This window comes from Terrabacter aeriphilus (assembly GCF_039542985.1).
Classification (GTDB): Bacteria; Actinomycetota; Actinomycetes; order Actinomycetales; family Dermatophilaceae; genus Terrabacter; species Terrabacter aeriphilus.
Genome location: NZ_BAABIW010000009.1, coordinates 285618 through 343288, shown reverse-complemented (window position 1 = coordinate 343288; position 57671 = coordinate 285618). Strand labels below are relative to the sequence as shown.

Here is a 57671-nt window from a genome sequence, read left to right as displayed (position 1 = left end):
GCCCCGGCCCCGGCGACGGCGGTCCGAAGCTCGTCATCGACTTCACCGGCACGGCCAAGCAGGCCAAGGGCCCGATCAACCACTGCGGCGACTACGTCGGCGGCAACTTCCTCAAGAAGTGGCTCGCCCCGATCCTCCGCAACCTCGCGGACACCCCCGAGCGGATGGCCGAGCTCGACGTCAATGAGGGCATCGTGCCGCTCATCGAGATGAAGTTCCCGGAGAAGGGCACGCTGCTCACGCCGATCTACCCGGCGCCGACCAACGCCCGTACCTTCGTCATCCTGCGCCTCCTCGGCGTGCTCGCCGGCGTCGTCGCCAAGGCCGTCGACGGCCGGATGCCCGCCGACCAGGAGACGATCCGCTACACGGGCGTCTACGGCAAGGACCGCGACGGCAACGACTACCTCATGCGCGAGGTGCTCGGCGGGGGCTCGGGCGGCCGCTACTACGCGGACGGCGAGGACACGATCCACGTCGTGCCCGACAGCCGCAACCTGCCGACCGAGTTCACCGAGAGCCGCTTTCCCTTCATCGTCGAGCGGCTCGGTCTGGCCGTCGACTCCGGTGGCGCGGGTCGCCACCGCGGTGGGCTCGGCTACGAGAAGCACATCCGCATGCTCAAGGACGCGAACTTCATGTCCATCGCGGACCGCTCGATCCTCGCGTGCTGGGGAGTCAAGGGCGGCAAGGCCGGTCGTCCCTTCGAGGTGACCGTTGACGTGGGTGGCCCCGAGGAGCGCACCGTCGACGCGCTGGCCGACGCCGAGTTCATCAAGGCCGGCCAGGTCATCCGCATCCGCACGACGGGCGGCGGCGGCTGGGGCGACCCGCTCGAGCGTCCCTACGACGAGGTCGAGCGCGACCTCCGGTGGGGCAAGGTCTCGATCGAGGGCGCGCTCCGCGACTACGGCGTCGTCGCCTCGGGCGACAAGGAGGCCCCCGTCATCGACGCGGCCGCGTCCGACGCGGAGCGCGAGCGGCGCCGAGCCGAGCGTCCGGAGGAGTCCCCGTTCTTCGACCGCGGTCCCGGCTACGCGGCCCTGGCCGAGGGCAAGGTGGCCGCGGATGTCGACTGGCTCTGACGCAGGGGACGAGATCCGTGACGACGAGCGCACCGCAGCCGCCGACTCGGGCGACGGTGCTCGTCGTCGGCGCGGCCGGCAAGACCGGCCGCGCGATGACGGCCGCCCTGTCGCGGCGCGGCGTCGACGTCCGCGCTGCCCTACGATCGCCGGCGAGGGCCGAGACGGCGTATGCCGCTGGGGCGTCATCGATCTCGGTCGTTGACCTCGAGTCGGGGCTGGGTCTCGACGAGGCGGTGGACGGCGTCGACGCCGTCTACCACCTCGCCCCCAACGTCCACCCCGACGAGGTGGGTATCGCCGAGCGCGTGGCCTCCGCCGCCGCGCGCGCCGGGGTCACCCGGTTCGCCTTCCACTCCGTGCTGCACCCCGACGACACCTCGATGCCGCACCACGTGCGCAAGGGGCGGGCCGAGACCGTGGTGCGCGAGCTCCTGCCGCACGCGACCGTGCTCCGCCCGGCCGCCTACCACCAGAACCTCGTCGGGGCCGCCCTCTCCGGCCGCATCGCCGTGCCGCACTCGCTCGACACGCCCTTCACGAACGTCGACCTCCACGACGTCGCCGAGGTCGCGGCCGCAGTGCTGACGACCCCCGGTCACGAGGGCCGCGCGTACGACCTCGCCGGCCCGGAGCAGCTGACCGTGCGCGAGCAGGCCGCGGTCGCGGCCCACGTGCTCGGGCACCCTGTCGTCGCCGAGCAGCTCGTCCCCGAGGCGTGGGCCGAGGGGCCAGGAGCCGCCCTGGGCGAGCAGTCCCGCGCCGACCTGCTGGCGATGTTCACGGCATACGACCGCGGGGGTCTCGTCGGCGACCCGGCGGCCCTGACGGCCCTTCTCGGAAGGCGGCCCACCACGTGGGCCGGGGTGCTCACGCGCTGACCCGCGGCGTGGCCGCACGAGCCGCACTCACGAGGCGCCGACGGTCTCCAGCTCGGCGAGCTCGACCCTCTGGTCGCCTTCCGACGCGGTGCGTCCCGGATCCGGGACGAGCGCCAGCACCCGCGACCTCGCCAGCTCGCGCCGCAGCGCCGCGACCTCGTCGGCGAGCGCCGCGACGTCGCGACGGGTGGCCGCGCCGGTCTCCTGCTCGGCCTCGCGCACCCGGTCGACGAGCGACGAGGCGAAGGCGGCGGTGATGACGCCGAGCAGCGCGATCCCCGCGATCATGAGACCCGCTGCGACGTAACGGCCCTCGATCGTCGTCGGGTAGCGGTCGCCGTAGCCGACCGTCGTCACGGTGGAGACGGCCCACCACAGCGCGTCCTGGAACGAGCGGATGTTGGCCGTCGGGCTCTGCCGCTCGGCGTCGAGCACGGCGAGCGCGGCCACGAAGATGACGAGCGACGTCGCGCCCACGACGTAGGTGAGCACGCGCCCCCGCAGCGAGCTGCCGGCGTGCCGGATGAGCACCGACATGAGGGTGACGAGGCGCAGCGGGCGGAGCGGGCGCAGCACCGGGAGCACGACGACGACGAGGTCGAGCAGGTGGCTCCGCACGAAACGCCAGCGGTCCGAGGCGAGTCCGACCCGCACGCCGAAGTCGAGGGCGAAGACGGCCCACGTGACCCATGTCGCCGCGGCGCACAGCGACTGCTGCCCCGCCGGAAGCCCGGGGTCGAGGATCGGCAGGGCGTAGGCGAGGAGGAAGGCGACGGCGGCGGCGGTGAGCACCCAGCCGGTGCGCGCCTCCCATCGCAGCACCCTGGGCTCGTCGGCTCTCATGGCGCCATCGTGGCGGTCGCACATGCGGTGCGGTCGGTGGCCGGCTGGGAAGTCGCTGGGAGTCGGACGAGGAGTCGGGCGGGCGGCGGGCGGGCCGCGGGCCGGCGTCGGGCGGGCGTCGGGGGCGCTGGCAGGGTGCGCCAAGGCACACGGCCCGTCTCCGGCAAGGGCTGCCGACGCTGCCCGAGCACGGCTGCGGCACAGTGGGACGGGCCCGCGCAGTGCGCGTTGCGGAGCCGACCGCAGCGCCGGAGACCGCGGGCGCCGAGGAGCACCGTGTCCGGATCGCCCGACCCCGCGGCCACCGCCACCCGCCCGGGAGGCGAGGAGCCCTCCCCTGCGCCGACCGACCGGCCGAAGCCCCGCCGACTCGGCGCACGCGAGCTGCTCGAGACGGTGCTCGACGCGGGCACGTGGAGCAGCTGGGACGCGCCCCCCGACCAGCCCGCCGAGCCGGGCAGCACGTATGCCGCCGAGCTGGCTGCCGCGACCGAGCGCAGCGGGTGCGACGAGGCCATCATCACCGGCGAGGGCCGGCTCCGCGGACGGCGCGTCGCCGTCATCGCCGGGGAGTTCTCCTTCCTCGCCGGCTCGATCGGCGCGGTGGCCGCGGAGCGGATCGTGCTCGCGTTCGAGCGCGCCCGCCGCGAGGAGCTGCCGGTCTTCGCCGCGCCCAGCTCGGGCGGCACCCGGATGCAGGAGGGCACCCCCGCGTTCGTCGGGATGGTGAAGATCAGCGCCGCCTGCGCGCAGCTCAAGGCGGCCGGGCTGCCGTACATCGTCTACCTGCGCCACCCCACGACCGGTGGCGTCTTCGCGTCGTGGGGCTCGCTCGGTCAGGTCACCGTCGCGGAGCCGGGCGCGACCATCGGTTTCCTCGGCGCCCGCGTCTACGAGGCCCTCTACGGCCGGGCGTTCCCCGACGGGGTGCAGACCGCCGAGAACCTCTTCGAGCACGGCCTCATCGACGCCGTCCTGCCCGTCGAGGCGCTCGCCGAGACGGCCGACCGGGCGCTTAACGTGCTGATGGCACCCCGCGAGGACCTCCCCGACGTGCCGGAGCTGCTCAAGGAGCCGCTCGCCGACCTGCCGGCGTGGGACTCGATCGGCCGGTCGCGCCGCGAGGACCGGCCCGGCGTGCGGGCTCTCCTGCGGCTCGGCGCCACCGACGTCCTCCCCCTCCACGGCACGGGGCAGGGCGAGTACGACCCCGGCCTGCTCATGGCCCTCGCGCGCTTCGGCGGCGCGCCCTGCGTCGTGCTCGGCCAAGACCGCCGCGGCCAGACGCTCGACGCGCCGCTGTCGCCCAAGGGCCTTCGGGTGGCCCGGCGCGGCATGGCCCTGGCCCGCGAGCTCGGCCTGCCCCTCGTCAGCATCGTCGACACGGCGGGCGCCGCGCTCTCCCAGGAGGCGGAGGAGGGCGGCCTCGCCGGCGAGATCGCCCGCTGCCTCGCCGAGCTCGTGACGCTCGAGGCGCCGACCCTGTGCGTGCTGCTCGGGCAGGGCACCGGCGGCGGGGCCCTCGCGGTGATGCCCGCCGACCGCGTCATCTGCGCGCAGCACTCGTGGCTCTCCCCCCTGCCGCCCGAGGGCGCCTCGGCGATCCTGCACCGCGACACCGACCACGCGCCCGAGCTCGCGACCGCGCAGCGGGTGCGCTCGCTCGACCTGCTCGCGGACGGCATCGTCGACCGGATCGTCGCCGAGCACCCCGACGCCGCGGACGAGCCCGAGGACTTCTGCCGGCGGATGAGCCAGACGATCCAGCACGAGCTCGCGGTCCTCGCCCGTGAGCAACCCGAGGAGCGCCTCGCCGCAAGGCTCGACCGCTACCGCCGCCTCGGCCGCCGCTGACCCGTCGAAAGGCCACCCTTTGCGGGTCCCCACCCGTCGAAAGGCCACCCTTTGTGGGTCCCTACCTGTCGAAAGGCCACCCTTTGTGGGTCCCTACCTGTCGAAAGGCCAACGTTTGTAGGTCCGCCTCGTCGAGAGGCCAAGTGCGGAACGTGGCCTCTCGACCATGAAGGACCCGCAAAAGGTGGCCACTCGACGGTTGCGGGACCACGAGAAGTGGCCCCTCGACCAGGCGCGACCCGCGAACAGTGGCCACTCGACGGGTGGGGACCCACGAGAAGTGGCCTTTCGACGGTTCAGTCGATGTCGCGGTCCTCGATGGTCTGGCGCACGGTGCTCGACGGGCCGGTCGAACCACCCGCCCGCTCCTCGCGGGTGATGACCCGCTGGTGACGGGTTCCCCTGCGCCCGTGCCAGATCAGCGCCCCACCGGCGATCATGAGGATGATGCCCACGGTCGGCAGGCTGACGACCGACGTGTTGGCGCGCACCGCGAACGCCAGGATGGCGCCGATGACGGCGAGCAGCACTCCGACTCCCACAGCGTGGCCACCTCTCCGCTCGACGGCTCGTGCGCCTCACGGCGCTCCCCCGACCCTACCGGCACGGACCCGCCTACCTCGCCCACGCATCCGCGGGCGAACCCGTGACCGGGGCGGACGGCATACATCTGCCAATGTCGGGGCCCGCGTTGGGCAGGAGGTGCCAACGCGCCCGCTCGCCCCGGCTGCCTAGGCTCACGCCATGACGACCGAGGACGCACCGTGAGGGTGCTCGTCGCCCTGGGCGGCAACGCCATGACCGGGCCCGACGGCAGCGCGACGCCCAAGGCGCAGCGCGCCGCCATCGCCGAGGCGAGCCGGCACCTGGCCGACCTCGTCGCGGCCGGCCACGAGGTGGTCGTGACGCACGGCAACGGTCCCCAGGTCGGCAACCTCCTCGTCAAGAACGAGCTCGCCGCCGCCGTCGTGCCGCCCGTGCCGCTCGACTGGTGCGGCGCGCAGACGCAGGGGACGATCGGCTTCACGCTGCTCGACACGCTCGAGGCGGCGCTCGCCGAGCGCGACGCCGCGCGCCCCGTCGCCGCCCTCGTCTCGCGCACCCTCGTCGACGCCGACGACCCCGGCTTCACCCACCCGACCAAGCCCGTCGGCCGCTTCCTGCCGCGCGAGCAGGCCCAGGCCCTCATCGACCACGGTGAGCGCTGGGAGGACCGCGGCGAGAAGGGGTGGCGCCGCGTCGTCGCGTCGCCGGAGCCGATCGAGGTGCTCGAGACGCACACGCTGCTCACCCTGCTCGGCGCGGGCTACGTCGTCGTCGCGGCCGGCGGTGGTGGCATCCCCGTCGTGCGTGGCGCCGACGGTGCCGTGCAGGGCGTCGAGGCCGTCATCGACAAGGACCTGACGGCCGCGCTGCTCGCGCGCGCCGTCGACGCCGACGTGCTCGTCATCGCCACCGACGTCGCTCACGCCGTCGCCGCGTGGGGCACGCCGGACGCCCACGACATCGGCCGCGTCACGCTCGCCGAGATGGAGGCGTATGCCGCCGAGGGCCACTTCGCGTCGGGCTCGATGGGCCCGAAGGTCGAGGCCGCGCTCCGGTTCGTCCGTGGTGGAGGCCGACGCTCCATCATCACCGCGCTCGACCAGCTCGCTCCAGCCATCGACGGCCAGGTCGGGACCGTCATCGAGAACCCGCAAACAGAAAGGTGATTTCCGTGCCCGAAGCCATTGAGGTGCGCAAGGTCCCCATCCATTCGGTCGCCGACGCGTCGGAGCTCGCGAAGCTCATCGACGACGGCGTGATGGAGGCGAGCCGCGTCATCGCCATCATCGGCAAGACCGAGGGCAACGGTGGGGTCAACGACTACACCCGCATCATCGCCGACCGCGCCTTCCGCGAGGTGCTCGTCGAGAAGGGGGCGCCCGCCGAGCAGGTCAAGCAGGTCCCCATCGTGTGGTCCGGCGGCACCGACGGTGTCATCAGCCCCCACGCGACGATCTTCGCGACGGTGCCCGCCGAGAAGGCCGAGCCGTCCGACGACCTGCGCCTCACGGTCGGCTTCGCGATGAGCGAGCCGATCAAGCCGGAGGAGATCGGCTACGTCGCGATGGTCAGCAAGGTCGCCGACGCCGTCAAGGTCGCCATGGAGCGGGCCGGCATCACCGACCCGGCCGACGTCCACTACGTGCAGACGAAGACCCCGCTGCTGACGATCCACACGATCCGCGACGCGAAGTCGCGCGGCCAGCAGGTCTGGACCGAGCACACGCACGAGTCGATGGACCTCTCCAACGGCACGACCGGCCTCGGCATCGCCGTCGCCCTCGGCGAGATCGAGATGCCCACCGACGCCGACGTCATGCACAACCGCTCGCTCTACTCCTCGGTCGCCTCGTGCAGCTCGGGCGTCGAGCTCGACCAGGCGCAGGTCGTCGTCGTCGGCAACGCCCGCGGCGTCGGCGGGCGCTACCGCATCGGCCACTCCGTCATGCAGGACGCCCTCGACGCCGACGGCATCTGGTCGGCCATCAAGGACGCCGGGCTCGACCTGCCGGAGCGCGCCCACACGAGCGACATCCAGGGCCGCCTCGTCAACGTCTTCCTCAAGTGCGAGGTGAGCCAGGACGGGCAGGTGCACGGCCGTCGCAACGCCATGCTCGACGACTCCGACGTGCACTGGCACCGCCAGATCAAGTCGTGCGTCGGCGGCGTCACGGCCGCGGTGACCGGCGACCCGGCCGTCTTCGTGTCGGTCTCGGCCGCGCACCAGGGCCCCGACGGCGGTGGCCCCGTGGCCGCCATCGTCGACCTCGGCGAGGGCGAGCCGACCGGTTACCGCTGGACCCGCTGACCCCCCGGTCCGACGTATGCCGAGTGCCCAGGTCCCCACGGGGACCTGGGCACTCGCACGTCCCCACCCCCACCCCGGTCGAGCAGGCTCAGGTGGGTCGCGGGCGGGATCCGTCAGCGGGTCGGGGCGAGTGCCTCCTCGGCGCGGGCGGGAGCCACGACCGACGGGCGGTTCGCGACCTGCTCGTGCACGGCGAGACCGACGACCGAGGCCAGCACGACCGCGAAGCCGACCCACTGCGAGCCGGTCAGGCTCGCGTCGAGCGCCACGACCCCGACGAGCGCCGCCGTCAGCGGGAAGGCGAGCTCGGCCAGGGTGGCGCGGGAGGCCGGCGTGCGCCCGAGCGCCCGGTAGTAGAGCAGCAGCGCGAGCAGGCCCGGGATCGCCGCGAGCAGCAGGATGTTCGGGGCGGCGTCCCAGCCGAGCGCGAGGGGCGTGGACGTCACGAGGTTCAGCACGAGCAGCGTGACGAGCCCGACGACGAACCGCAGCGCCGTGATGTCGGCGAAACGCAGCTGCGCGCTCGCCGCCCGTCCGAGCACCGTGCCGGCGGCCCAGAGCGCGGCGGCGCCGACGGCGAGCGCCGCGGCCTTCGCGCTAGAGACCGTGACGCCGAGCGGGTCGGCGAAGGCGAGCAGCCACGCGCCCGCGAGCGCCGGCACCGCGAAGAGGACGTAGCGCGCGTGCAGCCGTTCGCCGAGGATCACCGCCGCGAGGGCGACGGCGATGACGGGCTGGAGCTTCTGCAGCACCTGCGGCGTGATCGGGTCGCCCGTGCGGAACGCGGCCGTGAACAGCGTCGTGGCGAGCGCCGACGAGCCGGCGCCGATGACGAGCACGCTGACCTTCGTGCGCGCGTCGGCGGCGAGCACGCGTCGCACGGCCGGCACCACCCACGGGCTGACGAGCACCACGAGCACGAGGTGCTCCCAGAAGACGATGGCGAGCGCCGGGTACTCGCGGGCGAGGGGCTCGCGCCACAGCGCGGAGAGGCCCCAGAACGAGGCGGCGAGGGCGACGAGCCAGGTGCGGTCGGAGCCGCGGGAGCGGGAGCCGGCGGGGCCGGCGGCACGGGAGAGGTGGGGCATGCGGGTAAGCCTGTCACCCCCCGCGGGCCCGGTCGACCGACGGCCCACCCCAGCCCACCCTCGGCCCACCCCGAGTGCACCGGACACGAGGCGGCCACGACCCCGTCCAGGTCGTGGCCGCCTCGTGGCCCTCGTGGCCCTCGTGGCCCTCGTGGCCCTCGGAGCCGTCGCGTCAGTGCGCGAAGTGGCGGGTGCCGGTGAAGTACATCGTCACGCCGGCCGCCTGCGCGGCCGCGACGACCTCGTCGTCGCGGATCGAGCCGCCCGGCGCGACGACGGCGCGCACGCCCGCGTCGAGCAGGAACTGCAGGCCGTCGGCGAACGGGAAGAACGCGTCGGAGGCCGCGACCGAGCCACGGGCCCGCTCCTCCCCCGCCCGGCGCACCGCGAGGTAGCACGAGTCGACGCGGTTGACCTGGCCCATGCCCACGCCGACCGCTGCGCCGCCGTCGGCGAGCAGGATGGCGTTGGACTTCACGGCGCGGATGGCCCGCCACGCGAACTGCAGGTCGCCGAGGGTCGCCTCGTCGGCGGCCTCGCCCGAGACGAGGCGCCAGTTCGCCGCGTCGTCACCACCGGTCACGTCGCCGTCCTCGCCGTCGACGACGGCGTCCACGCGGTCGACCGACTGCATGAGCAGCCCGCCGCCGACCGGGCGCGTCTCGACGGCCGCGCCCGCCTGCGTCATGCCGGCGGGCAGCCGCAGCACGCGGAGGTTCTTCTTGGCCGTGAGGATCTCGAGCGCCTCGGGCTCGTAGTCGGGCGCGATGATGACCTCGGTGAAGACGGGCTTGGCCGCCGCCGCCATGGCCGCCGTGACCGTGCGGTTCGAGGCGATGATGCCGCCGTAGGCGCTCACCGGGTCGGTCGCGTGCGCCCGCTCGTACGCCTCCTCGATCGTGGCGCCGACGGCGATGCCGCACGGGTTGGCGTGCTTGATGATCGCGACCGTGGGCTGGTCGCCGTGGTCGTGGGCCGCGCGCACGGCCGCGTCGGTGTCGACGTAGTTGTTGTACGACATCTCCTTGCCGTGCAGCTGCTCCGCGCTCGCCACCCCGGGGCGCCCGGTGCGGTAGAGCGCCGCGCGCTGGTGCGGGTTCTCGCCGTAGCGCAGCACCGCCGACCGCTCGTACGTCGCGCCGGCCCACGCCGGGAAGCCGGTGCCGTCGCTCGTGTCGGCGACGACGTTGCCCATCCAGCTCGCGACCGCGACGTCGTAGGACGCGGTGTGCACGAACGCCTCCGCCGCGAGCCGCCGGCGCTGCTCGAGCGTGAACCCGCCCGCCCCGAGCGCGTCGACGACCTCGCCGTATGCCGACGGGCTCGTCACGATGGCGACGCTCGGGTGGTTCTTGGCGGCCGCGCGCACCATCGACGGCCCGCCGATGTCGATCTGCTCGATGCACTCGTCGGGCGTGGCGCCCGAGGCCACGGTCTCGAGGAACGGGTAGAGGTTGACGACGACGAGCTCGAACGGCGCGACACCGAGCTCGTCGAGCTGGCGCAGGTGGTCGGGCTTGCGGGTGTCGGCGAGGATGCCGGCGTGCACCTTCGGGTGCAGCGTCTTGACGCGCCCCTCGAGGCACTCCGGGAAGCCGGTCAGCGCCTCGACGGGGGTCACCTCGATGCCGAGCGCCGCGATCGCCTTGGCCGTCGAGCCGGTGGAGACGATGCCGACGCCGGCGGCGTCGAGCGCGCGGGCCAGCTCCTCGAGGCCGGACTTGTCGTAGACGGAGACGAGGGCCCGCGTGATGGGGCGGCGGCCGTCGGTGCCGGGCGCGGACGGGGCTGCGGTCATGGGTGCACTCCTGGTTCGGTGACATCGGTCGCGGGTGGTCCGTCGGTCAGACGTCGGCACCCGTTCTCGCGAGGCACCCAGGCGGTCGATGCTCCCGACGTCACTCCCCGGTGGTGTCCCACCCGCGCCAGTCGTGTGCGACCAGCGTAGCGGTCAGGCGCTCCCGAGCCGAACTCGTCGCCCCTCCACGACGAACCCCTCGCGGGCCAGCCGCCGCACCACGTCGACGAGCAGCTCGCGCTCCTGCACCTTGATCCGCTCGTGCAGGCTCTCCTCCGTGTCGTCGTCGTCGACGGCCACGACCCGCTGCTCGATGATGGGCCCGGTGTCGACGCCGGCGTCGACGACGTGGCACGTCGTGCCCGTCACCTTGACGCCGTAGGCGAGCGCGTCGCGCACCCCGTGCGCCCCGGGGAAGCTCGGCAGCAGCGCCGGGTGGGTGTTGACGACCGGGGCGATGCCCAGGGTCGCCGGGCCGAGGATGCGCATGAAGCCGGCCGTCACGACGAACCGCGGCACGGCCCCGGCCACCCGCTCGGCGAGCGCGGCGTCCCAGGCGGCACGGTCGGCATACGTCGACGGGGCGACGACGAAGGTCGGTATGCCGGCGTGCTCGGCCCGCTCGATCCCCACGCATGGGCGGTCGGCACCGACGGCGGCCACGCGCACGCCGTAGTTGGGGTCGGCGCTCGCGTCGAGGAGCGCCTGCAGTAGCGTGCCCGACCCGGAGACGAGGACGACGACGTCGACCGGGAGGTGCGGGGCGGGCGCGGCGTCGGTCGTCACGCGCCGGAGTGTAGTCGGCCGCCGCACCTGCGGGCCGAGGCGTCTGCTGGGGTGGGCCGCCCCACGGGGCGATGTGGGGACCCGGCGGCCGATGGGTGAGGATGGACGCATGACCGAGCCGACGCCCGAGCAGGAGATCACGTTCGCGCGCGAGAAGGCCAAGCGCACCCTGCCGGTCGCGCTGCTCGTGCTGCTCGCGCTCGTCGCGATGTACCTCCCGCTGCCCAAGCGCTTCGTCGCCGTGCTGCCGCTCGTCATCGCGATCGTGCTGACGGTGCGCCTGCTCCGGTTCCTCTCCTCTCGGCGCGGGCGGGAGAAGGTCTGGCCCGCGGTGACGCTCGTCATCAGCATCATGCTGCTCTCGACGCTCGCGATGCAGGTCGCCTTCTACGACAGCGTGAGCGCCTACGAGGAGTGCCTGGCCGGGGCGCAGACCGGCATCGCGCAGGATGCCTGCGCCCAGCTGCGCGACAGCGGCATGCTCGGGCTCATCGTCCGCTGACGTCGACGAGAGCAGTGGCCGCACCCGGGCGATAGGTTTGTGCTTTCGTCACCTCGGTGTCCCCTGCCTTCGGAGGTCTCCTCTTGACCCGCCCGCCCGTCGTCTACCACTCCAGGGTCGATCGTCCGGACCTCTCCGGATCCCGAGTCCACGACGACGTCTACGTCATCGGTGGGCCGGGGCGCTCAGGTACCGACCGGACGGTCATCGCTGCTCATGGAGCAGGCATCCTCGGCCGGCGCGTGGTCACTGATGCCGACACGGCGGCGGTCGCCCTGCGCGACTTCCAGGGAGTCCCGGTGGGCGAGGTGGGACAGTCCCTCCGGGGTTCCGTCACGCTCTACCTGGACGTCCCGTCGGAGCGACGGGTCGTCATCCTCCCGGATCCCCTCGGCGGCGGGCTCGTGCACGTGCACCGCGATGCTGCCGGCACGGCCGTCTGCTCCGACCTCGGCGCCCTCCGGGACTTCCTCGACACCGAGGGCAAACGACCCCGCAAGTCCTTGGACTACGTGGCCTCCTACGTGGCGACGGGCAGCGGCGGCCTCGTCGAGTCCAGCTACGAGGGCATCACGGTCCTGCCTCAGTTCACCTGTCTGTCCATGTCGCCGAGCGGCGCGACCGTCGTCGACTACCCGGCGCGCCGCACGTTCTTCTCGCCGGTGCAGGACCGGTCCAGTCTGCTCGCGACGGCGCAGGAGGAGATCGCGGCCAACGTCTCGGCGCTGGCATCCTCCGGTCACGAGCGCAAGATCGCGCACCTGACGGGAGGGATCGACTCCCGACTCGTGCTCGCCGCCATCCTCGCCTCGGGTACGACGGACGCGTTCGTCTTCTTCTGCTCCGGCGGCCTCGAGGAGCCCGACCAGAAGGTGGCCCGCCAGCTCGCGCGAGAGTACGGACTGCGCTTCACGGAGCACTCGGGGCTCGACGTCGGCACGGCGCCTGAGGATCTCGAGCAGCAGCTGCTCCAGCCCTTCCAGCACTCGTACGGCATCATCTCCGGTCCGTCCCACGCAGGTTGTCTGCCCTCTCGCGACCTCATCGTCAGCGGCGGCTACGGAGAGCTGCTCCGGTCCTTCTACAACCAGGGCAGGCCGAGCGTGGAGCCCTCGAGCGCCATGGAGCAGATGTTCGGCAGCCTGGGATTCTCCTCTGACCCTCTCCGTCGCCTGCTCTCCGAGCGGTCCGTGGCGCGCCAGACCCTGAGCCTCGAGCAGACGATGGGTGACGGGCGGCTGATGGGTGTCCGCGAGGACGCCCTGCTCGACCTGATGTACCTCACGCGGCGCAACCGCTACTACGTCGGTGAGATCTCCCGATCTGTCTCCGCGTTCACCGCCAGGATCGATCCGCTCTACTCCCCGGCGGCCGCGTCGCTCGCCCTGCAGCTGACCGGCGCCGAGCGCAACGCCAACGTGGCAGGGATCGACCTCATGGAGTCCTTCGCCCCGGGACTCTCTCGCCGTCCGTTCGACCGCCCGCGTTTCGGGGAAGCCTGGGCGGCACTGCGGCCCGTCCCGGAGCCCATCCCGTTCACGACCTCCGGTCCCCCCGAGCTCGACGGCCGCCGCAACGCGGCACCCATGAACGCCTCGAGCATCAGGATGCCCGCAGTGACCGCCGACGACCGGGCGATCGCCGCGCGACTGTCGATGCCACCCAGGCTGGCGGCCCAGTTCCCGGTGATCCGTGACGGACTCAAGACGCTGACCACGTCCCTGACCGGCGGCGAGGCGATGGAGGTGTTCAACCAGCGCGCGATCGACACCCTGTTGCGCCGCACCCCGAGCAACCGCGTGCACTTCCGCGCGGCTCGAGATCTGTTCGCCGGCCTGCTCTGGTACGTCAAGGGGTGACCGCAACGGCCCGGCCCTTCCATCGGGGAAGGAGTCCGGGCCGGTTCGGCGTGCGCTCACGTGCTCAGCGGACGACGTACTCCCGCAGCGTGGTCTCGAAGGGAACGTAGAAGCGTCCCGGCTGGACCACCATCTGCGGCGTGCTGACTCCGCTCTCGACCGGCACGTCGACCCTGAGGGTGGCAGGGTCGAACGTGTAGACCTTGCCTCCGGACGTCAGGTAGAGCAGTCCACCCACCCAGGCCAGGTCGGCATTGCGCAGGACCGCGGCGCTGGATGTGGAAGCCGTGGCCGGCTGGAGCACGACCTGACGCTTCACGGCTCCTGTTGCGGGGTCCAGCTCGACCACGGCGGAACCGTAGGCGGCCCACAGGGAGCCCTGCGGTCCGATCGTGACAGCCCCAAAGGCCTGGGCCCCGGGCACCGGTGCCACTTCCCACAGCTTCTTGTTCGTGGTCGCGTCCCAGGCGAAGACCTTGGCGGACGCCTGCGTGGGCGTCGCGCCGAGACCGCCCCATCGCGACGTGCCGCCGTAGACGACCCGGCCGGACGCTGCCAGCGCCACCACGCTCTGGTCCTTGACCGGCGCGTTGACGATCCTGGGCGTCGTGGAGTCGCTGTCGAAGATGCCCATGGCCCCCGACAGGATCCCGTACTTGGGGATCGTCCCGAAGAAGACCCGCGAACCCGACGTCGCCCAGGCGAGCGGCCGATCCTGCTGGTACGAGCCACCGAGGGACGCGACCATCTTGGGGTTGGAGCCGTCGACCCACGGCTTCGTGGTGTCGAAGCGGAAGATCTGGCCGCCCGTGTAGGTACCGAGATACTGGTAGGCCCCGTGGTTGATCGTGCCTTCGACCTCGCCGATCACTCCGGCCGCGAAGGGCACCCGCGGGTACTGCTGGCGACTCGTCATGTCCGGGTCCAGCACGGCCAGGCTGGAGCCGCCGTAACCGCCGACGTACAACGTCGACGAACCCGTGCCGAGCGACTTGATGCGCATCTTCGTCGCTGCGAACTTGACGGTGTAGGAACGCTCGCTGAGCGTGCCCAGGTTGACGGCAGCGACCGTCCCGTCGGTGTCGTACGTGAGCAACCACTCCCCGGCGACGCCACCCAGGGTCGCCTTGAGCGGGAACCGGTCCCGGCCGGGGCCAGAGACGATCTTGCCCCGCGACGTCATGGTCCCGTCGGCCGAGCTGACGGCCCACAGCTCCTTGTACCGGAAGTAGTAGAAGTACCCCCGGCTGTCGAGCGTCGACGGCCTCTGCATCGCGAGGTTCGAGCTGACGTTCCACGACTTGAGCGTCGTGTCGTAGAGACGCCGCTCGCTCGTGACCGTGGCGCCACCGGGAGTCCTCCCCGCGGGCGTCCACACCTCCAAGTACCGACCCAGCGACTCGATGTCCGCGATGTTGCCGGCGACGACCGGCTTGGGCAGGGCGACGAGCACTCGCTCCGTCGGGTTGGCCAGGGTGACGCGCATGATGACGGGGTTCTCGGACCCCAGCCCGACCCACGCGTAGCGGCTGTCGAGCGCGAGGCTGCGCGCGTACTGGTGCGCCGCGCTCAGGGTTCCGTAGTTGCGAAGCGTCCCAGCCGAGGGGTCGTAGCTCCACAGCTCGGATGCCGGGTAGGTGACTCCCCAGATCTTGCCGTCACCGGCGACCTCGACGTCCCACACGGTGGTGGCCTTCGCCGTGGCCCGGCCGAGGTCCTTGATGACCGTCGCGCCCGGGGTCCACTGCCAGAGGTGCCCGTCGTTGCCGCCGATGTACACCCGCCCGTCGCGGCCCTTGGTGATCGCGAAGCTGATCTTCATCCCGCCGAGCGGGAAGCGACTATCGACGCGCCCGGTCTCGATGTCGACCACCTGGAACTCCGCCGGGCTGCCGGAGACGACCGCCATCAGCTTGGCCCTGCCGTTGACGACCATTCCGTCGACGACGTTGGTGTTGCTGAACGCATCCACGGGGCGCGTCGACGCTCCGGCAGCGAAGGTGTGGACCCCCGCGCCGATGGCGGGGCGCAGATCGATGGTGTCGAACGCCGCGGCGCCACGGCTGGTGCTGGCGCTGGAGATCTCGACCGTGGCCGTCAAGGCGGTCGATGGAGCGGTCAGCTGCTTGGTGACCAGACCCCAGGCCAGCAGGCCCTTGCGGATGTCGACCCGCTCACTCCGCACGACGTGGCGCGCGGCGTCGAGGAAACGGACGGTGGCGACGAACGCACCGGACGTCGGACGGACCCAGACACGGAGACTGTGCGTGACCCCCGGGAAGACCGGGACCGCGCTGCTCGTGGCGGACACGCCGGCGGTGCTGCTGGCGTCCGTGAGCAGGAGGCTCCGGCGACCCGTGCGCGCTTGGGCGGTGCTGATGACCGCCGAGGTGCCCGATGGCGCACTCACGGTCCAGCCCGGCACGCTGACCGACGTCGACGTCGCCTCGAAGCCTCCGTTGGGAAGGTCGGGGCGGATGACGCCGACGCCGTCCCACCACGCCTGGGAGAGCGTCGCGGACGACGTCGCGATGTCGATGGATGCCGTCGTGGCCGTCGACGGAGCCACAGCCCTCGTCTCGACCCTCGACCAGATCATCCGCGCACCCGTCGTGGGGGTGCTGGCGCTGCCCACGACCCGGCCGGAGGCGTCGTAGAACTTGAGACCCAACGACTGGAGCCCGCTCTTGGTGAAGACGTAGGCCTGTGCGTGGTACTCCACGCCTCCCACCACCGCGAACTTGCGCCGTGCGGTGACGGCACTCGTGGAGGACGTGTCCTCCACGAACAGGGCCCGCTTTCCGGAGAAGGCGACCCCCGTCGAGACGACCGCTCGGCTGGGTGCTGCGGCGGTCACCGACCATCCCTCCGGAACGGTGCCGGTCTCGAAGTCGCCGACCGGGTAGCCCGTCGCGACCGGTTCGAGCGCCTGCGCAGGGCCGTCCGTACCGGGTAGTAGGCCTGTGGATACCATGGCGGTGGCAAGAACCGCGACGATCGTGCGGGCACGCGACGTGCGCGATCCGGTCGTGGGGAGAGCAAGTTTCATGAGGGGGCGTCCTTTGTGGAACGTGACGCGGCGGCCCGCCAGAGGGGGGTGCTAAGCCGTCCGCGATCCACCTGAGGGGGTACTCAAGTCGACCATTTCGGGCAAATCGTAACTGCCAGCACGGTGTGTGACCAGCCCTCCGCGGAATTTAGTACACCCACCCCTCCCGTGCCTGCGCGCAAATGCGCGCCGCGCTCCGATGTCCAAGACGTCGACGCAGCCCCCCGGCCGTCTCAGCCGGCAGTGGGCGCGCCCTCGTCGGAGCTGCCGGCGGTGGTCACGCCGGCCTGCGCTGCGCGCTCACGGCGGCGCTCGAGGAGCAGGAGCACCCCGAGCAGGAGCAGGGCGCCCGCCACGACCTCGGCCACCAGGGCCAGGCCGAACGGCAGGAGCGCCGGGCCCACCGACGAGAGCCGGTCGAGGCCGACGGCACCGTTGCCGAGGGCGGTCAGGGCCACGACGACGCCCGCCGCGATCAGCGCGGCGACGGCCGTGGCGGTGAGGCGGGCGCGCGTGTTTCCGAAGAACTCGAGCTCGGCGTCGACCCGGTGGCCCAGCCAGGCGCCGACGGCCACGGGGACGAGCAGGACGGCATACATGAGCGGCGGGTAGTCGCTCGAGCGCGGGAGAGCACCGAGCACCGGCACGAGCGGGAGCAGGCCGGGGTGCGCCGCGGCGGGGGCGATCGCCGAGCCGACGGCGACCTGGAAGCCCGGGCCGGCGACGAACGCGAGCGCCCACGTCGCGGCGTTGCCGAGGATCGCGAGCTGGCCGACGCCGATGACGAGGGCGCCAGCGAGGTTGGCGTCGTACTGCGCCTGGATGTCGGCGACGGCAGACCACGACATGGCGAGCCGGAGCACGACGACGGCGAACCCGACGGCGAGCAGCAGCCCCGCCCCGCGCCAGCCGACGCGCCAGACCGCCGGCAGCCACGTCGGCCCCCGGCGGAACCACGACCGGACGAAGGCCGGGGCCTCGTCGTCGTCGGGGCGCACGAGCACGAAGCCGAGCGCGGCGAGCGGCACGAGCAGCGACCCGATGACCGCGGCCACACCCGGCGTGGCCGGCCCGCCGAGGGTGAAGAGGGCGAGGACGGCGGCCACGAGGCCGTAGCCGACGAGGAAGCCCGGCACGACGCCCCGGAGGGCGACGCGGCTCCAGTCGGACGAGCCGACCCGCAGGCGCTCGGTCGCGGCGAGGCGACGGGCCCAGCGATAGGTGATGAGGACGAAGACGCCCAGCAGCAGCAGCGGCGTCATCGAGACGGCGACGCCGCCCGCCCCGATCGACTGGCCGTGGCCGAGGAACCAGATGGCACTGCCGAGCGACACCGCCGAGAACCAGCCGACGGTGCTCTCGGGCGCGGCGACCCAGCCGACGAGTGCGGGCAGCACGACGACGGCCCAGGTGGCGACGGCCGCGAGGGCGCCGGTGCGCAGGGCGGCGGGGAGGGCCGAGCTCGGGCCCGTCGTGGAACGGGTCGACGGGGCCGTCGGCGTCGAGGTCGGGCTGGGCGGGGCCAGTGGTCTCACTCCTGCGTATGCGGGTCGGTCGGGTCGGGCGGTCACGCGGGTCTGGCGCGCCGTCCCATGGTCACAAGATCGCCGTCCCGGGGCGAGCGCCCACGCCGCGCAGCCCCGAAGGAGGGGCGGGTCGCGAGGTGTGAGGCACGGATCAGTGCTCGACCGCCGCCGGTTGGCCCGGCCCGACGGAGACTGGAGGTGAAAGGGATGACCCGAAATGAGGACCAGAACCGCCCACCTGCTGACCACCCACCTCTTCACCGCCCTGCTCGCCGCGCTGCTCGCGGCCCTCACCCTCGCCGCACCGCTCGCCGGCCTCCCGGAGCCGGCCCGTGCCGACCCCGGCTCCACCGTGGCGGTGGCCTACGCCGGCACCGTCTACCTCACCTTCGACGACGGCCCGCACGCCACGTGGACGCCCCGGATGCTGGCGGTGCTGCGGAAGTACGGCGTGCACGCGGTCTTCTTCGAGGTCGGCGAGAACGTGTCGTGGTACCCGTCGATCACGCGCAGCCTGTGCAGCTACGGCAACCTCATCGGCAACCACACGTGGAGCCACCCGGACCTCACGGCGCTCTCGACCACGTCGGTCACCTCGCAGCTGAACCGGATGGAGTCGGCCCTCGGCTACCGACCCCGCTGCGTGCGCCCGCCCTACGGCGCCACGAACTCGCGCATCGCGACGATCATCGCGAACCGCGGGCAGCGCCTGATCCTCTGGACCGTCGACCCGCGCGACTGGTCGCGGCCCGGCACGACGACCATCGTCAACCGGGTGCTCGCCGCCGTGCGCGACGGCTCCCGGATCCTCATGCACGACGGCGGCGGTGACCGGTCGCAGAGCGTGGCCGCGCTCGACCTGCTCATCCCGAAGCTGCGGGCCCGCGGCTACGTCATCGGCCTGATGGCCTGCTGACAGCCGGAGCGGGCGGCCACCCGAAGGTGGCCGCCCGCTCCGAATGCATTGTCGCGCAGGCTACTTCGCGATCCCCTGCATGATCTCGCGCATGAGGTCGGCGGTCTCGGACGGCGTCTTGCCGACCTTGACGCCGGCGGCCTCGAGGGCCTCCTTCTTGGCCTGGGCCGTGCCCGAGCTGCCGGAGACGATGGCGCCGGCGTGGCCCATCGTCTTGCCCTCGGGGGCCGTGAAGCCGGCGACGTAGCCGACGACGGGCTTGGTCACGTGCTCCTTGATGTAGGCCGCGGCCCGCTCCTCGGCGTCGCCGCCGATCTCGCCGATCATGACGATCGCGTCGGTGTCGGGGTCGTTCTGGAACGCCTCGAGGCAGTCGATGTGCGTCGTGCCGATGATCGGGTCGCCGCCGATGCCGACGGCCGAGCTGAAGCCGAAGTCACGCAGCTCGTACATCATCTGGTAGGTCAGCGTGCCCGACTTCGAGACGAGGCCGATGCGGCCGGTGCCGGAGATGTCGGCCGGGATGATGCCGGCGTTGGACACGCCCGGCGTGATGAGGCCGGGGCAGTTCGGGCCGACGAGGCGCGTCGTGCCCTTGTCCTTGGCGTAGTTGTAGAACTCCGCGGTGTCCTTGACCGCGACGCCCTCGGTGATGACGACGGCGAGCGGGATCTCGGCGTCGATCGCCTCGACCGCGGCGGCCTTGGTGAACTGCGCGGGCACGAAGATCACCGAGACGTTGGCGCCGGTGGCCTCGACGGCCTCCTTGACGGAGCCGTAGACGGGCACGGAGACGCCGCCCTCGAAGTCGACGGTCGTGCCGGCCTTGCGGGGGTTGACGCCGCCGACGATGCTCGTGCCGGACTTCAGCATGCGCTGCGTGTGCTTCATGCCCTCCGACCCGGTCATGCCTTGGACGATGACCTTCGAGTCGGCGTTGAGGAAGATGGCCATGGTTGCTCGTTCTCTCTTCTGTGGCTCGGGGTCAGTGGGCGGCGGGGCCGGCGGCGAGCTCGGCGGCACGGCGCGCGGCGCCGTCCATCGTCGGCTCGATCGTCACGAGGGGGTGGTTGCGCTCCTGCAGGATGCGCCGACCTTCCTCGACGTTGTTGCCGTCGAGGCGCACGACGAGCGGGCGGTTCTCCTCGTCGCCGAGCGCGTCGAGCGCGCCGACGATGCCGTTGGCGACCGCGTCGCACGACGTGATGCCACCGAAGACGTTGACGAACACGCTCTTGACCTGCGGGTCCGACAGGATGATGTGCAGGCCGTTGGCCATCACCTCGGCGCTCGCGCCGCCACCGATGTCGAGGAAGTTGGCCGGCTTCTGGCCGCCGAACTCCTCACCGGCGTAGGCGACGACGTCGAGGGTGCTCATGACGAGCCCGGCGCCGTTGCCGATGATGCCGACGGAGCCGTCGAGCTTGACGTAGTTGAGGTCCTTCTCCTTGGCGGCGGCCTCGAGCGGGTCGGCCGCGGCGGTGTCCTCGAGCGCGGCGTGGTCCGCGTGGCGGAAGCCGGCGTTCGTGTCGAGGGACACCTTGCCGTCGAGGGCGACGATGTCGCCGTCCTCGGTCTTGACGAGGGGGTTGACCTCGACGAGCGTCGCGTCCTCCTCGCGGTACACGGTCCAGAGCTTCTGGATGACGTCCGCGATGGCGGCCTTGTCGCCCTCGTCGAAGCCGGCGGCGTCGACGATCTCCTTCGCCTTGGCCTCGTCGATGCCCGTGTTGGGGTCGACGGCGACGCGGGCCAGGGCCTCGGGGCGCTCGACGGCGAGCTGCTCGATCTCCATGCCGCCCTCCTTGGAGCACATGGCGAGGTAGGTGCGGTTGGCCCGGTCGAGCAGGATCGAGAAGTAGTACTCCTCGGCGATGCGCGCGCCCTGGGCGATCATCACGGTGCCGACGGTGTGGCCCTTGATGTCCATGCCGAGGATCGCCTCGGCCGCGGCCTGCGCCTCGTCGGGGCTCTTCGTCACCTTGACGCCGCCGGCCTTGCCGCGGCCACCGGTCTTCACCTGCGCCTTGACGACGGTGACGCCGCCCGACTTCGGGCCGATCTGCTCGGCAGCCGCACGGGCCTGCTCAGGGGTGGTGGCGATGGCGCCGGCCAGCACGGGCACCCCGTGCTTCTCGAACATGTCGCGGGCTTGGTACTCGAAGAGATCCACGGGTGGGGTCCGTCCTCGTCGTCGATTCGTATCGTCGTCGACTGCGCCACCGCGGCGTCCGGGGCCCGACGTGCATCACGCTTCCGCGCGGAGAGGGGCCCTGCGCCGAGGCGCAACCGAATCAGGCTGTCCCTCGGACTCTAGTGCCCCTGACCTGTGCTGACGCCACCGGGTGCGGGCGACCGGACGAAGATCACACTGCCGGCCCGCCGCACGCGGTGCGGGCGACCGGTGCGGTCGCGGCCGGCATACGCCCTCGGTGCGCCGCTGCCGTATGCCGGCGCGGTCGTCGGGCGCGCCCGCTCAGTCGGCGTGGACGTGCTCGCGCACCCAGCCGACGATCTCGGTCGTCGTGGCGCCGGGCGTGAAGACCTTGGCGACCCCGAGCCGCTCGAGCTCGGGGATGTCGTCCGCGGGGATGATGCCGCCGCCGAAGACGATGATGTCGGCGGCGTCGCGCTCGGCGAGCAGCTCGACGACCCGGGCGAAGAGGGTCAGGTGCGCGCCGGAGAGCACCGAGAGGCCGACGACGTCGGCGTCCTCCTGGATCGCGGCCTCGACGATCTGCTCCGGCGTCTGGTGCAGACCCGTGTAGATGACCTCCATGCCGGCGTCGCGCAGGGCACGGGCGACGACCTTCGCGCCCCGGTCGTGCCCGTCGAGGCCGGGCTTGGCCACGACGACGCGGATGACGTCGGCGGCGCTCCCGCCCCCGGTCGGGCTCGCAGCGGTCTGGACGGCGGCGGCCTCGGCACCGGTGGTCTGGCTCATGCGGGGAACTCTAGTTCGCGCCGCGCGAGGCGGCGGACGATAGTGACGCATCGCCCACCGATCGGGGTACGTTCGCCAGGTGGCAACGGCAGCACGAGCGGCGAGGACGCCGCGCCCGGACGCGGCCGCGACCGGCACGACGCCCCGGTCGCGGGGCTTCCTCGCGGCTGCCGGAGAGGTGGTCGGCGCGCTCATGACGCCGACCGGGCTGGCCGGCGCCGCCGTCGAGGCCACGTGGATGGGGCTGCACCTCGGGCTCTACCCCCTCGGCCTGCTCGGCTCGCGGGCGAGCGACCGGCGCAGCGGCTACCGGCTCGAGCACCTGCCGCCGACCCAGCGCGGCCTCGCCATCCAGGACGTCGAGGCGGCCGAGACCCCGATCCTGCTCGTGCACGGCATGGTCGACAACCGCTCGATCTTCACCGTGCTGCGCCGGGGGCTCGTGCGCCGCGGCTTCGGGCGCATCGAGACGATCAACTACTCGATCCTCACCGGTGACGTGCGCGCCGCGGCCGCCGACCTCGGCGCCGAGGTGGAGCGCATCGTCGAGGAGACCGGCTACGAGCGGATCCACGTCATCGGCCACTCGATGGGCGGGCTCATCGCGCGCTACTACGTGACCCGCCTCGGCGGTGACCAGCACGTGCACACCCTCGTGACGCTCGGCACACCGCACCAGGGCAGCTACCTCGCCTACACGTGGAACAACACCCTGACCCGCCAGCTGCGCCCTGGCAGCGCCCTGATGGAGGAGCTCGCCGGGCCGGTCGCCGACTGCCGGACCCGGTTCATCGTCTACTGGAGCGACCTCGACCAGGTCGTCGTGCCGCAGCGGAACGCGCGGCTCGACCACGAGGACCTCGACGTGCACCACGTCGGCCTGCAGGGCGTCGGGCACATGAGTCTGCCGATCATCCGCAGCGTCGTCCACGGCATCTCGACCGCGCTCGCGCACCTCGACACGACCGGAGCGACGGTGACGCGGGGGGTCAGTCCGCTCCGGGGCCGACGCGCGAGCGGCGGGAGGCCGGCCGGCTCGTCGGGCTGACGGCCGGGTCGGAGCAGGGACCGCGCCTGCGCACGAATGCTGTCCGCTTCGTCCGTTGATGCCCTAGTGTCGAGGTCAGCCGCGTCCCGGGTCGGCTCCTGCTCGACCCCTGCTCGACCCCTGCTCGACCCCTGGGACCGCGACGCCGGGCCTGTGGACACGATTTCGGATAACGAAACGATCACGTTAGGCTGACCGCTCGCCTCCAGTGACCCGATAGGTAATCTCTTCGTGCCCACACGCAGCTACACGGGCCGGCACCGTCCGGCCGCCAAGCCCTCACGGGGTCGACGTCTCGTCGTCCCCGTCGCACTGCTCTCCTCCACCGTCGCGGCCGGACTCGTCATCCGCGACGCCGGCGCGAGCGAGCTGAGCCCCGAGGCCGCGTCCATGAAGAACATCTCCGAGTCGGTCGCCGGCCTCGGTCTCGTGGCCGACCCGGACGCCGTCGCCGCCGCCACCGCGAACCGGGCGGGCGCCCGCTCCTCGCGCGACGTGGCCCGCGACGCCACGGCGCTCATCGCCACCGCGAGCGCATCCGCCCAGCGCTCCGCCGCCGCGGCGCAGGAGGCCGCCACCGCCAAGGTGAAGGCCGCCGCGGCCGCGAAGGCCGCGAAGGCCGCGAAGGCCGCGAAGGCCGCGAAGGCCGAGGCGAAGAAGAAGGCCGCAAAGGCCGCCCTCGCCAAGGCTCGCCGCTGGGTCTCCCCCGTCGCCGGCTACACGCTGACCTCGGGCTACGGCATGCGGTGGGGCAAGATGCACCCGGCCCAGGACCTCGCCTGCCCCGTCGGCAGCCCCGTGCACGCGCTCTCGAGCGGCACCGTCGTCTTCGCCGGCTGGTCGAACGAGGGCTACGGCAACCTCGTCAAGATCCGCTACTGGGACGGCACCGTCTCGTGGATGGCGCACAACAGCCGCCTGCTCGTCTCCGTCGGCGAGGAGGTGGGCCCCGGCCAGCGCATCGCCTACAGCGGCAGCACCGGCAACTCCACCGGCCCGCACGTGCACCTCGAGATCCACCCGGAGGACGGCGGCGCCGTCGCCCCGGTGCGCTGGCTCGCCAAGCGCGGCGTCACCATCTGACGCTGCCCCCCAGCACCGTCGAAAGGCCACCTTTTGCGGGTCCTGACCCGTCGAAAGGCCACTTAGTGCGGGTCCTGACCCGTTGACGGGCCATTTTTCGCGGCCGTATGCCGTCGAGAGGTCACCTTTGGCGAACCCGCCGGTCGGCTGCCTCGCGATGTGCCCCGCCGGATGTCTCCGTGCGCCTCCGTCCGATGCCGGTGCTCGGCGGCATAAGATCCGCAGAACCTGGCCTCTCGATGGTCACGCACCCGCGCAAGGTGGCCTCTCGACGGTGACGCACCCACGAAAGGTGGCCTTTCGACGGTGGGGTGGGGTTGTGGGCAGTCAGAGCTTGACGAGGGGGGCGTAGCGCAGCAGCAGGCGCTTGGTGCCGGTGTCGGCCCCGAAGTCGACGTGGGCCATCGACTTCTCGCCCTCCCCCTCGACCCGCACGACGGTGCCGAGGCCGAACGAGTCGTGTGTGACGCGGTCACCCGCCGACAGGGCGATGACCGGCCGCTTGCCGGCACTGCGCACGCCCGGGCGGGCGGCGAGCGTCGCCACGGCGGGGCGGTCGGAGCCACGGGCGCCGCTGAACGACGGGCCGAGACGCTGCCAGTCGAGCAGGTCACCCGGGATCTCGTCGAGGAAGCGTGACGGCGGGTTGTACTGCGGTGCGCCCCACGCGGAGCGGACGGCCGCGCGCGAGAGGTAGAGCCGCTCGCGCGCCCGGGTGATGCCGACGTAGGCGAGGCGCCGCTCCTCCTCGAGCTCCTTCGGGTCGGCGAGGGCACGCATGTGCGGGAAGGTGCCGTCCTCCATGCCGGTGAGGAAGACGACGGGGAACTCGAGCCCCTTGGCCGTGTGCAGCGTCATGAGCGTGACGACGCCGAGCGCCTTCGCCTCGGGCTCGTCGGGGATCTCGTCGGCGTCGGCCACGAGCGAGACCTGCTCGAGGAACTCCTCGAGGGCCCCGGCGGGGCCGACGTCCTCGGGCTCCTGACCCGGGGCGAGCTCGCCGCCGTTGGCCGCGACCTCCTGGGCCTCCTGCAGCTTGCGGTCGTCGAACTCCTGCGCCACCGCGACGAGCTCGGCGAGGTTCTCGATGCGGGTCTCGTCCTGCGGGTCGTGGCTGGCCCGCAGCTCGGTGAGGTAGCCGCTCTCCTCGATCGTGGCCTCGAGCAGCGCCGCCACCCCGTCACCGGCGTCGTAGACGCCGCGCAGCTTCTCGAGCAGCGCCGTGAAGCCCTGGATGGCCGCGACCGAGCGGGTCGCGATGCCCGGCGCGTCCTCGGCGCGGCCGAGGGCCGCGACGAACGGGATGCGCTCGCGCTCGGCCAGCGCCGCGACGCACGCCTCGGCCCGGTCGCCGATGCCGCGCTTCGGGGTGTTGAGGATGCGCCGCAGGTTGACGGTGTCGGTCGGGTTGGAGATGACCCGGAGGTAGGCGAGCGCGTCCTTGACCTCGCGCCGCTCGTAGAAGCGCGTGCCGCCGACCACCTTGTACGGCAGCCCGACCCGGACCAGCACCTCCTCGATGGCCCGGCTCTGGGCGTTGGTGCGGTAGAACACCGCGACGTCGCCGGGGCGCACGTCGCCCTCGGCCGCGAGGTCGTCGATCTGCTTGGCGACGAACGCGGCCTCGTCGTGCTCGTTGTCGGCGACGTAGCCGACGATCATCGCGCCGTCACCCGAGTCGGTCCAGAGGTTCTTGGCCCGGCGTCCCTCGTTGCGGGCGATGACGGAGTTGGCCGCCCGGAGGATGCGCTGCGTCGACCGGTAGTTCTGCTCGAGCAGGATGGTGCGGGCCTCGGGGTAGTCGTTCTCGAACTCGAGGATGTTGCGGATCGTCGCCCCGCGGAAGGCGTAGATCGACTGGTCGGAGTCGCCGACGACACAGAGCTCGGCGGGCGGCACGGCATAGGCGCCCTCAGGCCCCTTCACCTCGCCGACGAGCTCCTTGATGAGCTGGTACTGCGCCTGGTTGGTGTCCTGGTACTCGTCGACGAGCACGTGGCGGAACCGGCGGCGGTAGTACTCGGCGACGTCCGGGAAGGCCTGCAGGATGTTGACCGTCATCATGATGATGTCATCGAAGTCGAGCGCGTTCGCCTGGCGCAGGCGACGCTGGTACTGCGAGTAGGCGCTGGCGAGCGTGCGCTCGTAGTGGTTGCCCTCGGTGACCTGGGAGGCGTAGGCCTCCTCGTCGACGAGCTCGTTCTTGAGGTTGCTCACCTGCGCCGAGAAGCTGCGGGGCGGGTAGCGCTTCGGGTCGAGGTCGAGGTCGCGCAGCACGAGGCTCATGAGCCGCTGGCTGTCGGCGGCGTCGTAGATGGAGAAGGTCGACTTCATGCCGACCTTGGCGGCCTCCCGACGCAGGATGCGCACGCAGGCGGAGTGGAACGTCATGACCCACATGGCGCGCGCCCGCGGCCCGACGAGGGCCTCGACCCGCTCGCGCATCTCGGCCGCGGCCTTGTTCGTGAAGGTGATGGCCAGGATCTGGCCCGGCTGCGCCCCGCGCTCGCCGAGCAGCCACGCGATGCGGTGCGTCAGCACCCGGGTCTTGCCCGAGCCGGCACCGGCGACGATGAGCAGCGGCGTGCCCTCGTGGACGACGGCCTCGCGCTGCTCGGGGTTGAGCCCCTGGAGCAGGGCGTCGGGGTCGATCCCGCCGTGGCCCCCGTCGGGGGTCGCCACGCCGCCCCGCGCTGCCGCCTCGGCCCAGGTGGGCACTCCCTGCTCGGTGACCTCGCCGCCCCGGGGCGCCCGCCCGGAGCCTCCGGGGGAGGCGTCCTGACCGTGCGAGAAGCCGGGGATGGGGAGGTCGTCGAAGAGCGTGCTCATGATCGCTCAAGCCTACGTCGAACCACCCACAGCGCCCGACGCGCCACCCGGACCCCGTCCGCTCGCGCCGCGGGCGGACGCACGCCCGGTCGCGGCGGGAGAGGATGGGGCGGTGAGCGACTTCGAGATCCGTGAGGCGACGCCGGACGACGTGCCCGACCTCATCCGGCTGGTCCGCGAGCTGGCGGCGTACGAGAAGGAGCCGCAGGCGGCCACCGCGACGCCCGAGCAGTTCCGCGAGGCCCTGTTCCCGGCGCTGGGCGACCCGACGGCATACGCCCTCGTGGGGGTGCGGGAGGGACGGACCGTCGCGATGGCGCTGTGGTTCCGCAGCTTCTCCACGTGGACCGGTGAGGCGGGCATCTGGCTCGAGGACCTCTTCGTCGAGCCGGACCACCGGGGCGGCGGCCTCGGCCGGGCCCTGCTCGCCCGGCTCGCCGCGACGTGCGTCGACCGCGGGTGGACGCGCCTCGAGTGGACCGTGCTCGACTGGAACACCCCGTCGATCGCCTTCTACCGGGCGCAGGGCGCCCGGCCGCTCGACGAGTGGACGACGTTCCGGGTGGACGGCGACGCCCTCGCCCGACTGGCGAGCCCGTAGGTGGCACGCGCGAGCCGGCGCATGGGGTCGGCCGACTCCCTCTGGCTGACGATGGACCGCCCGACGAACCTCATGGTCATCACCTCGGTGGTGCTCCTCGAGTCGCGACCGGACTGGGACGCCGTGCTCGACGTCCTGCGCACCCGCCTCGTCGATCCCCACCCCGTCTTCCGTGAGCGCTCGCGCCACCGCCGACGCCCGTTCGGGGCGCACCGCTGGGAGGAGGACCCCGACTTCGACCTCGCCCACCACGTGCACCGGGCGACCCTCTCCGGCGCTGCGACCGACGGCGGCGGCGGCGCGGGCAGCGAGGGCAGCGAGGGCGGCGCGGGCAGCGAGAGCGGCGCGGGCGGCCAGGCCGACGCGGAGCTGCAGGCCTACGTCGAGGAGCACCTGCCCCGGCCGTTCGACCGCTCCCGCCCGCTCTGGGAGGTCCACCTCGTCGACGGCCCCGGCGCCGGCGCCGCCCTCGTCTTCCGCATCCACCACGCGCTCGCGGACGGGATCGCGCTGACCCGCGTGCTGCTCGGTCTCACCGAGGACGCCGACGGCGTGCCCGGCGACCTCGTGGGCCCGGGACCAACGCCGGGGATCGCCGCCCTCCCGGTCGCTGCCCTCCCCCTCGGCCAGGCCGGGAAGACGCGCGGTGGCGTGCTGGCCGCCGGCCTGCGCCTCGCACGAGCCGGCCTCCGCTCCAGCCGGATGCAGCTGCGCGACAAGGGCGCACACCGTGTCGTCGTCGACGCCGCGACGGCCACCGCGACCGTCGCGCTGCGCACCGGCCAGGTCGTCGGCGACGTGCTCCTCACGAGCAACCCGGAGAGCGCGGTCGGCGGCGTGCCGGGCCACCGCAAGCGCGTGCTGTGGACGGCGCCCCTGCCGCTCACCGGGCTCAAGCAGGTCGGCCGCCTCGTCGGGGCCACCCTCAACGACGTGCTGCTCAGCGCCGTGGCCGGCGCCCTGCACACCTACCAGCGCGAGAGCGGCCGCTCGCCGGTCGACCTCGCGACGATGGTGCCCGTCGACGTGCGGCCGCTCGACGAGCCGCTCCCCCGCGAGCTCGGCAACCGCTTCGCCCTGCTCTTCCTCCGCTTCCCGAGCGGCGACGCGACCCCGCTGGGCCGGCTCGCCGTGTGCAAGGCCCGGATGGACTGGCTCAAGGCCTCGCCCGAGGCGGCCCTCACGTTCGGGCTGCTCTCCGTCATCGGGCGCGTGCCCGCCGGGCTGCAGCGCCGGTTCGTGGACTTCTTCGCGGACAAGGCCATCGGCGTCACGACGAACGTGGCCGGGCCCCGCGAGCCGCGTCGCCTCGCCGGCGTTCCCGTGACGGGGGTGCTCGGCTGGGTGCCGGGGTCGGGGCGCCACACGGTCGGCTTCTGCATCGTCACCTACGACGGGGCCGTGCGCATCGGCATCATGGCCGACGACGCGGAGGTGCCGGAGCCGGAGCGCCTGCTCACGGCGCTCGAGGACGAGGTCGCCCTCCTCGTGCGCATCGGTGCGGCCGGGACGGACGACGCCGCCGGCGCAGGAGGAGCCGGGGCCGCGCGGCCGGGCGGCCGTGGACGCCGCTCCCCCCACCGGGCCGCGTTCCGCCGGTCGTAGGGTGGCGGTCATGAACCGAGCGACCAGCGTCTTCGTCTCCGAGCCCGGCGACCGCAGCGTCCTGCAGGTGCGCGAGCACGACCTGCCGGACCCCGCTGAGGGAGAGGTGCAGGTCGAGGTCGGCGCCGCGGGTGTCAACTTCATCGACGTCTACAAGCGCCAGGGCGTCTACCCCGTGCCGACGCCGTTCGTGCTCGGCGAGGAGGGCGCGGGCACCGTTACGGCCGTCGGGGCGTGCGTCACCGACCTGGCCGTCGGCGACCGCGTGGCCTGGTGCCAGTCCGCCGGCAGCGAGTCGACGCTCGTCAACAAGCCGGCCCACCTCGTCGTGCCCGTGCCCGACGCCGTCGACCTCGAGGTCGCGGCGGCCACGATGCTGCAGGGCCTGACGGCGCACTACCTCGTCACGAGCACGTATGCCGTCAAGCCCGGTGACGTGGCGCTCGTGCACGCCGCCGCCGGTGGCGTCGGGCAGCTGCTCGTCCAGATGGTCACGGCCCGCGGCGCGACCGTCGTGGCGACCGCCGGCACCGACGAGAAGCTCGAGATCGCAAGCGAGCTCGGCGCGCAGCACCTCATCAACTACACGACCTCCGACGACCTCGCCGCCGACGTGCGGCAGGCGGCCGGGCGCGGCGTGGACGTGGCCTACGACGGCGTCGGCGCGTCGACGTTCGACGCCTCGCTCGCCTCGCTGCGCCCCCGCGGCATGATGGTGCTCTTCGGCGGTGCGAGCGGCCAGGTGCCGCCCTTCGACATCCAGCGGCTCAACCGCAGCGGCTCGCTGTTCCTGACGCGCCCGACGCTGGCCGACTACGTCGCCGACCGGGCCGAGTACGTCTGGCGCGCCGGCGAGGTGCTCGGAGCCGTGGCCGACGGGTCGCTCCGCATCGACGTGGGCGGTCGCTACCCGCTGTCCGAGGCTGCCGCGGCCTACGAGGCCCTCGAGGGCCGCCGCACCACCGGCAAGCTCATCCTGGTGCCGGGCGCATGAGCCGCACGCTCCTGCGGCACGACCGCATCTGGACCGGCGACGCGACCACGCCATGGACCGACGCGCTGCTCGTCGAGGACGGCCGCGTCGTGGCCGTCGGCGCCGATGCCCGCGAGGCCGGCGCCGCGTCGACCGTCGACCTGCCCGGTGCGCTCGTCATGCCCGGCCTGCACGACGCGCACATCCACACGGCGTGGCTCTCGCGTGACCTCGCCTCGGTCGACCTGCGCGAGGCACGCTCGCTCGAGGAGGCCCTGGAGCTCGTACGCGCCCACGCCGCGACGCTTCCCGCAGGCGAGTGGCTCCACAGCGGGCGCTGGAACCACAACCGGTGGGCGGTGCCGGTCCAGCCCGACCGCCACGCCCTCGACTCGGTCTCCGGTGACCGCGTCGCCGCCCTCGCGAGCGTCGACGGCCACACGATCTGGGCGAACTCCCTCGCCCTGCAACGCGCCGGGATCACCCGCGACACCCCCGACCCCGTCGGCGGCGAGATCGCGCGCGACGCGACCGGCGAGCCGACGGGCATCCTGCGCGAGTCGGCGCAGGAGCTGCTCGACGTCATCCCCCGCGACGAGTCGCCGCTGCGACCGTGGCTCGAACGGTGCCAGCAGGCGCTGCTCGCCGTCGGCCTCACGAGCATCACCGACATCGACGGCGAGGACGCCCGGGCGGCCTACGCCGACCTGCACGCCGATGGCCGGCTGCGGCTGCGCGTCACGAAGTGCACCCGCGACCCCGACCTCGAAATGGCCGTCGCCGAGGGCAGGCGCTCGGGGCAGGGCGACGACACCTTCCGCGTCGGGCCCGTCAAGTTCTTCAGCGACGGCGCCCTCGGGTCGCACACGGCCCACATGACCGAGCCGTTCGTCGGCCACGAGGGCTGCGGCATCGCAGCGATGCCCTACGACGTGCTGCTCGAGCGCACCCTCCTCGCGGCCCGCAACGGGCTGGACGTGGTCACCCACGCCATCGGCGACGAGGCGAACCGCCTCGTGCTGGGCACCTTCGAAGCGGTGCGGGCCGAGGGCCTGGACGTCCTGCTGCGCGTCGAGCACGCGCAGCACGTGCTGCCCGTCGACCTCCCCCGCTTCCGCGCGCTCGACGTCGTCGCCTCGATGCAGCCCAGCCACTGCACGGCCGACCTCGAGCTGGCCGACGCCATCATCGGCCCGCGACGGCTCGCCTCGTACGCCTGGCGCAGCTTCCTCGACGCGGGGGTGCGCCTCGCCTTCGGCTCGGACGCCCCGGTGGAGGACCCGAACCCGTTCTTCGGCCTGCACGCCGCCGTGACGCGCCAGCGCGCCGACGGGCACCCGTTCGGGGGCTGGCGGCCCGAGGAGCGGATCACCCTGACCGAGGCGGTGCACGCCTTCACGGTCGGCGCCCACGAGTCGGTCGGGCGCACCGACGTCGGACGCCTCGCCCCGGGCCAGCTCGCCGACCTCGTCGCGATCGACCGCGACCTGTGGGCCCTCGAGGCGACGGCGCCGGGCGAGATCCGCGACACCGCCGTGCTGCAGACGTGGGTGGGCGGGGAGCTCGCGTACGAGCGCGGCTGAGCCGGACGGCATACGGCGGCGGCACGGGCGACCGACCTGACCGTGGCTCCGGCCGACGACCGTTGCTCACGCGGGTGGCTCCGGCGTGCTGCTCGCTGCGCTGCAGGGGGCATTCAGGCCCGGGCAACGGTCGTCGGCCGGCGAGCGGCACCCCGGCGGCGGACGAGGTCGAGCCCCAGCGCGGCGTCCTGTCGTGACGCCGCCCGGGTCAGCACCGACGTGACCCAGCCGGCACCGAACATCGCCTGCACCCACGAGACCCGGATGACGAACCAGTCGGCCAGGACGAGCTCGGAGTAGCGCCAGCAGTCGGCGTCGATGACCCGAGCGCTCGTGTGGAACTCGTGGCTGTCGGCCTCGACGACGATGCGCAGCTCGCGGTCGACGAGGTCGGGGCGGATGCGCCGACCGCCCAGGCGGATCCGCACCTGCGGGGTCAGGCGCAGGCCCGGCACCTCCGAGGAGAGCGCCCGGACCACCGACTCGAACGCGTTCGCGGGCCGCGGGCTGGCGAACCACGCGACGTCGTGCGCGGCGTCTCGTCCCCGTCCGGGCAACCGCTCCGCCGCCCGCAGCAGGTCGACCTGCTGGAGTGTGCCGTCCCGCAGGGCCGAGTCCGCGATGCAGAGCGCCTCGTCGAAGGGCAGCGTCGTCGCGCAGTCCATGACGGTGCGCAGCGGCGTCGTGCGCCAGCCGTCCACGTCGCCCGGCGCGAGGGGCCGCCACCGGATGCGGGCGACCCGCTGGTCCTCGGCGCCGACCTTGCGGCCGCGGGGCACGACGAGCTCGGGTCGCGGCGGCGGGACCTTGAGCGACCAGCCGTAGGAGGCGGCAGCGCTCCGCAGACCGACGATCGCGGAGAGCCGGTGGGCCTCGACGCGAGAGGCGTCCGCCGTCCCGAGGGCGTAACGCCCGCGCGCCACCCGGTGCAGCACGCCCGCCCGGAGCGCGTCGTCCAGCGCGGCACGGCCGCAGGCGGCTCTCAGCTGACCGTGCGAGGCCACGCCGCCGAGGCGCTCCATCGCGGTGAGGACGTCCACGGCGTCAGCATGGCGATGCGGCTCGGCCCGGCCGGCTCGTCGTCCACAGGCACACGGACGACCGTTGCTCGCGCCGCTCCCCCGACACGCCGCAGCCGCCCCTGCTCCCGGGGAGAGCAGGCGACCAACGGTCGTCGGTCGGCAGGTCGTCGGTCGTCGGTCGGCAGGTCGGCAGGTCGGGTCTGCGTGGTCGGGTCAGGCCGGCACGAGCGCGAGCAGGAGCGTGGCGAACCACGTGAGGCCGGCCACCGCGAGCAGGAAGAAGCCGATGACGGCCATGTTGCCGGCGCCGTCGGCACGGGACACGCGACGCCGGCGGCGACCGGTCACCACGAGGGTCACACCCGCGACCACCCACACGAGGCCGATCAGCAGGCCCGCGAGAACGCCTGCGTCCCAACGCATCTCAGCGACCGCAGACGAGGACGGTGCGCATCACCAGAGGGCCGCGACGAGCACGTTGGCGACGGCCGCGCCGCCCGCGACGTCGAGGAGCGGGCCCGTGTCGCGGCCCTTGCGGCCGCGCGCAGCACCGATCTCCGCGGCGGCCAGCACGCCGAGGGCGATGACGAGCTTGACCGCGATCTTCGTGTTGTCGACGGTGTGGTCGTCGTCCGTGATCGCCGACGCGATGCCGACGAGCAGCAGCCCGGTCACGAGCTGCGCCCGGGCGCCCCACACGATCGGTGCGATGACGGTGCGGCCGCTGCGCACGGCGATCCATCCGCCGACGACCGCGGCCATGCCGAGCAGGTGCAGCGCGACAAGGATGTTGTAGACGAGGTCCATGGCCGACATCCTACGGAGCGTCGGAGCGGTGGCCCTCCTGCCCCTTTCCCGCCATCCGCAGCAGGTCGTCGAGGCGCCGCCACGACGAGCTGAGCGGGTAGCCGGCGAGCTCGGGTGGGCGCACCCACCGGGCGTCGGACGTCGTGCCGCCGACGTCGTGGACGACGGCCTCGGTCGGCTCGGGGCACGTCGCGGCGTAGACGATGCGCACGGCGTGGAAGTCCTCGAGCCCACCGGCGGGTGCGCGCCCGACCCAGTGCTGCGACTGGACCGTGAGGAGACCACCGAGCACGATCCGCTGCCCGGTCTCCTCCCACACCTCACGGTGCACCCCGGTGGTCGGCGCTTCCCCGACGTCGAGCCCGCCACCGGGCAGCCCCCAGTCGCCGGCGACGTGGGTCTGGGCGTTGAACTGCGTCAGCAGCACTCCCCGGACGCTGGTGACGACGGCGTATGCCGCCACGCGCTGGTGCGGTTCTCCGACCTCGTCATGGGCGACCCCTGCGTCGCGGGCCGGGCCCTCACGGCGCGGGTGCTCACCGTCGAGGGCGCGCACGAGGTAGCCCAGCTCGAGCGCCCCGTCGTCGGCCAGGTCGGCGAAGGCGGGCGCGTCGATCGCCCACCCGGCGCGGCCGAGCACCACCTCGGGGTGCTCGCCGTGGCCCAACGGCGCCTCCACCAGACGGTCACCGGCGCCGGTCGTGGCGACCACCCGGATGCCGCCCGGCACGTTCGACCTCATCGGCGCGCCAGCCCGACGGCACGCTCGTACTCACCCACGGCGAGCCGGGCCACGCGCGACCAGTCCTGCGCGGGCGGGTGGCTGACGTTCCACGACCGCATCGTCTCGAGTGCCTCCCGGTCACGGGCCAGCAGCGCGATCGACGCCGCCATCTCCGCGTCGCTCGACACGACGAAGCCGTTGACGCCGTGCGACACGAATTCACTCACGCCAGAACCGGATCGGCCGATGACGGGCAGACCCACCGTGCGGGCCTCGAGGGCCGCGATGCCGAACGACTCGAGACGGGCGGGTGAGAGGTAGACGTCCGACGCGGCATACCTGCTCCGCAGCTCGTCGCGCGAGACCCGCCCCGGCAGCGAGACCCAGTCGAGGTCGTGCTCACGCACGAACGCCTCGACCTTGCGCCGGTCGGGGCCGTCACCGAGGACCGTGAGCGTGAGCGAGCCGGGTCCGGCCTGCCGTGCGGCCTCCGCCACGAGCTCGACGAGCGCGGCGGGGCGTTTGCGCGCGGCGAGGCGCATCGCGGTGACGAGGCGCAGCGGGCCGGGCGAACGCCCGACCGTCCCGACCGTCCACCGGTCGACGTCGATGCCGTTGGGCAGCACCCCCACGGACGCACCCGGGCCGACGAGACGCCGCAGCGGCTCGGCCGCGACGTCGGAGACGGCCGACATGGCGACGCCCCTCGCGGCCCACCGCCGGATGAAGCGCAGACCACCGAAGACGGGCGCCACACCGGCCAGCATGCAGTGCCACGTCATCGCCGTCGGCAGGCCCAGGCCGAGCGTGACCCGCGTGCAGTCCCAGGCGAACGGCGAGACGACCCCGGTCTGCACGTGCGCCACGTCGAAGCCGCCGGCCACGAGACGGCGGCGCAGCTCGGCCGGCGCGCGCGGGTTGACCGGCAGCTCCCACGGCATCCGCGCGGCGAGCCGGTGGACGGGCACGTCGTCGACGACCGTGACCGCGCCGTGCATCTCGCCCTCGGGGCCACGGGTCGCCGTGAACACCTCGACCTCGTGCCCGGCGATGACGAGGTGCTGTGCGAGGTCGTGCGTCTGCACCTCGATGCCCCCGAGCCGGGGCAGGTAACAGTCGGAGAGCAGCGCCACCTTCACGGGCCCCACTGTGCCATGGGCCAGAATGGGGCCTCGTGCCGCACACGCTCCTCGCCTTCCACGCCCACCCCGACGACGAAGCCCTGCTGACCTCGGGGACGATGGCGCGCGCCGCCGCCGAGGGCCACCGGGTCGTCGTGGTCGTCGCCACCGACGGCGAGCTCGGCCTCGCGTCCAGCGACTACACGGGCACGGGCGAGCTCGCCGCGACCCGCATGGACGAGCTGCGCGCGAGCGCCCGCGCGCTCGGTGTGGCACGCGTCGAGCACCTCGGCTACGCCGACAGCGGCCTCGGCCCGGAGGTGGCCCCCGACCCGCCCGGCGCCACCCGCTTCGTGCGCGCCGACGTCGAGGAAGCCGCCGCCCGCCTGGCCGCGATCCTCCGGGAGGAGGCGGTCGACGTGCTGCTCAGCTACGAGCCCAACGGCGGCTACGGCCACCCGGACCACCGCCAGGTGCACGTCGTCGGGGCCCGGGCCGCCGAGCTGGCAGCGACGCCGAGGGTGCTCGAGGCCACGGTCCCGCGCGACACCATCTGCCGGGCCATCGACCTCGCCGCCAAGGTCTACCGCTTCCCGCCGGAGTTCGACCGGTCGAGCTTCGACCGCGCCTTCTCCGCCCGGAGCGAGATCACCCACCGGGTCAACGTGCGTCGCCACGTCGCCGCGAAGCGGGCCTCGATGCGCGCCCACGCCTCCCAGGCGACCGCGGACGGCGGCGCCGACCGCACCCTCGCCGCCTTCCTGCGCATCCCCCGCCCGCTCTACGACCTCGTCTTCGGCCGCGAGTGGTTCGTCGACCGCTCCCTCCCCCCGGGCTCGGCGATCCGGCGGGACGTCTTCGCCGACCTGCCCTGACTTGTCGGGAGGCGCTGGGTCGTCAGCCACCCGACCGTCGGGTGTGAGGTCACTCGCGATCGGCCGCCGACGCAGGCGCGTGGGCGGACGATGAAGGTGTGACCGGATGGCGCGGCCGCGCGCCGGCCGCCTTCTTCCTCGGCTCGACGGCTCTGCTCGCCGGCGGCGCGATCGCCGCCGCCCGTGGCGCCGACGAGCTCTCCCGCGGCACCTGGGCCGTGGCCACGGTGCTCGGGCTGGCGCTCTCCCTGCTGTGGACCGTGCGCTCGCTCCTCGACCGGCGCGCCACGGTCGACGTCATCGCCGTGCTCGCCCTCGGCGGCGCGCTCTGGGTGGGTGAGCAGTTCGCCGGCGCCATGGTCACCGTGATGCTGGCGAGCGGACGCCTGCTCGAGGCGCGCGCGTCCGCCCGCGCCGACCGGGAGCTGCGCCTGCTCGTCGAGCGCACCCCGCGCACGGCCCGGCGACGCGACCGCGATGGCGTCACCCGCGTCCCGGTCGAGCAGGTCGCGGTCGGCGACGTGCTCGTCGTGGGGACCGGCGAGGTAGTGCCGGTCGACGCGCGGGCGCTCACGGCGGGGACGTTCGACGAGTCCGCGCTGACGGGCGAGCCCATGCCCGTCGACCGGCCCGTCGGCGACGACGTGCGCAGCGGCGTCGTCAACGCGGCGGCCCCCGTCGACCTCGTCGCGACCTCGACCGCCGACGAGTCGACCTACGCCCACGTCGTGCGCCTCGTCGAGCAGGCCCAGGCGGCGTCGTCGCCCTTCGTGCGCACGGCCGACCGCTTCGCGGCGCTCTTCGTGCCGTTGACGCTCGTCGTCGCCGCCGTCGCGTGGGCGATCGCCGGGTCGCCCGAGCGCGCGGTCGCGGTGCTCGTGGTGGCGACCCCCTGCCCGCTGCTGCTCGCGGCACCCGTCGCGATCATGTCCGGCCTCTCGCGCGCGTCGCGGATCGGCGTCGTGGTCAAGGGCGGGGCCGCCCTCGAGGCGCTCGCCGCGGGCGAGGTCGTGCTCTTCGACAAGACGGGCACGCTGACGCGCGGCCGGCCGGAGGTGACGTCGGTCGTGCTCGCCGCCGAGCCCCCAGGGGCCGAGTCCGTCTCCCCCGCAACCTCACCCATTCCGTATGCCGTGTCGTGTGCCGTGTCGTCCGACGAGCTGGTGCGCCTCGCCGCCTCCCTCGACCAGGTCTCGCCGCACCCGCTCGCCAGCGCGCTCGTGCGCGCCGCGCGCAGCCGTGGTCTCGCCCTCGAGCTGCCGACCGACGTGCGCGAGGTGCCCGGCCACGGCCTCGAGGGACGTGTCGGGGGTGTGGCGGTGCGCCTGGGCAAGGCGGGGTGGATCGTCGGGACCGGCGACCCGGCCTGGCTGCGCCGCGTGCACCGGCGCGCCGCCCTCGACGGGAGCCTCACCGTGTTCGCCGCAGTCGACGGCCGGCCGGCGGGTGCCTTCCTCCTCGAGGACCCGATCCGCCCCGACGCGCCCCGCATGGTGGCGGCCCTCCGCCGCGCCGGCATCCGGCGCACGGTGCTGCTGACCGGCGACCGGGCGGAGGTCGCCGAGAGCGTCGGGAGGATCGTCGGCACCGACGCCGTGCTCGCCGACCACGACCCCGCGCAGAAGCTCGCCGCCGTGCACGAGGAGTCGGCGACCGCCCGGACGATCATGGTCGGCGACGGCGTCAACGACGCACCGGCCCTCGCCGCCGCAGGGGTCGGCGTCGCGCTCGCCGCGCGCGGCGCCACGGCGTCGTCAGAGGCGGCTGACGTCGTGCTGTCGGTCGACCGGGTGGACATCGTGGCGGATGCCATCCTCATCGCCCGCAGGTCGCGGCGCATCGCCGTGCAGGCGGTCGTCGTCGGGATGGGGCTCTCGCTCGTGGCGATGCTCGTGGCGACCGCCGGCCTGCTGCCGGCCGCGGCGGGTGCCGTGCTGCAGGAGGGCATCGACGTCCTCGCCATCGGGATCGCGCTGCGGGCCCTGCTGCCCACGCGGCTGCACTCGGTGCCGATGTCGCCGAGCGACGTGGCGACGGCGGCGCGGCTGCGGCACGCGCACGACGCCGCGGCGGCCGTGGTCGATCAGGTGCGCGACGTCGCCGACGACCTGCGCACGCACGACTGCGACCTCCGGCCGGCGCGGGCCCTCCTCGACCTGCTCGAGCACGAGCTCGTGCCGCACGAGCGCGCCGACGAGGAGGAGCTGATGCCCATCGTGGCCCGCGCCCTCGGCAGCTCGGCAACGACGACGATGAGCCGCACGCACGCCGAGATCGAGCACCAGGTCGCCCGGCTGCGCCGGCTCCTCGAGGGCCTCGACGACGCCGAAGCCGCAGACGTCCCGACGGAGGTCTCCGCCGACGACGTCACCGAGCTCCGGCGCCTGCTCTACGGCCTCTACGCCGTGTGCCGGCTGCACAACCAGCAGGAGGAGGAGGGCGCCTTCGCCCTCGTCCCGGCTCCGTCGGGGACAGCGCCGTCAGCGCACGAGTCACACTGACGGCATACCGAATCACCTTCAGGCAGAAGGCTTCTCGAAGACGATCGCCATCGGGGTCTGTTCCGATCCCTGGCCGAGCGGGTTGTCGGCGAACATCAGCTCGTAGCGCTCCTTGGTGCCCGGCGCGTCCTTGCCGAGCACGTTGCGGCCGATGTCGTTGGCGTCCATGACGACGGTGCCGCCGAAGGTGTCGCGGTAGGCCTCGGGCACCCGCGCACGGATCGCCCGCGACAGCGCGGCCGCCACGTCGTCGGGGTCCTTGGGGCCGAGCTTGGCCGAGACGTTCGCGGGGTAGACGGAGTACTCGGTCGGGCCGTCGATCGCGCGGATGTCGCCACCGACGAGGTCGTAGAAGAGTCCCCGGCGGCCGATGACCTTCCCGACCGCGCCGCCGGCCGAGGCGAGGAGGACGCGGGGCAGCCCGGCCTCCTCGATGGCAAGCTGCATGGTGAAGGGTGAGCCGAGCCCGATGCCCGCGGGCGTGCGCGTCACGTAGCGCGAGAGGACCCGGGCCGGTCGACCCACCTTGATGTCCCAGATGAAGAACGAGCGACCCTGGCTGATCGCGACGATCTTCTCGGAGATGAAGAAGAACCACCGCCCGCCCGTCGCCGCGGCGTGGTCCGCGCCGGCAGTCGGCAGGCCGGCGAAGAAGCGGTCGACGTAGCCGAGCGCCTTGGCCTCGAGGTCGTCCTCGCGGGCGAAGAGGTCGGTGCGCAGCGGGTAGCGGCGCACGGTCGTGCCGTCCGCGGTGACGAGGTCGAGCTGCTTGCGCGCGTTCGGCTCGTAGTCGGTCTTGACGTGCTCGACCTCGACGTCGTCGTCGGGCTCGCGCTCGTCGAAGAACTCCTGGAGCCACAGCTCGAGGTTGAGCAGCCGCCACACCGTCATCGAGTCGATCGAGTTCGTGCCCTTGATCCAGCCCTCGAAGGCGTGCAGCACCGCGGTCTGGTCGACGTAGGGGCGGTTGGCGAACGACTCGGAGAGGAACTCGCCGTAGATGTGGTTCTTGAGCCGCATGAACCACTCGCCCTGCGGCGTCGTGGCGCCCACCTTGTCGCGCCGCTCGACGACGGAGTCGGGCAGCAGCCCTCGCATGGCGTCGCGCAGGACCCGCTTGCCCATGCCGTCCTTGACGAGCGCGTCGTCGCCGAGGCCGAAGACGAAGCGGACGAGCTCGCGGTCGACGAAGGGCGTGCGGACCGACACCCCGAAACGACGGGCGTTCTTGTCGGTGTAGCGCAGGCGGGCAGGCAGCGAGCCGGTGAAGACGTCGTCGAGCAGCCGCGCGCGCAGGCCGGAGGTCTCGACGGCGTAGCCCTCGTCGCTGTGGGCGCGTGCGAAGTCGGCATCGAGCAGCGAGGTGACCGGCACGTCCTTGCGGCCGTGCAGCCGGTCGCCGATGGCGGGGCGGCCACGCCGGTAGAGCACGTCGAGCGAGTGGCTGAGCTCGGTCGCCGCGAGCGCCGTACTGCGGGAACGCAGCTCGCGCAGGTGGATGAGGTGGTGCGGGCCGAAGCCGGCGAGGGTCTCGTCACCGCCGTGCCCGTCGAGCACCACGGCGTCACGGTCGGCGGCCTCGCGCAGCACGCGGTACTGCGTGTAGGCACCCGTCGAGACGAGCGGCTCCTCCTGGGTGCGCACGAGGTCGCGCAGGTCCTTCTTGAACTCGGTCGGCGTCGGCTCGATGCGGTGGGCGTCGACGTGGTCGCCGAGGGACGCGAGGACGGCGTCGACGTGCGCCACCTCGTCGTTGCGCGAACCGGGGTAGACCGCCGACCACGCGTCCTGCGTGGGCTCGGCGTCGGGCCGGCCCGGCTCGTGCTCGACGGCGTCGACGAGGGCGGCGACGGCGGCCGAGTCGATGCCGCCGGAGAGCGCGGTGCCGACGCGACCGGTCGAGGGGACGCGACGTCGCACGGCCGCCGTCAGCAGGTCGCGGAACTCGTCGGCGACGGCGCGGGAGTAGGGCCGCGGCGTGCGCGCCAGCTCGGCCAGCTCCTCCCGGAGCCGGGTGTACGGGCGGCGCTGGAGGCCGTCGGGCCCGATCGTGACGACCTCCCCGGCGCCGACGCGCTCGATGCCGGCGAAGAACGTCGCCGGGCCGTCGTCGTGGACCCGGAAGCGGAGGTAGCGGTAGATGGTGCGGTCGTCGGGCCGGCGGTCGTGGTGGCCGCTGTCGAGGATGCCCCGGATCTCGCTCGCGACGAGCCACCCGTCACCGGCCGGCGCGACGTAGAGGGGCCGCACCCCGAAGTGGTCACGCACGAGCGTCATACGGCGGGCGTCGCGGTCCCACACGACGAGCGCGAAGGCGCCGTCGAGTCGGTCGAGCCCGTCGGTGCCCCACTCCGTGAAGGCGGCGAGCACCACCTCGGCGTCGCTGCCGATGCCGAAGTCGTGGCCCAGCACCTCCAGGTCGGCCCGCAGCGCGCCCCGGTTGTAGATCTCGCCGTCGAGCGCCAGCGTGAACCGGCCGCCGCGGCTCGTCGCGAGGCGGCCCACACCCCCGTCGTCACGAGCGGCGCGGGCGCCCAGGCCCGCGTCGCCGTCGTGGGCCGTGGCTGCCGCGGCCGCCCCGGGGTGCGCTCCGAGGAGTCGCTCGATCAGGGCCTCGTCGGCAGGGACACCCACGTGTCCGGCGATTCCGCACATGAGTTCCACCCTAGTTCCACGGAAGAGGTGCGCCGGACGCCGCTCCGACGCGCGGACACCGCGCGAAGCCCGGCCGAACCGGCCGAACCGGCTGAACCGGTGGGGCCGGCGCCGTCGTCCTCGGGTGGGGGTCCACTCCCCCGTCCGTGACCGACAGGAGCCTGACATGCACACGATCTCCCGCACCGCCGCGTTCGTCGCCGGAGCCGTCATCGGCGTCTGCGCCCTCGCCGCCTCGTCGAGCGCGTCCGCCGACGACGGTGGCGCCTCCCGGGGCGACGTGCTCCGCGCGTCCGTGCAGGGCAGCCAGCTCGCGGACCCGCCCCTCTTCGGGCTGACCCGCGGCGGCGCCCCCTGGGTCATCTCGGAGGGCACGGCCCGACTGCGCGCCGACGGTCGGCTCCGCGTCGAGGTCGAGGGCCTCGTCATCCCGACGACGGGGATCAATCCCCTCCCCCTGGTCTCGGCGACGGTGGCCTGCAACGGCATGGCGCTCAAGCCGACGGCGACGGTCCCCTTCAGCACCGCCGGCAACGCGGTCATCGACACCAGGGTGACGCTGCCCGCGCGCTGCCTCGCCCCCGCCGTGCTGCTCAACCCGAACGGCAACGCGGCCGTCTACATCGCCGCCACCGGCCGCTGACCCGGGCCTCCACCGTCGAAAGGCCACCTTTCGCGGGTCCTCAACCGTCGAAGGGCCACCTTTCGCGGGTCCTCAACCGTCGGAAGGCCATCTTTCGCGGGTCCTCGAGCGTCGAGAGGCCAGCAGCGCACAGTGGCCACTCGACGCATACGCACCCGCAAAGGGTGGCCACTCGACGGGTGGGGGGCCGCAAGAGGTGGCCACTCGACGGGTGGGGGCCGCAAGGAGTGGCCTTTCGACGGTCAGGGGGTGGGGGTCACTCCCACTCGATGGTGCCCGGCGGCTTGCTCGTGACGTCGAGGGCCACCCGGTTGACCTCCTCGACCTCGTTCGTGATGCGGGTCGAGATGGTGGCGAGCACGTCGTAGGGCACCCGGGCCCAGTCGGCCGTCATGGCGTCCTCCGACGCGACGGGGCGCAGCACGACCGGGTGGCCGTAGGTGCGGCCGTCGCCCTGCACCCCGACCGACCGCACGTCGGCGAGGAGCACGACGGGGCACTGCCAGATGTCGCGGTCGAGGCCGGCGCGGGTCAGCTCCTCGCGGGCGATCGCGTCGGCGCGGCGCAGGATCGCGAGCCGCTCGGCGTCGACGGCACCGATGATGCGGATGCCGAGACCGGGGCCGGGGAACGGCTGGCGCCACACGATGACCTCGGGCACGCCGAGCTCGAGGCCCACCTGGCGCACCTCGTCCTTGAAGAGCGTGCGCAGCGGCTCGATGAGTGCGAACTGGAGGTCGTCGGGCAGCCCGCCGACGTTGTGGTGGCTCTTGATGTTGGCCGCGCCCTCGCCGCCGCCCGACTCGACGACGTCGGGGTAGAGCGTGCCCTGCACGAGCCACTTGACGGGGTGCTCCTCGTCGCCGCGGTCGTGCACGACGTCGCGCGCGGCCTGCTCGAAGACGCGGATGAACTGCTCACCGATGATCTTGCGCTTGGCCTCGGGGTCGGTGACTCCGGCGAGCGCCTCGAGGAAGCGCTCACGCGCGTCGACGACGACGAGGTCGACGCCGGTCGCCTGGACGAAGTCCTGCTCGACCTGCTCGGCCTCCCCTTCGCGGAGCAGGCCGTGGTCGACGAAGACGCACGTCAGCTGGTCGCCGATCGCCTTCTGCACCAAGGCCGCCGCCACCGAGGAGTCGACACCGCCGGAGAGCGCGCAGAGCACGCGGTCCTCGCCGACCTGCTCGCGGATCGTCGCGACGAGGTCGTCGACGACGTGGCCGGGCGTCCACTCGGGCGTGATCCGGGCGCCCTTCCACAGGAAGTTCTCGAGCACCCGCTGGCCCTGCTCCGAGTGGAGCACCTCGGGGTGCCACTGCACGCCGTAGAGCCGGCGCTCGTCGTCCTCGAAGGCCGCGACCGGGGTGCCGGCCGTCGAGGCCGTCACGGCGAAGCCCTCGGGAGCCGCGCTCACCGAGTCGCCGTGCGACATCCAGACGGTCTGGCTCGGCGGCTGGCCGTCGAAGAGGGTGGACGCGACGTCGCTGATGGCCGCGTCGGTCTTGCCGTACTCGCGGGCACCGGTGCGCGCCACCGTCCCGCCGAGCGCCTGCGCCATCGACTGGAAGCCATAGCACATGCCGAAGACCGGGACGCCGGCCTCGAGCAGCGCGGGGTCGAGCCGGGGCGCGCCGTCGTCGTAGACCGAGCTCGGGCCGCCGGAGAGGATGATGGCCGCCGGCTCCTTGGCCAGCATGTCGGCCACCGCCATCGAGTGGGGCACCACCTCGCTGTAGACCTGGGCCTCCCGCACGCGCCGGGCGATGAGCTGGGCGTACTGCGCACCGAAGTCGACGACGAGGACGGGATGTCCCTGCAGGTCGGTGGGCGTCTCGGTCGGCAGGTCGGTCGGCACGCTGTCGGTCACCCGACCAGCCTATCGGCCGTCGGGGGCGCTCCCGTCACCCGCGGCATACGCCCGCGTGAGGAGGGCGTTCGTCTCCGCGGTGTTGCGCCGCTCGGCGATCCACGGCACGACCGGCACGAACCCGGCGAGGAGGTTCTTGACGATGCGGCCCGGGCCCCACGCGGCCTTGATGCCGAGGTTGGCGACCGACGCGGCATACGCCATGTAGATGATCCCGTGGACCGGGCTCCAGTACTGCGTCAGCACATTCGTCTGGTCGAGCCCGTACTTCATCACCATCTCGAGCACGAGCACGACGAGCGCGATGCCCGCGACGACCGCGAGCACGCGGTAGGCCGACAGCGCCGACCGGATCTGCTGCGGCTTCGCCAGGGTCTGGGGATACGTGCTCACGTCGTGACACCTTCTGTCGGGGCGGCGGGCGCGGTCTGGGCCTGCTGCTCTGCTCGGAACATCTTCCACCACATCCAGATCGCGAAGATCCCGAAGACCCACCACTGGATGGCGTATGCCGCGTTGCGCAGGTTGAGGGGCGTCGCGACGTCGGGCGGTGGCACCCGCGACAGCCCCGGGGTGACCAGCGCGGTGCCCGCGCCGGCCCCCTCCGACTCGCCGGAGGCGAGCACCACCACGTTGTAGAGGTCACCCGGCCACTCGTTGACGAGCGCGGCGAGGTCGACGGAGCGCACCTGGGGCGCCGGCAGGTCGGCGCCGTCGCGGGGCGACTCGCCGGGGCCCAGCGTTCCCGCGACCGTGACGACCCCGGAGGGCGGTTCGGGGGCGACCGTCGGCGTGCCGTCGACGAAGCCGCGCAGCACGGGCACGGTGCCGCCCTCCGTCAGCAGCGGCGTCACGACCCACGAGCCGACCCGGCCGTCGAGGCGGCGGTCGTCGACGACGAGGCTGCGGGTGCCGTCGTACGTGCCGGTCACCGTGACGGGGCGGTTCGAGAAGTCCGCCGCGAAGTCGGCGTGCGCCCGGGTCACCTGCTGGAGCGGCGCCCGCTCGAGGGTGCCGGCGGCGGCGACCGTGTCACGGCGACCCGAGTCACGGGCCACACCGAGCTGCCACAGCCCGAGGAGGACGCAGGCGGCCACGACGACCGCGAGGCCGGCGAGCAGGCCGACCCAGCGGGGGGTGAGCAGGCGCCGGAACACGTGCCAAGGGTAGGTCACCGGCCTCGGAGGAGGCTGGCCCGGGGCCCCGGGGCCGTGCCAGACTCGACGCCCATGGTCGAGCAGCTGCCCGCGCCGCCGGTGCCCGCGAACGCCCGGACCCACGCCACGAGGACCGCGCGCAGCCGTCCTGGCAGGCTCGCCGGCCTGGGCAGGCTCGCCGCCGTCGCCGCTCTCGTCGCCCTGACGCCCGCCCTGGGCGCGTGCGGGTCGGGCGGGGGCGACACCCCGTCGCGCACGGTGACGGTCGAGGTCGACGCCCCCGGCGGCGGGGTGGCCGGCACGGGGAGCCCGACCCCGTCCACCCCCTCGGCGGTGCCGACCGAACGGGCCACCCCGGCGGAGGTGCCGACCTCGCTCGCCGTGGGTCGACAGCGCGGCGCACCCCACTCATTCGAGGAGGCGCGGAAGCGCGTCGAGGGGACGACGAAGGTCGCCGGCGTCACCCCGAGCTTCCAGAGCCCGAGCGGCAACATCGTCTGCGTGCAGGGCGGAGGCGCCGCCGGCAGCTCCATCGCCTGCGAGGTGGCCAAGGGCCGCATCGCCCCGCCGCTGCCGACGATCTGCCCCGCGGGTGGACCCCGCGACATCGGACGGATCGAGCTGCGCCCCGACGGCGCCGTGCCGGTCTGCAACTCCGACACCATCCGCACCGGCACCGAGCCGAAGCTCGCCTACGGCACCCGCACCCGGCCGGGAGGCCCGGTGGGCTGCGTCAGCGAGGAGTTCGGGGTGACCTGCGTCGACACCTCGGCGGGGCACGGCTTCTTCCTCGCGCGCGACACCTTCGTCACCTTCTGACCCGACGAAGCGGCACACATAGGACATACAGGCTGTGTGAGGCCTGTATCAACGGTCTCGAAACGATAACGATCTGCAGTCGATCTGGTCCAGTCTCACCCTGCGGACTTGACTGGGCCGGTCGCCACGGGGTCATCCCCGTCACGGCAGCTCCCTGGTCCACTCACACCTGTTAGGGACGGTCACGTGACGCATCACTCGTTAGGCGGGCGCAGTCGACTCTTCGCCCTCGTCGCCACCTCGGCGCTGACCGTGGGAGCCTTCGCGGCGTCCCCGGTCCCCGCGGCCCTCGCCGCCTCCACCCCATCCGCGGCCCCGGCCGCCGGCGGCGGCTCCTCCGCGGTGCCCGTCGTCGGGGTCCACCCCGCGGCCGGAAGCGGCAAGGGGGTCGTGCGCTCCACCGACGACAACCTCCGCTCGCCGCTCGCGGTGCGCCAGGACGCCCTGCGCCAGCGGGCCCTCGAGGCCCGACTCCGGGGCGAGCCCGCCGCCCAGGGCGCCGTCGTCAAGGTCGGCGGCACGGCCGCGGCGGCCGCGGACGCGGCGACCGCCGCCCCCAACGCCCGCAGCAGCACGAGCGCCAGCGGCTCCACCAAGGGCGGCGGCAAGGGCGGCCACACCAAGGGCGACAAGGGCCAGTACGTCCAGCTCGAGCGCGAGGGCACCGACAAGATCTTCGTCGTGCTCGTCGAGTTCGGCGACGAGCAGTACCCGAACCCGATCTTCCAGGGCCCGCCGCCGGACGGCAGCACCACCGACGTGACCGGCCCGCGGCACAACGAGATCCCGGCCCCGAACCGTCGCGTCGACAACTCGACGCTGTGGCAGAAGGACTTCACCAGGGCGCACTACGAGAACATGTACTTCAACCGCATGGCGAAGTACTACGAGCGGCAGTCCTCCGGCCGCTACTCCGTCGAGGGCGCGGTCACCGAGTGGGTCAAGGTGCCCTTCAACGAGGCGCTCTACGGACGCAACTACTGCGGCAGCATCGTGTGCAACACCTCGACGGCGCTCGTGCGTGACGCCCTCGCCGTCTGGGTCAAGGGCCGTCTGGACGCGGGCCAGACGATGGAGCAGATCAGCGCCTACCTCAAGACGTTCGACCAGCAGGACCGCTACGACATCGACGGCGACGGCAACTTCGACGAGCCCGACGGCGTCATCGACCACTTCCAGATCGTGCACGCCGGTGGCGACGAGGCCGCGGGCGACCCGAACCAGGGCAGCGACGCCATCTGGAGCCACCGCTCCTTCGCCGCCGTGCAGGCCGGCGGCCCGCTCGGCGCGGGCGTCGACATCGGCAGCAACAGCGGCCTCGTCTCGAGCTCGCTCGTGCCGAACAACCCGACCGGCGTCTGGGTGGGCGACTACACCGTCCAGCCCGAGAACGGCGGTCTCGGCGTCTTCGCCCACGAGTTCGGCCACGACCTCGGCCTGCCCGACCTCTACGACACGTCCGGCAACACCGGCGGAGCCGAGAACAACACGGCGTTCTGGAGCCTGATGTCCTCGGGCGCGAACATCGGCGACGGCGGCCGCGACGGCATCGGCGACAACCCGACCGACCTCGGTGCCTACGAGCTCTTCCAGCTCGGCTGGCTCCAGCCGCAGGGCAAGAAGGGCCCGTTCTACGCCGTGGCCCGCGCCGGCGAGCGATCGTGGCACGCCCTCGGCTCCAACGTGCCGGCGCAGAAGCGGACGGTGCAGGCGATCTTCACCGTCCTGCCCGACAAGCAGGTGCCGCTCGAGCTCGGTGACCCCTTCGAAGGGTCGAAGCTCTACTACAGCGGTGCGGCCGACGACCTCGACACGACGATGACGAAGTCGGTGGCGCTGCCCTCCGGCACGGTGGGCCTCAGCGCCAAGGTGCGCTACAACATCGAGGAGGACTGGGACTACGCCTACCTGCGCGTCTCGAGCGACGGCGGCACGACGTGGACCCAGGTGCCGACCAACCTCTCGCGCACGACCGACCCCAACGGCAACAACCTCGGCCAGGGCTTCACGGGGCTCCAGGCCGACTGGACCGACCTCACGGCCGACCTGACGCCGTGGGCGGGTAGCACCGTGCAGCTGCAGCTCCGCTACAAGATGGACGCCGCGCAGGTCGGCAACCCCGGCGTCGCCACCCCGCCGCCGGGCCTGCAGGTCGACGCCATCACCGTGACGGGCCAGCCGCTCGACGGCGCCGAGAGCGACACCGGCTGGACGTTCGACCCGGCCGACGGCAGCGGGTTCCGCGCCAGCACCGGCCGCGTCGAGCGTGGCTTCTTCAACGCGTACATCGCGGAGAACCGGCAGTACGACGGCTACGACCGGTCGCTGCGGACGGCCTACAACTTCGGCTTCCCGAAGCGGCCCGACTGGGTGGAGACCTACCGCTACCAGAACGGCATGCTCGTCAACTACTGGGACGGCTCGCAGTCGGACAACAACGTCGGCGACCACCCGGGCTCGGGGCTCGTGCTGCCCGTCGACGCGCACCCGCAGTTCAGCCACTGGTCGGACGGCACGCTGATGCGCAACCGCATCCTCAGCTACGACTCGACGTTCGGCCTCGAGAAGACCGACGCGATCACGCTGCACAACCCGGCCGACGGCTCGAAGGGCCGGATCGCGTCGAAGAAGGCCGTCCCGGCCTTCGACGACACGAAGACGTGGTGGTTCGACCAGGACCGCCACGGCGCGACGGGTGCCCACCCCGGCCGCTACCAGCCCGGCTGGTACTCCGTCGACGTCCCGAAGACCGGCACGGTCATCCGGGTCGTCAAGTCCCACCAGAAGGGCGGCGTGCTCACGGTGCTCGTCACCCCCAAGCGGTGACCCGCACCCGGTGACCCTCGAGAGGTGACCCACACGCGACAGGGCCCCGTCGACCCTCGTGGTCGGCGGGGCCCTGTCACGCCCTTAGGATTGGACCTCACGACCTGACCTGCCCGACCCGACGACCGAGGGGCCGCCGTGGCGCAACTGTTGCTCTTGCACCTGCTTGCCGCCGCGCTCGCGCCCTGGCTCGCGAAGACGTTGCGCACCAAGGCGTTCCCGGTGCTCGCCCTCGCCCCAGCGGCGTCGTTCGCGTGGCTCGTCTCCGTCTCCGGCGACGTGCGGGCGGGCGCCTACCCGACGCAACGGATCTCGTGGGTGCCCGGTCTCGGCATCGACCTCGACTTCCGGTTGACGACGCTCTCGTGGGTGCTCGGCCTGCTCGTGACCGGTGTCGGCGCCCTCGTGCTGCTGTACTGCACGTGGTACTTCACCGACCGCGACCCGACCCTGTGGCGCTTCACGTCGGTCTTCACGGCCTTCGCGGGCGCGATGCTCGGGCTCGTCCTCACCGACAACCTCCTCGTGCTCTACGTGTTCTGGGAGCTGACGACGGTCTTCTCCTACATCCTCATCGGGCACAACCCGGCGAGCTCGACGAACCGCCGCGCGGCCATGCAGGCGCTCATCGTGACGACCTTCGGCGGCCTCGCGATGCTCGTCGGGATCATCGCCCTCGGCGTCCACCACACGTACTCGATCGCCGAGCTCATCGCCGACCCGCCGGCGCTCGACGCCGTGACCGTCGCGGCCGTCGTGCTCCTCCTCGTCGGCGCGCTCTCGAAGTCGGCCCTCGTGCCCTTCCACTTCTGGCTGCCCGGCGCGATGGCCGCCCCGACCCCGGTCAGCGCGTACCTGCACGCCGCGGCGATGGTCAAGGCCGGCATCTACCTCGTGGCGCTCCTCGCGCCGGTCTTCGCCGGCGCCCCCGCGTGGCACGCGCTCACCGTCGGGCTCGGCCTGCTGACGATGCTCGTCGGCGGGTGGCGGGCGCTGCGCCAGCACGACATCAAGCTGCTGCTCGCCTACGGCACCGTGAGCCAGCTCGGCTTCATCGTCGCCATCGCCGGCCTCGGCACCAAGGCGTCGGCGCTGTCGGCGCTCGCCCTCGTCATCGCCCACGCGCTCTTCAAGTCGACCCTCTTCCTCACCGTCGGCGTCGTCGACAAGTGCACCGGCACCCGCGACCTGCGCGAGCTCTCGGGCGTCGGCCGGCGGCTGCTGCCGGTCGCGATCCCGGCGACGCTCGCCGGGCTGTCGATGGCCGGCATCGTCCCGCTCGCCGGTTTCGTGTCCAAGGAGAGCGCGCTCGAGGCGCTCTGGGAGGACGTGCACACCTCGGCTCCCCTGCCCGCCCCGTGGAGCTGGCTCGCCGTGGCCGGCGTCGTCGCGGGCTCGGCCCTGACGGTCGCCTACACCGCCCGCTTCCTCTGGGGCGCCTTCGCGACCAAGCCGGGGGTCGCGCCGACGCCCGTCAAGGCCGCCCACCCGGGCTTCGTGCTCGCGCCGCTGGTGCTCGGCGTCTCGTGCCTCCTGCTCGGCCTGCTCGCGCCGCTCGAGTCGCCGTGGCTGCTGCCGTATGCCGTGTCGTTCCCCGTCGGGGCGCCCCCGCAGACGCTCGCGCTGTGGCACGGCGTCACGGTGCCGCTGCTGCTCTCGCTCGTCTCCGTGGCCGGGGGCCTCGCCCTCTTCGCCGGTCGCGACGTGGTGGGCCGGGCGCAGGCGCGCGTGCCCGCCCTCGTCGACGGCGAGCGCGGCTTCGCCCGCACGCTGCGGTGGGTCGACCGGGGCGCCGTCGAGACGACCGCCGTCACCCAGCGGGGCTCCCTGCCGATCTACCTCGCGGCCATCCTGCTCGTCTTCGTCGCCCTCCCCGGTGCCGCAGCGGTGCGGGCGGGCTCGCTGCCCGACGTCCGCCTCTGGGACACCCCGGGCCAGGCCGTCGTCGGGCTCGTCGTCGTGGCGGCCGCGGTGCTCGTGCTCGTCACCCGGCGCCGTCTCACGGCCGTCATGCTCGTCGGCGCGACCGGCTACGGCGTCTCCCTCCTCTTCATCCTGCACGGCGCGCCCGACCTCGCGATCACCCAGATGCTCGTCGAGACGGTCTCGCTCGTCGTCTTCGTGCTCGCCCTCCGGCGGCTGCCGACGAAGTTCACGCGCCACCCGCACTCCCCCTCGCGCACGTGGCGGATCGCACTCGGCGTGGCGGTCGGTGCGTCGGTCGGGGCCATCGCCCTCGTCGCGTCGGGCGGCCGGCGCACCGATCCCGTGTCGGTCGGGTTCCCCACGGAGGCGTATGCGTTCGGCCACGGCAAGAACATCGTCAACGTCACGCTCGTCGACATCCGCGCCTGGGACACCCTCGGCGAGGTCTCGGTGCTCGTCGCGGCCGCGACCGGTGTCGCCAGCCTCATCTTCGTGCGCACCCGCAACACGCGACTGTCGCGGGCCACGGCCAAGGCGCTGCCCTCGAGCAGCCCCGGTCGCGGCACCTGGCTCCTCGGCGGGCGCACCATGCGCAAGGAGAAGCGCTCGGTCATCTTCGAGGTGGTGACGCGCCTCGTCTTCCACATCATGCTCGCCGCCTCGCTCTTCCTGCTCTTCGCCGGGCACAACCAGCCCGGCGGCGGCTTCGCCGGCGGCCTCGTGGCCGGGCTCGCGCTCGTCGTGCGCTACCTCGCGGGCGGGCGCTACGAGCTCGACGAGGCGGCCCCCTTCGACGCCGGCCTCGTCGTCGGCATCGGGCTGCTCGTCGTCGTCGGCTCGGCCCTCGCCCCCCTCGCCTTCGGCGGCACGATCCTCGAGACGGCCGCCCTCGACGTGACGATCCCCCCGTGGGGAGAGGTGCACCTCGTGACCTCGCTCTTCTTCGACATCGGCGTCTACCTCATCGTCGTCGGCATGATGCTCGACATCGTGCGCAGCCTCGGCACCGGCATCGACCGCCAGATCGCCGAGGAGCAGGACGACGCGGCCGTCGCCGGGGAGGTGGCCCGCCCGTGACGACGCTGCAGGCCCTCGCCCCGGCCCTCATCGAGCCGACCCTGGCCCCCAACCTCACCCTCGTGCTCGTCACGGCGGGACTCGTCGCGGCGGGCACCGCGCTCGCCCTCGACCGGAGCCTCGTGCGGGTGCTGCTCGGCATGGTCCTCATCGGCAACGGCGTCGCCGTGCTCTACCTCGTCGTCAGCGGCAGGGCCGGGCGCGCGCCGTTCGTCGGCGAGGACCCGGCCGCGATCAGCGACCCGCTGCCGCAGGCCATGGTCCTGACGGCCATCGTCATCTCGCTCGCGACGATCGCCTTCCTGCTCGCCCTGTCCTACCGGCTCTGGCAGATCTCCGGCACCGACGACGTGCCCGACGACGCCGAGGACGCCCGCATCCAGCGGCTCGCCCTCGACGACCAGACGTCCTCGACCTACGACCCGTCCGAGACGTCGACGACGACCTCCGACGAGCTCGCCGCCGGCGACGGCAGGGAGACCGTGTGAACCTCCACGTGACCGACCTCGTGCCGCTGCCGGTGCTGCTGCCGCTCCTCGGCGCGGCCCTGGCGCTCGCCTTCCGCCGGTCGCCGCGCCTCCAGCGCGGCGTCAGCATCGCCGCGCTCGCGGCCGTCGTCGCCGTCGCCGGCGTGCTCGTGTGGCAGACCGACGTCTCGGGACCGCAGGTGCTGTGGCTCGGCGCCTGGCAGGAGCCGCTCGGCATCTCGCTCGTCGCCGACCGGCTGAGCGCCCTCATGCTCCTCGTCTCGGCCATCGTCACGCTCCTCGTGCTCGTCTTCGCCATCGGGCAGGGCCAGGCCGACAGCGACGACGAGAACGAGAGCGAGACGCCGCTCACGATCTTCCACCCGACCTACCTCGTGCTCTCGGCGGGCGTGTCCAACGCCTTCCTCGCCGGCGACCTCTTCAACCTCTTCGTCGGCTTCGAGATCCTGCTCTTCAGCTCCTACGTGCTCATCACGCTCGGCGGTTCGGCCGCGCGCATCCACGCGGGCACGACCTACGTCGTCGTCAGCCTGCTCAGCTCGGCGCTCTTCCTCGTCGGCATCGCGGCCGTCTACGCGGCCACGGGCACCGTCAACATGGCCCAGCTCTCGATCCGCATCGGCGACCTCGCACCGGGCGTCGCGCTCGTCCTCCAGCTCTGCCTGCTCACCGCCTTCGCGATCAAGGCCGCCGTCTTCCCGATGTCCGCGTGGTTGCCGGACAGCTACCCGACGGCGCCGGCCCCGGTCACCGCGGTCTTCGCCGGCCTGCTGACGAAGGTCGGCGTCTACGCGATCATCCGGCTGCAGACGCTGCTCTTCCCCGAGTCGCCGCTGCAGGGCCTGCTCATGTGGGCCGCGCTGCTGACGATGGTCATCGGCATCCTCGGCGCGGTCTCGCAGTCGGGCCTGAAGAGGATCCTGTCGTTCACGCTCGTCAGCCACATCGGCTACATGATCTTCGGCATCGCGCTCGCGACCCCGGAGGGCACGGCCGGCGCGATCTTCTACGTCGCGCACCACATCACGATCCAGACCGCGCTCTTCCTCATCACCGGCCTCGTCGAGCGCCTCGGGGGCACCACCTCCCTCGACCGGCTCGGGGGCCTGGCCGTCGCGTCGCCGGTGCTCGCCACGCTCTTCTTCGTCTCGGCGATGAACCTCTCCGGCATCCCCCCGCTCTCGGGCTTCCTCGCCAAGATCGGGCTGCTCCACGCCGGCATCGCCGTCGGCACGCCCCTCGCGTGGCTGCTCGTCGTCGGCGGGATCGTCACGAGCCTGCTGACGCTCTACGCCCTGGCCAAGGTCTGGAGCCAGGCCTTCTGGCGCACCCTCGCCGACGCGCCCCGAGGGGCCGAGACCGTGGCCGGCCTGCAGGACGGCACGCTCGACGTCGAGCCGGCCACCGACCCCGCCACCGCGGTCGCCGTCGACACGAGCCCCCGGGCCCTGCCCCGCACGATGCTCGGGGCCACCGCGGCGATGACGGCCGTGGGCCTGCTCATCACCCTCGTCGCCGGGCCGCTCTTCGCCTACACGCAGCGGGCGGCCACCGACCTCATGGACCGCGACCCCTACGTCACGAGCGTGCTCCCGCCGGAGGTGCGCCGATGAGCGAGGCACGCCTGGCCACCGCCCCGCGGGGCCCGGAGTCGCCCCGGCGGCGCCGGCGCGAGTTCCAGCCGCGCGCGATCGTGACGATCGCGCTGGCCTGGGTGCTGCTGTGGGACCGCGTGACGTGGGGCAACGTCGTCAACGGCCTGCTCGTCGGGCTCTTCGTCACGTACGCGTTCCCGCTCCCGTCGATCGAGTACTCCGGCCGCCTGCGGCCGCACCGCGTCGCCCTGCTCATCGGGCAGTTCCTCGTCGACCTCGTCGGCGCCTCGTGGCAGGTCATGCGGCTCGCCTTCGGCCGGCGACGTCCGCGCAACGCCGTCATCGGGGTGCAGCTGCGCTCGCGGTCGGACTTCTACCTCACCCTGACCGCCGAGCTCGTCGCCCTCGTGCCGGGCTCGGTCGTCGTCGACGCGCGGCGCTCGACCTCGGTGCTCTACCTGCACCTGCTCGACGTGGAGCGACCGGGCACGATCGAGCGCCAGCGCGCCCACGTGCTCGCCGTCGAGCGCCGCGTCGTGCGAGCCCTGGGCTCGCGCGAGGAGATCGCCGCGCTCGACACCGACGGCCCCTGGCCGTCCCGCACGGCCCCGACCACCCCGACGGAGGAGCGCCCATGACCGTCGTCCTCGGCCTCGCCCTCGCCATGCTCGGCGTGGCCGCCGCCCTCGTGCTCGTGCGCCTCTTCCGCGGACCGAGCAACCTCGACCGCATCGTCGCCGCCGAGATCCTCCTGGTCATCGTCATCGCCGGGGTGGCGCTCGAGTCCGCGCGGCAGCGCACGACGACCTACCTGCCGCTGCTCATGATCCTCGGGCTCGTCGGCTTCGTCGGCGGCGTGGCCGTGACGCGCTTCATGTCCCGCGACTCCGACGAGGCCGACGCGCTCGTGCCCGACCACCCGGAGCCGCGCCAGCAGCCCGAGTCGTGGGAGCAGTCATGACGTGGTCAGCCGTCCTCGACGTGGCGGGAGCCGTGTGCCTGCTGCTCGGCGCCTTCCTCTGCCTGGCCGGCGCGGTCGGCCTGCTCCGCTTCCCCGACACGCTCTCGCGCCTGCACGCGGCGACGAAGCCGCAGACCCTCGGCCTCATCCTCGTCCTCACCGGGCTCGCGCTGACCCTGCGCACCTGGGCCGCCGTCACGACCCTCGTGCTCCTGGCCGCCACGCAGTTCTTCACCAGCCCGGTCTCGGCGCACCTCGTCGGCCGTGGCGCCTACCGCAACCGCTGCGTCGACACGGACACCCTCGAGGTCGACGAGCTCTCCGACGCGCTCGACCGCTCCGGCTGGGACCCGACGCACTGACGCCCGCCACCGCCGGGCCGGACGAAAAATGGTGTGAGGCACGCCGGCGCCGAACGTACACTGCAGCAAGTGATCTCACTGCCCCTGGCTGACCCAGGCTCTCCCGACCTGACCAGCCCGACGGCATACCTGCGCTGGGTGGGCAAGGGCCAGTGGCGCACGCTCCTCGTCGCCATCGGTTTCGGCGTCGTCTGGCTCGTCAGCCAGGCGCTCTTCCCGGCCGCCATGGGCAAGGCCATCGACGAGGGCATCCTCGGTGGCGACACCGACGCCCTCGTGCGCTGGTGCCTGCTGCTCGTCGGGCTCGTCGTCGTCAGTGCCCTCTCCGGCATGATGCGCCACCGCTACGCCGTGACGAACTGGATGCAGGGTGCGTTCCGCTCCGCCCAGCTCATCGGCCACAAGGCCGCCGACACCGGCGAGGCCCTGACGCGCGCCGTGCCGACCGGCGACGTCGTCGCCACCGTCAGCTCCGACGCGATGCGCATCGGCGGGCTCTACGACGTGGCAGCGCGATTCGCCGGCGCGGTCGTCTCCTACGTCGTCGTCGCGCTCATCCTGCTCGGGGCCTCGACGCCGCTCGGCCTCGTCGTCCTCATCGGCGTGCCGGTGCTCGTCGCCTGCCTCACCTTCATCGTCCGGCCGCTGCAGGCGCGCCAGCTCGCCCAGCGCGAGGAGTCGGGCAAGCTCATCGGCCTCGGCGCCGACACGGTCGCCGGCCTGCGCGTGCTGCGCGGCATCGGCGGCGAGCACACCTTCCTGAGCCGGTATGCCGTGCAGTCGCAGTCGGTGCGCCGCGTCGGCAACACGGTGGCCGGCTACCAGGCCGCCCTCGACGCCGCGCAGGTGCTGCTGCCGGGCCTCTTCGTGCTCGTCGTCGTGTGGCTCGGCGCGCGCTTCGCCATCGACGGGCAGATCACGGCCGGCCAGCTCGTCGCCTTCTACGGCTACACCGCCTTCCTCGTCATCCCGCTGCGCACCGCCACCGAGATGGTCGACCGTGCCACGCGCGCCCACATCGGCGCGCGCAAGCTGACGAAGATCCTGCGCGTCGAGCCCGACGACGTCGACACCACCGGCGGCACGCCGCTGCCTGAGGGCCCCGCACCGCTGCACGACCCCGCGAGCGGCGTCACGATCGAGCCCGGACGGTTCACCGCCGTCGTGTCGGCCCGTCCCGAGGAGACGTCGGCCCTCGCCGACCGCCTCGGCCGCTTCGGGGCGGCTGCGACCGACGTGCGGCTCGACGGCACCCGGCTCGCCGACGCCTCCCTCGACGAGGTGCGACGCCGGATCGTCGTGTCGGAGAACGACCCCCGGCTCTTCACGGGGACGCTCCGCGACGAGCTCGACCCGTGGGGCGTGCACGACGACGCCGAGGTCCTCGCGGCGCTGTCGGTCGCGAGCGGCGACGACGTGCTCGAGGCCCTGCCCGGAGGGCTCGACAACGAGGTGGAGGAGCGTGGACGGGCCTTCTCCGGCGGCCAGCGCCAGCGCCTCGCGCTCACCCGGGCCCTCCTGACGGACGCCGAGACGCTCGTGCTCGTCGAGCCGACGAGCGCCGTCGACGCCCACACCGAGGCCCGCATCGCCGGCCGTCTCACCGCGGCCCGCGCCGGACGGACGACGGTCGTGATGTCGGCGAGCCCGCTCATCCTCGACCAGGCCGACGCCGTGGTCTTCCTCCGGGACGGCCACGTGGCCGCCACCGGCACGCACGCCCGGCTCATGGCCGACGACCCCGACTACCGCCGCACCGTCGTGCGCGGAGAGGAGGACTGATGTCGCTGACACCGGCCCCCACCACGCGCACCCTCCCGGTGGCCGACACGGCCTCCGTCAAGGAGCACACCCGCGGCCTGCTGCGGCGGCACCGGCGCAGCCTCGGCACGGTCGTCGGGCTGCACGCCGTCGCGGCCGTCGCCGCGCTCGTCGCGCCCCGCGTCATCGGCCTGCTCGTCGACGAGATCAGCCACGGCCGCTCGGCCGACGTCGTCGACCGCCTCGCCCTCTGGATCGCCGGCGCGGTCGTCGTGCAGACGGTCGTCACGTGGTTCGCCCGGCGCGCGTCGTTCGTCATGGGCGAGACGATCTTCGCCGAGCTGCGCGAGCAGTTCATGGAGCGCGTCGTCGAGCTGCCCCTCTCGACGGTCGAGCGGGCCGGCACGGGCGACCTCGTCTCCCGCACGACGAACGACGTCGAGGCCCTCTCGCACGTCATCCGCTTCGGGGTGCCGGCGATCTTCGTCGGCGCCGTGACGACGGCGATCACCCTCGTCGCGGCCTTCCTCACCGGGTGGCAGGTGGCGCTGGCGGTCCTCGTCGGCGCCCCGATCCTCGTGCTCTCGACCCGGCGCTACCTGCGCTTCGCGCCCGCCGGCTACCTCCGCGAGCGGGCGACCTACGCCGTGCTCAACGGCGTCGTCACCGAGTCGGCGGACGGCTCGCGCACCGTCGACGCGCTCCGGCTGCGGGGCCGCCGCCGGCGCCGCATGGACGAGGCCCTGCGCGACTGCTACGACGCCGAGCGCTACA

The 57671-nt window shown here is 73.1% G+C and carries 47 protein-coding genes and 1 riboswitch (2 of these 48 cut by a window edge); of the genes, 27 read left to right on the top strand and 20 right to left on the bottom strand.

The window, feature by feature from the left end; genetic code table 11:
* On the top strand, positions 1 to 1085 hold the 3' portion of the coding sequence (locus ABD979_RS06590) for a hydantoinase B/oxoprolinase family protein (protein ID WP_345506651.1). It extends 946 nt beyond the left edge of the window; only the last 1085 of its 2031 coding nucleotides appear in the window; the start codon falls outside the window, past its left edge; its stop codon occupies positions 1083 to 1085.
* Between the two features lie 17 nt (positions 1086 to 1102).
* Positions 1103 to 1966, top strand: coding sequence for an SDR family oxidoreductase (locus ABD979_RS06585; protein WP_345506650.1), 864 nt, complete (start codon positions 1103 to 1105; stop codon positions 1964 to 1966).
* A 27-nt stretch (positions 1967 to 1993) separates the two neighbouring features.
* On the opposite strand, the gene ABD979_RS06580 is transcribed toward ABD979_RS06585, so the two are convergent.
* Positions 1994 to 2809, bottom strand: coding sequence for a potassium channel family protein (locus tag ABD979_RS06580; protein ID WP_345506649.1), 816 nt, complete (start codon positions 2807 to 2809; stop codon positions 1994 to 1996).
* A gap of 396 nt (positions 2810 to 3205) precedes the next feature.
* Here ABD979_RS06580 and ABD979_RS06575 point away from each other — a divergent pair, with 396 nt between their 5' ends.
* The gene (locus tag ABD979_RS06575) at positions 3206 to 4663 is read left to right on the top strand and encodes a carboxyl transferase domain-containing protein (RefSeq protein ID WP_345506734.1); all 1458 of its coding nucleotides are present in this window, start codon (positions 3206 to 3208) and stop codon (positions 4661 to 4663) included.
* A gap of 296 nt (positions 4664 to 4959) precedes the next feature.
* Here ABD979_RS06575 and ABD979_RS06570 read toward each other — a convergent pair whose 3' ends face one another.
* Positions 4960 to 5205 (bottom strand): hypothetical protein, encoded by a 246-nt coding sequence (locus ABD979_RS06570; protein ID WP_345506648.1) that lies wholly within the window; start codon positions 5203 to 5205, stop codon positions 4960 to 4962.
* A 222-nt stretch (positions 5206 to 5427) separates the two neighbouring features.
* Here ABD979_RS06570 and ABD979_RS06565 point away from each other — a divergent pair, with 222 nt between their 5' ends.
* Positions 5428 to 6375: a carbamate kinase gene (locus ABD979_RS06565; protein WP_345506647.1), complete on the top strand. Its 948-nt coding sequence runs from the start codon at positions 5428 to 5430 to the stop codon at positions 6373 to 6375.
* A 5-nt stretch (positions 6376 to 6380) separates the two neighbouring features.
* Positions 6381 to 7517, top strand: coding sequence for a barbiturase (gene bar, locus ABD979_RS06560; RefSeq protein WP_345506646.1), 1137 nt, complete (start codon positions 6381 to 6383; stop codon positions 7515 to 7517).
* 113 nt (positions 7518 to 7630) lie between these two features.
* Here the strand turns inward: bar and ABD979_RS06555 are convergent, their stop codons facing one another.
* From ABD979_RS06555 to purN, 3 genes are all read right to left on the bottom strand, one after another.
* Complete coding sequence (locus tag ABD979_RS06555; RefSeq protein ID WP_345506645.1) at positions 7631 to 8605, bottom strand: DMT family transporter; 975 nt, start codon at positions 8603 to 8605, stop codon at positions 7631 to 7633.
* 172 nt (positions 8606 to 8777) lie between these two features.
* Positions 8778 to 10403, bottom strand: a complete 1626-nt coding sequence (gene purH, locus ABD979_RS06550; protein WP_345506644.1) for a bifunctional phosphoribosylaminoimidazolecarboxamide formyltransferase/IMP cyclohydrolase — start codon at positions 10401 to 10403, stop codon at positions 8778 to 8780.
* Between the two features lie 68 nt (positions 10404 to 10471).
* A riboswitch (ZMP/ZTP riboswitch) is annotated at positions 10472 to 10548 on the bottom strand.
* An 8-nt stretch (positions 10549 to 10556) separates the two neighbouring features.
* On the bottom strand, positions 10557 to 11189 hold the full coding sequence (gene purN / locus ABD979_RS06545; RefSeq protein ID WP_345506643.1) for a phosphoribosylglycinamide formyltransferase: 633 nt from the start codon (positions 11187 to 11189) through the stop codon (positions 10557 to 10559).
* 109 nt (positions 11190 to 11298) lie between these two features.
* Here purN and ABD979_RS06540 point away from each other — a divergent pair, with 109 nt between their 5' ends.
* Positions 11299 to 11691, top strand: coding sequence for a hypothetical protein (locus ABD979_RS06540; protein WP_345506642.1), 393 nt, complete (start codon positions 11299 to 11301; stop codon positions 11689 to 11691).
* A 242-nt stretch (positions 11692 to 11933) separates the two neighbouring features.
* Positions 11934 to 13550, top strand: coding sequence for a hypothetical protein (locus ABD979_RS06535; protein ID WP_345506641.1), 1617 nt, complete (start codon positions 11934 to 11936; stop codon positions 13548 to 13550).
* Positions 13551 to 13614: 64 nt separating this feature from the next.
* On the opposite strand, the gene ABD979_RS06530 is transcribed toward ABD979_RS06535, so the two are convergent.
* Positions 13615 to 16407, bottom strand: coding sequence for a hypothetical protein (locus ABD979_RS06530; RefSeq protein WP_345506640.1), 2793 nt, complete (start codon positions 16405 to 16407; stop codon positions 13615 to 13617).
* Positions 16408 to 16832: 425 nt separating this feature from the next.
* Complete coding sequence (locus ABD979_RS06525; protein ID WP_345506639.1) at positions 16833 to 18134, bottom strand: cell division protein PerM; 1302 nt, start codon at positions 18132 to 18134, stop codon at positions 16833 to 16835.
* A 208-nt stretch (positions 18135 to 18342) separates the two neighbouring features.
* Between ABD979_RS06525 and ABD979_RS06520 the strand changes: the two genes are divergently transcribed.
* Positions 18343 to 19041, top strand: coding sequence for a polysaccharide deacetylase family protein (locus tag ABD979_RS06520; protein ID WP_345506638.1), 699 nt, complete (start codon positions 18343 to 18345; stop codon positions 19039 to 19041).
* 60 nt (positions 19042 to 19101) lie between these two features.
* On the opposite strand, the gene sucD is transcribed toward ABD979_RS06520, so the two are convergent.
* From sucD to ABD979_RS06505, 3 genes are all read right to left on the bottom strand, one after another.
* Positions 19102 to 19995: a succinate--CoA ligase subunit alpha gene (gene sucD / locus ABD979_RS06515; RefSeq protein WP_345506637.1), complete on the bottom strand. Its 894-nt coding sequence runs from the start codon at positions 19993 to 19995 to the stop codon at positions 19102 to 19104.
* A gap of 31 nt (positions 19996 to 20026) precedes the next feature.
* A complete protein-coding gene (sucC, locus tag ABD979_RS06510) occupies positions 20027 to 21214 on the bottom strand; it encodes an ADP-forming succinate--CoA ligase subunit beta (protein WP_345506636.1) in 1188 nt (395 codons plus the stop codon).
* A gap of 303 nt (positions 21215 to 21517) precedes the next feature.
* Positions 21518 to 21985, bottom strand: a complete 468-nt coding sequence (locus ABD979_RS06505) for a cobalamin B12-binding domain-containing protein (protein ID WP_345506635.1) — start codon at positions 21983 to 21985, stop codon at positions 21518 to 21520.
* A gap of 79 nt (positions 21986 to 22064) precedes the next feature.
* On the opposite strand from ABD979_RS06505, the gene ABD979_RS06500 reads away from it, so the two are divergent.
* Positions 22065 to 23033 carry an esterase/lipase family protein gene (locus ABD979_RS06500; protein WP_345506634.1) on the top strand — a complete coding sequence of 323 codons (969 nt, stop codon included), beginning with the start codon at positions 22065 to 22067 and terminating at the stop codon, positions 23031 to 23033.
* A 231-nt stretch (positions 23034 to 23264) separates the two neighbouring features.
* The gene (locus ABD979_RS06495) at positions 23265 to 24116 is read left to right on the top strand and encodes a M23 family metallopeptidase (RefSeq protein WP_345506633.1); all 852 of its coding nucleotides are present in this window, start codon (positions 23265 to 23267) and stop codon (positions 24114 to 24116) included.
* 327 nt (positions 24117 to 24443) lie between these two features.
* On the opposite strand, the gene pcrA is transcribed toward ABD979_RS06495, so the two are convergent.
* Entirely contained in the window at positions 24444 to 26945 is a 2502-nt protein-coding gene (gene pcrA, locus ABD979_RS06490) for a DNA helicase PcrA (protein ID WP_345506632.1), read from the bottom strand.
* 112 nt (positions 26946 to 27057) lie between these two features.
* On the opposite strand from pcrA, the gene ABD979_RS06485 reads away from it, so the two are divergent.
* From ABD979_RS06485 to ABD979_RS06470, 4 genes are read left to right on the top strand one after another with little or no spacing between them, the layout of a single operon-like run.
* A complete protein-coding gene (locus ABD979_RS06485; RefSeq protein WP_345506631.1) occupies positions 27058 to 27546 on the top strand; it encodes a GNAT family N-acetyltransferase in 489 nt (162 codons plus the stop codon).
* A complete protein-coding gene (locus ABD979_RS06480) occupies positions 27547 to 29151 on the top strand; it encodes a WS/DGAT domain-containing protein (protein WP_345506630.1) in 1605 nt (534 codons plus the stop codon).
* 10 nt (positions 29152 to 29161) lie between these two features.
* Positions 29162 to 30145 (top strand): quinone oxidoreductase family protein, encoded by a 984-nt coding sequence (locus tag ABD979_RS06475; protein ID WP_345506629.1) that lies wholly within the window; start codon positions 29162 to 29164, stop codon positions 30143 to 30145.
* Entirely contained in the window at positions 30142 to 31707 is a 1566-nt protein-coding gene (locus ABD979_RS06470) for an amidohydrolase (RefSeq protein ID WP_345506628.1), read from the top strand. Before ABD979_RS06475 ends, ABD979_RS06470 begins: the two co-directional genes overlap by 4 nt.
* 113 nt (positions 31708 to 31820) lie before the next feature.
* Here ABD979_RS06470 and ABD979_RS06465 read toward each other — a convergent pair whose 3' ends face one another.
* From ABD979_RS06465 to ABD979_RS06445, 5 genes are all read right to left on the bottom strand, one after another.
* On the bottom strand, positions 31821 to 32747 hold the full coding sequence (locus tag ABD979_RS06465; protein ID WP_345506627.1) for a hypothetical protein: 927 nt from the start codon (positions 32745 to 32747) through the stop codon (positions 31821 to 31823).
* Between the two features lie 195 nt (positions 32748 to 32942).
* On the bottom strand, positions 32943 to 33152 hold the full coding sequence (locus ABD979_RS06460; protein ID WP_345506626.1) for a hypothetical protein: 210 nt from the start codon (positions 33150 to 33152) through the stop codon (positions 32943 to 32945).
* Between the two features lie 30 nt (positions 33153 to 33182).
* The gene (locus ABD979_RS06455; protein ID WP_345506625.1) at positions 33183 to 33536 is read right to left on the bottom strand and encodes a hypothetical protein; all 354 of its coding nucleotides are present in this window, start codon (positions 33534 to 33536) and stop codon (positions 33183 to 33185) included.
* Between the two features lie 10 nt (positions 33537 to 33546).
* Positions 33547 to 34278, bottom strand: a complete 732-nt coding sequence (locus ABD979_RS06450; RefSeq protein ID WP_345506624.1) for an NUDIX hydrolase — start codon at positions 34276 to 34278, stop codon at positions 33547 to 33549.
* The gene (locus ABD979_RS06445) at positions 34275 to 35399 is read right to left on the bottom strand and encodes a glycosyltransferase (protein WP_345506623.1); all 1125 of its coding nucleotides are present in this window, start codon (positions 35397 to 35399) and stop codon (positions 34275 to 34277) included. Before ABD979_RS06445 ends, ABD979_RS06450 begins: the two co-directional genes overlap by 4 nt.
* A 35-nt stretch (positions 35400 to 35434) precedes the next feature.
* Here ABD979_RS06445 and ABD979_RS06440 point away from each other — a divergent pair, with 35 nt between their 5' ends.
* Together ABD979_RS06440 and ABD979_RS06435 are read left to right on the top strand one after the other, a co-directional pair.
* On the top strand, positions 35435 to 36256 hold the full coding sequence (locus ABD979_RS06440; protein ID WP_345506622.1) for a PIG-L deacetylase family protein: 822 nt from the start codon (positions 35435 to 35437) through the stop codon (positions 36254 to 36256).
* Positions 36257 to 36354: 98 nt separating this feature from the next.
* The gene (locus ABD979_RS06435; protein WP_345506621.1) at positions 36355 to 38757 is read left to right on the top strand and encodes a heavy metal translocating P-type ATPase; all 2403 of its coding nucleotides are present in this window, start codon (positions 36355 to 36357) and stop codon (positions 38755 to 38757) included.
* Positions 38758 to 38775: 18 nt separating this feature from the next.
* On the opposite strand, the gene ABD979_RS06430 is transcribed toward ABD979_RS06435, so the two are convergent.
* Positions 38776 to 41391, bottom strand: a complete 2616-nt coding sequence (locus ABD979_RS06430; protein ID WP_345506620.1) for an asparagine synthase-related protein — start codon at positions 41389 to 41391, stop codon at positions 38776 to 38778.
* Between the two features lie 187 nt (positions 41392 to 41578).
* Between ABD979_RS06430 and ABD979_RS06425 the strand changes: the two genes are divergently transcribed.
* On the top strand, positions 41579 to 42055 hold the full coding sequence (locus tag ABD979_RS06425) for a hypothetical protein (RefSeq protein WP_345506619.1): 477 nt from the start codon (positions 41579 to 41581) through the stop codon (positions 42053 to 42055).
* A gap of 256 nt (positions 42056 to 42311) precedes the next feature.
* On the opposite strand, the gene guaA is transcribed toward ABD979_RS06425, so the two are convergent.
* The 3 genes from guaA to ABD979_RS06410 are packed head-to-tail and all read right to left on the bottom strand — an operon-like array spanning position 42312 to position 45082.
* Entirely contained in the window at positions 42312 to 43925 is a 1614-nt protein-coding gene (gene guaA / locus ABD979_RS06420) for a glutamine-hydrolyzing GMP synthase (RefSeq protein ID WP_345506618.1), read from the bottom strand.
* A 9-nt stretch (positions 43926 to 43934) separates the two neighbouring features.
* On the bottom strand, positions 43935 to 44318 hold the full coding sequence (locus ABD979_RS06415) for a DUF3817 domain-containing protein (RefSeq protein WP_345506617.1): 384 nt from the start codon (positions 44316 to 44318) through the stop codon (positions 43935 to 43937).
* Complete coding sequence (locus ABD979_RS06410; protein WP_345506616.1) at positions 44315 to 45082, bottom strand: SURF1 family protein; 768 nt, start codon at positions 45080 to 45082, stop codon at positions 44315 to 44317. Before ABD979_RS06410 ends, ABD979_RS06415 begins: the two co-directional genes overlap by 4 nt.
* A gap of 72 nt (positions 45083 to 45154) precedes the next feature.
* Between ABD979_RS06410 and ABD979_RS06405 the strand changes: the two genes are divergently transcribed.
* From ABD979_RS06405 to ABD979_RS06360, 10 genes are all read left to right on the top strand, one after another.
* The gene (locus tag ABD979_RS06405; RefSeq protein WP_345506615.1) at positions 45155 to 45901 is read left to right on the top strand and encodes a DUF6636 domain-containing protein; all 747 of its coding nucleotides are present in this window, start codon (positions 45155 to 45157) and stop codon (positions 45899 to 45901) included.
* 186 nt (positions 45902 to 46087) lie between these two features.
* Positions 46088 to 48727 carry an immune inhibitor A domain-containing protein gene (locus tag ABD979_RS06400; protein ID WP_345506614.1) on the top strand — a complete coding sequence of 880 codons (2640 nt, stop codon included), beginning with the start codon at positions 46088 to 46090 and terminating at the stop codon, positions 48725 to 48727.
* 138 nt (positions 48728 to 48865) lie between these two features.
* The gene (locus ABD979_RS06395; RefSeq protein WP_345506613.1) at positions 48866 to 51730 is read left to right on the top strand and encodes a Na+/H+ antiporter subunit A; all 2865 of its coding nucleotides are present in this window, start codon (positions 48866 to 48868) and stop codon (positions 51728 to 51730) included.
* Entirely contained in the window at positions 51727 to 52218 is a 492-nt protein-coding gene (locus ABD979_RS06390) for a Na(+)/H(+) antiporter subunit C (RefSeq protein WP_345506612.1), read from the top strand. Before ABD979_RS06395 ends, ABD979_RS06390 begins: the two co-directional genes overlap by 4 nt.
* Positions 52215 to 53831 (top strand): Na+/H+ antiporter subunit D, encoded by a 1617-nt coding sequence (locus ABD979_RS06385; protein ID WP_345506611.1) that lies wholly within the window; start codon positions 52215 to 52217, stop codon positions 53829 to 53831. Before ABD979_RS06390 ends, ABD979_RS06385 begins: the two co-directional genes overlap by 4 nt.
* Positions 53828 to 54451, top strand: a complete 624-nt coding sequence (locus ABD979_RS06380) for a Na+/H+ antiporter subunit E (RefSeq protein ID WP_345506610.1) — start codon at positions 53828 to 53830, stop codon at positions 54449 to 54451. The genes ABD979_RS06385 and ABD979_RS06380 overlap by 4 nt, the downstream gene beginning before the upstream one ends.
* Entirely contained in the window at positions 54448 to 54774 is a 327-nt protein-coding gene (locus ABD979_RS06375) for an MrpF/PhaF family protein (RefSeq protein WP_345506609.1), read from the top strand. The genes ABD979_RS06380 and ABD979_RS06375 overlap by 4 nt, the downstream gene beginning before the upstream one ends.
* Positions 54771 to 55136 (top strand): monovalent cation/H(+) antiporter subunit G, encoded by a 366-nt coding sequence (gene mnhG, locus ABD979_RS06370; protein ID WP_345506608.1) that lies wholly within the window; start codon positions 54771 to 54773, stop codon positions 55134 to 55136. The genes ABD979_RS06375 and mnhG overlap by 4 nt, the downstream gene beginning before the upstream one ends.
* Before the next feature lie 69 nt (positions 55137 to 55205).
* Positions 55206 to 56918 carry an ABC transporter ATP-binding protein gene (locus tag ABD979_RS06365; RefSeq protein WP_345506607.1) on the top strand — a complete coding sequence of 571 codons (1713 nt, stop codon included), beginning with the start codon at positions 55206 to 55208 and terminating at the stop codon, positions 56916 to 56918.
* Positions 56918 to 57671, top strand: partial view of an ABC transporter ATP-binding protein gene (locus tag ABD979_RS06360; RefSeq protein ID WP_345506606.1) — the beginning only. Its footprint extends 1022 nt past the window's final position; 754 of the gene's 1776 nt are visible here — the first part of the coding sequence; its start codon is at positions 56918 to 56920; its stop codon lies beyond the right edge, outside the window. The genes ABD979_RS06365 and ABD979_RS06360 overlap by 1 nt, the downstream gene beginning before the upstream one ends.

What these genes read in the sequence shown, in the direction of transcription:
- ABD979_RS06380 (WP_345506610.1), top strand. Translation starts at nt 53,828, where the DNA reads ATGAGCGAGGCACGCCTGGCCACCGCCCCGCGGGGCCCGGAGTCGCCC.
- ABD979_RS06460 (WP_345506626.1), bottom strand. Translation starts at nt 33,152, where the DNA reads ATGCGTTGGGACGCAGGCGTTCTCGCGGGCCTGCTGATCGGCCTCGTG.
- ABD979_RS06520 (WP_345506638.1), top strand. Translation starts at nt 18,343, where the DNA reads ATGAGGACCAGAACCGCCCACCTGCTGACCACCCACCTCTTCACCGCC.
- ABD979_RS06580 (WP_345506649.1), bottom strand. Translation starts at nt 2,809, where the DNA reads ATGAGAGCCGACGAGCCCAGGGTGCTGCGATGGGAGGCGCGCACCGGC.
- ABD979_RS06450 (WP_345506624.1), bottom strand. Translation starts at nt 34,278, where the DNA reads ATGAGGTCGAACGTGCCGGGCGGCATCCGGGTGGTCGCCACGACCGGC.
- ABD979_RS06405 (WP_345506615.1), top strand. Translation starts at nt 45,155, where the DNA reads ATGGTCGAGCAGCTGCCCGCGCCGCCGGTGCCCGCGAACGCCCGGACC.
- ABD979_RS06425 (WP_345506619.1), top strand. Translation starts at nt 41,579, where the DNA reads ATGCACACGATCTCCCGCACCGCCGCGTTCGTCGCCGGAGCCGTCATC.
- sucD (WP_345506637.1), bottom strand. Translation starts at nt 19,995, where the DNA reads ATGGCCATCTTCCTCAACGCCGACTCGAAGGTCATCGTCCAAGGCATG.
- ABD979_RS06540 (WP_345506642.1), top strand. Translation starts at nt 11,299, where the DNA reads ATGACCGAGCCGACGCCCGAGCAGGAGATCACGTTCGCGCGCGAGAAG.
- pcrA (WP_345506632.1), bottom strand. Translation starts at nt 26,945, where the DNA reads ATGAGCACGCTCTTCGACGACCTCCCCATCCCCGGCTTCTCGCACGGT.
- ABD979_RS06475 (WP_345506629.1), top strand. Translation starts at nt 29,162, where the DNA reads ATGAACCGAGCGACCAGCGTCTTCGTCTCCGAGCCCGGCGACCGCAGC.
- ABD979_RS06505 (WP_345506635.1), bottom strand. Translation starts at nt 21,985, where the DNA reads ATGAGCCAGACCACCGGTGCCGAGGCCGCCGCCGTCCAGACCGCTGCG.
- ABD979_RS06555 (WP_345506645.1), bottom strand. Translation starts at nt 8,605, where the DNA reads ATGCCCCACCTCTCCCGTGCCGCCGGCCCCGCCGGCTCCCGCTCCCGC.
- purH (WP_345506644.1), bottom strand. Translation starts at nt 10,403, where the DNA reads ATGACCGCAGCCCCGTCCGCGCCCGGCACCGACGGCCGCCGCCCCATC.
- mnhG (WP_345506608.1), top strand. Translation starts at nt 54,771, where the DNA reads ATGACGTGGTCAGCCGTCCTCGACGTGGCGGGAGCCGTGTGCCTGCTG.
- ABD979_RS06470 (WP_345506628.1), top strand. Translation starts at nt 30,142, where the DNA reads ATGAGCCGCACGCTCCTGCGGCACGACCGCATCTGGACCGGCGACGCG.
- ABD979_RS06375 (WP_345506609.1), top strand. Translation starts at nt 54,448, where the DNA reads ATGACCGTCGTCCTCGGCCTCGCCCTCGCCATGCTCGGCGTGGCCGCC.
- ABD979_RS06455 (WP_345506625.1), bottom strand. Translation starts at nt 33,536, where the DNA reads ATGGACCTCGTCTACAACATCCTTGTCGCGCTGCACCTGCTCGGCATG.